Here is a 53,607-nt window from a genome sequence, read left to right on the forward strand (position 1 = left end):
TGGGCAATGGCGATGTTGGAGGCCATGGCGCTGGCGAGGGCAAGCGCGAGCGCTGCGGAAAAAGCGTTGGTTTTCATGGGCCAGGTTTCGCGCAAGCCGATGCCGCTGACAAGCACGGCCTTGCCCGCGAAGATGAAAACTGCGCCTTCCCCAAGCCGGCCCTTTGCGCTAAGCGCGCAGCCGCGGGCGGTTAGCTCAGTTGGTAGAGCATCTCGTTTACACCGAGAGGGTCGGGGGTTCGAGCCCCTCACCGCCCACCAGACGCGCGGTGCGAGCCGGGCGCATGCCGTTTCGGCGCGTTTCCTGTGCAGCCGGCGAGCGGCGACCCCTTACCTTTTCGCGGCTCCTTCGGCCCGCCAGGCCGCTGCCTTGGCGCGCAGGTATTGGCGCAGGCCGGCCAGTTCCTCCTCGCCGAATTCATGGAACCGCGGCATTCCGTTCGGAACCAGCACGCCATCGCGCACGACGCTGGCAAAGGCCGCGGCGTCCAGCGGCAGGCCGGAATTGCGCAGATCGGGCGCATGACCGGACGCGATCGCGTCGACCCCGTGGCAGACGGCGCAGTGGAGGGCGTAAGTGAGGTAACCCTTGTCCTCCAGAGCCTTGTTCGCCGCGTAATCCGGGTCTGCCATAGGGGTCAGGGGTTCGCTTGCGCTGACAGGCAGTGTCGCCTTGCCGCCGATTGCGAAGGTCAGGACCCGCCGCGCCTGGCTGCGATAGTCGATCGACACCGGGAGCAAAGCGCCGAAAGCCGCGCCGCTGGTGCCCATGCCGGTGAGCACGGTCACATACTGCCTGCCACCCGCCGAATAGCTGATCGGCGGCGCGGTCACGGGCGCCTGCGCGGCAAAGCTCCAGACCTTCTTGCCGGTGTCGGCGGCGTAGGCATCGAAGGTGCCGTCGATCCGCCCCTGGAACACCAGGCTGCCCGCTGTCGTCAAAACGCCGCCGTTCCAGATGCCCGGCGTCGGCACGCTCCACACCTTCTTCTGGGCAACCGGGTCCCAGGCGATCAGCGAACTCGTGCCGTTCGGCGGGCCGGCGTCCTTCACCACGAAGTCCGGATTGGCCCCGCCGTCGACCGCCGCGCCCGGCCGGCGCTTCCAGTTGGCGCGCTCGATGCCGACATCGTTGTAGCTCGTCGCCATCTCGATGGCCGGAATGTAGACGAGGCGCGTCTTCGGGTTGAACGCCATCGGCAGCCAGGTGTGCGCGCCGACCGGACCGGGCCACATCGTGAAGGTCTTGCCGTCGTTATAGCGTGCGTCCGGATTTTCGACCGGCCGACCTGTCTCGAGATCGATCCTCGATGCCCAGCTGACCTTCACGAAGGGTTCGGCGCTGATCAGCTTTCCGGTGACCCGGTCGATCACGTAGAAGAAGCCGTTCTTCGGTGCGGTCATCAGCACCTGCCGCTTCTTGCCGCCGATCTCGATGTCGGCGAGCTGGATGTCCATCGAAGCGTTGTAGTCCCAGCTTTCGCCGGGATTGGTCTGGTAGTGCCACTTGTAGGTGCCGGTGTCCGCATCGAGGGCAACGATTGACGAAAGAAAGAGATTGTCGCCCTGGCCCTGGCTGCGGATCTTGTGGTTCCACGGCGCACCGTTGCCCACGCCCAATATGATGGAATTGGTCGACCGGTCGTAAGTCATGGCGTTCCAGACGGTGCCGCCGCCGCCGTATTTCCACCATTCCCCGGCCCAGGTCTTTGCCGCCATCGCCATGGCCTCGTTCTCGAAGCCATCGGCGGGGTTGCCGGGGACGGTGTAGAATTTCCAGAGTTCCTTGCCGGTCTGGGCGTCGAGCGTCGTGACGGAGCCGCGGATATCGTCGACGTCGCCGCCGCCGAAGCCGATGATGACCTTTCCATCGAAATAGCGCGGAGGTCCGGAGATGAACGAGGCGTCGTCCTTGGGCAGGGTCTGCGCCGTCCAGGCGACGGTGCCGTCCCTCGCATCGAGCGCGATCATCCGCCCGTCGTGGGTCGGGACGAAAATCCTGTCTTCGCCATAGGCTATGCCGCGCATGCCCCAGCCTTGGCGCAGCTTGTCGCCTGCCGCTTCCGGCACCTCGGGATCGTATTCCCAGAGGAGCTTGCCCGTCGGCGCGTCGATCGCGCGCACGATCGAATAGCCGGTGACGACGTAAAGAACGCCGTCGACCGCAAGCGGCGCGGACACGCTGTTGCCGAGCGGCAGGTCCATCGACCAAGCGAGGCCCATCTGGTCGATGTTGTCGGCGGTGATTTCGGCCAGCGGGCTGTAATGCGTTTCGTCGCTGTCGCCGCCAAAGCCGGGCCAGTCGCCCGGCGCAGCGGCACTCGCCACCTCCGCTTCACCCGTTTCGTTCGTGCAGGCGGCGATGCCGAGACCCGCGGCGAGCGCGAGGGCGGCGAGGGCCGGTGCGATCCGGTTGGGTCTGGCGATGACTTGGGTGACCTTCACGAAGCTCTCTCTACCTGTCCTGTCGGCCCGCGACCGGGCATTTGTGCAGGCTGGCGATTATGCGCCTAGGCCCGGTGGGGACAGGTCGCACGATCGGGAGCAGCCAGACACTCTGACAAGGAAGAGGCTATCGGGAGTGGAGGATCGCCGCGCCCCTCGTGCTGACGCCGCGCAGGACCGTCGGTCAGCGGACTAGCGTGCGGACCGAGCCGATGCCGGCGAACGTGCCCTCCGCCACCTGGCCGGAGGCGATCTCGTGCACTCCGGTGATGGCGCCTGTCGAAATCAGTAGACCCGCTGGGGTCTCGATCCCGCGCGAGCGCAAGTTGGCGAGGAGGAAGCGCACCGCACCGAGCGGCCCATCCAGCATGGTCGCGGTCGTGGCCCGGCCGACCTCGCTACCGTCGATCGTCAGCGCCACCTCGACATCGTTCAGGCTTGCCCAGAGGTCGCGCGGGACAGAAGCGCCCAGCACCAGCCCGCCATTGTTGCCGCGATCGGAAACCGTGACGCAGGGCCCGTCCGCGTTGATGCCGGGATAGGGCGAGGAGGCGATCTCGATCCCGAGGACAATGTCGTCGATGATCGCCAGCGTCGCCTCGTCATCCTCCGGCGCTGCCGCGACCGCATCTGCGGACAAGCGCACGACGAACTCGGCCTCGGCCGCGGCGAATCCGCCGGGGCAGATCGGCATCGCGACCGGGACGCCGCCAGCCTCGACGGTGCGGACAGTGCCCTCCAAGACCGGCCCGGCCAGCCGGTCTGAGCCCAGTATCGCGGTGTGAGGCGGGTTGATCCGGCCGACTTTCCAGCCGACGACGGGACTGCCGGCAATTTCGAGCCCGCAATCCTGGATGAGGTAGGCCGCGTCGAGATCCTGGGGCCGTTCCCCCGGATATTCGGCCACGATCGTTCCGGCCAGGCGCGCGTCCCGGAACGCCGTTGCGATCTGCATGGCAGCAGCCCTGTCCATCAATCCCCACCCTAGCCCGATTAGTCTTTGGAAACCGGTGTCATAAATGGTATTGCGTGAAAGGCAAGGTGGATTTTGCATGGCAAGAAGCGTTGCCACGGCTGCATTATGCGGTAGGACGGGGATCGAGCGGGGCTACCGGATATCATGGCGAATTTATTGAAGAGCGACAGTCAGCCGACGATCAACGACGTCGCGCGGCTGTCGGGCGTGTCGAAGAAGACGGTCAGCCGGATCATCAACCGATCTCCGCTTGTGAAGAAGGACACGCGGGAAAAGGTCGAAAAGGTCATCGCCGAACTCGGCTACGTTCCCAATCCCCAGGCGCGCGCGCTTGCCTTGCGTCGCAATTTCCTCATCGGCCTGCTGCACGACAACCCGAACGCGCAGATGGTGCTCAATTTCCAGCAGGGCGTGCTCGAGGTGCTGAAGGACACGGAGTTCGCCCTCGTCGTCCGCCCGGTCGACAGAAAGTCGCCGCGCCTCCTGGCCGACGTACGCCATTTTCTCGAACAGCAGCGACCGTTCGGCATGCTCATCCTGCCGCCTCTGTCGGAAAACGACGCGCTGGCCGAGCTGTGCGTCGAACTGGGCTGCGAATATGTGCGGATGGGATCGGCCGACCTCGACGACGCGGCACACCTGGTCGAATCGAACGACCGCCAGGCCGTGGGCGAGGCGGTCGACCTGCTCGTTGCCGAAGGTCACCGCGACATCGGCTTCATCGCGGGCCCCGACGGCTTCCGCTCCGCCTTCGAGAGGCGCGAAGGGTTTTGCGAGGCGATGGCGCGGCATGGCCTCGAAATCGGGGAGGACCGGATGGAGGAGGGGATGTACACCTTCGAATCCGGCCTTGCCGCGGGCGGCAACCTGCTCGACCGCCAGCCGCGGCCGACAGCGATCTTCGCCAGCAACGACGAAATGGCCGCCGGTGCGCTTCACGCCGCGCGCCGCCGCGATCTCGTCGTGCCCGACGACCTTTCGATCATCGGGTTCGACGATACCGCCATCGCCGCGCATATCTGGCCGCCGATGACCACCGTGCGCTGGCCGATCAACGCGATGGCGCGCGCCGCCGCGACCAAGCTGGTCGAACCGGACAAGGCGAGCGAGGTGAACTGGAAATTCCTGTCGGAGATCGTTCCCCGCTCCTCGGTCGCGCCGCCGCGCCGCTGACGCGCCGGCACGCAGGCCGAAACGGGGGTTGAAACGCGCGGGCGTCTTGGCCTATGAGCGACTTTGACACCGGTTACCAAAACTGGCCATCGACAGGATCGGGAGAGCTTCCGCCATGTTCAGCAAGACATTCCACGCCACGCATCCCGACATGATGGACAGCGTCACCAACGACGCGTTGCGCGACCGCTACCTGGTTTCGGGCATGTTCGTGGAGGGCGAGGTCAACCTCAACTATTCGCACAACGAACGCTTCGTGATCGGCGGCGCGGTTCCCGGCGCTGCCGGCATCCGTCTTCCGGAGCAGAGCGAACCGGCCAGCGCCAAGGGGCATCCCTTCCTCGAACGGCGCGAGATGGCTGCCGTGAACATCGGCAGCGAAGGCGCGATCGTCGTCGACGGCGAACGTTTCGCGATGAAGAACAAGGAATGCCTCTACATCCCGATGGGATCGCGCGAGGTGACCTTCGAAGGGCAGGGCGCCCGGTTCTATCTCGCCTCGCTGCCCGCTCACAAGGTCTGCCCGATCCGCCACGTCACGCTCGACCAGGCCAATCCGCTCGAGCGCGGCGATCTCGCCAATTCCAATCACCGCACGATCTACCAGCTGGTCATCCCCGGCGTGTGCGAAAGCGCGCAACTGCTGCTGGGCCTGACCGTGCTGGAGGAAGGCAGCGTCTGGAACACGATGCCGCCGCATCTTCACGACCGGCGCAGCGAGATCTACCTCTACTTCGATCTTCCCGAAGCGCAGGACCGGGTCATGCACTACATGGGCGAGCCCGACGGCATGCGGCACCTCGTCGTCGCCAACGAAGAGGCGGTGATCAGCCCGCCCTGGTCGATCCACATGGGATCGGGAACCAAGAAGTATGCGTTCATCTGGGCGATGGGCGGGGAAAACCTCGACTATACCGACATGAACGTTCTCGACATCTGCCAGCTGAAGTAAGCGCCATGGCCATATCCTTCGATCTTTCGGGCAAGGTGGCCTTGGTCACCGGCGCCAACACCGGGATCGGGCAGGCGATCGCCGTGGCCCTGGCCGAAGCCGGAGCGGACGTCGCCCTTGCGGGTCGTTCGCGGCCAGGCGAGACCCTGGCCGCCATCGCCGCGACGGGTCGGCGGGGCATCGATATCCCGGTCGACCTTTCCTCGATCGCGCCGGTCGCGCGCGTCGTCGACGAATGCGTCGACGCGCTGGGAGGGGTCGATATCCTCGTCAACAATGCCGGGATCATCCGCCGCGCCGACCTTGCCGACTTCAGCGAGGAAGACTGGGACGCGGTGATCGACACCAACCTGAAGGCGCTTTTCTTCCTCAGCCAGGCGGCGTCTCGCTCCATGGTCGCCAAAGGGGCGGGCAAGATCATCAACATCGCCTCGCTGCTCAGCTTTCAGGGCGGCATCCGCGTGCCGAGCTACGCCGCGGCGAAATCGGGCGTGGCCGGGGTGACGAAGGCGATGGCCAACGAGCTGGCGGCCAGCGGCGTGCAGGTCAACGCGATCGCGCCGGGCTATATCGCCACCAACAACACCGCCGCGCTGCAGGGCGACGAGATCCGCAACCGCCAGATCGTGGAGCGCATTCCCGCCGGACGCTGGGGTCGGCCGGAGGATATCGCCGGTGCAGCGGTCTTCCTCGCTTCGCCGGCATCCGATTACGTCACCGGACACGTCCTGGCCGTCGACGGTGGCTGGCTCGCCCGATGAGCGAGGAGCCCGGCCCGATCGTCTGCTTCGGCGAGGTTCTGCTCCGCCTTGCGGCGGCTCCGGGCGTGCCGCTTGCATCGGCCAATAGCCTCGATCTCGTGGTCGGCGGGGCGGAAGCGAACGTCGCTGCGGCACTGGCCGGGCTGGGTCTTCCCGCCCGGATCCTGACCTGCCTGCCCGATAATCCGCTGGGCCGCCGTGCGGTTTCGGCGATCCGCTCGACAGGCGTTGACACCCGGCATGCGGTGAGCGTGCCGGGCCGGATCGGTCTCTATTTCTACGAGCCGCCCGCCGGTCCCAATCCCGGCCGGGTCACCTACGACCGGGACGGCAGCGCCTTCGGGCTGGCATCGCCCGCCGTGCTGCCCATCGCCGATGCCCTGGCAGGCGCGCGACTGCTCCACATGTCGGGGATCACCCCGGCGCTGGGGCCGGGCGGCACGGCGCTGGCCCGCGCCGTGGTTGGTGCGGCGCGCGAAGCCGGAGTGCCGGTTTCGTTCGACGGCAACTACCGTGCGAACCTCTGGTCGGCGTGGGACAGCGATCCGCGTGCCATCCTCGCCGAGCTGGTGGGCGGGGCGCAGGTCATGTTCGGCAACCACCGCGACATCTCGCTCCTGCTGGGCCGAACCTTTTCCGGCGATGGTCCCGACCGGCGGCGCGAGGCGGCCGAAGCGGCCTTCGAGGCATTTCCAGACCTTTTGCTGATCGCGTCAACCGCGCGCCGGGTCGAATCGGGTGGCATCCATCACATCGCCGCCCGCGTCGACATGCGCGACGATCACTGGCAGACGGCGGAGGTCAAGGTCGAGAACATCGTCGACCGGATCGGCACCGGCGACGCCTTTGCCGCGGGCGTGCTCCATGCTTATCTGTCGGGAGAAGGCGTGCGCGAAGCGGCGCGCAGCGGACTCGCGCTGGCTGCGATGAAGCATGGCGTGGCCGGCGACCAGATCGTCGTCACGGCGGGCGAACTTGCCGCCTTCAATCACGACGCCGGCGACATCCGGCGCTAGACCGGGACCGTGAGGACGGCGCCGTCACGGCGCCGCCTCGCTTCCCTTCTCGCGCGATCAGTTGCCCTTCGCGCGCATCTGCCTGTCGCGCCGGCTGAGATCCTCCTGCACCGCAGCCTTCTGCCCGGGATAGGCGCCGCTGCGGGGGGTCATCGTGTCGAGGTTCCAATCCGCCGCGACGAAGGGACGCGCTGTCGGCTTGATATCGGGATAGCCGCCGACTTCGCGCTCGTCGTCGATCACCTCGCCGCGACCTTCCGCGATGAAGAACAGCACGCGCAGTTCCTCCGCGCCCCGGTCCCAGGGCCGCGCGCCGACGTCGCGCAGCAGCCTGGTTTCGACCTCGCCACTGGGCATGATGTCGTAACCGCTCACGCTGGCTGTCGGCTCGCGCTCCTCTATGATCCTGGCGCTCGTCTCGCCATAGCGGCCGAACATCGGCAGGTTGTTGCCATGCCGATCGACGGCGCGGTTGTCCCGGCCATAGAACCGCAAGTCGCCGACACCGCCGATCATCAGGAAGGCGAGGCCGGGATCGGTGCTGTTCCCGCCGCGCATCACGTTGCCGATGGCCGTCAGCATGCCGTCGACCGGGGCATGGCCGGTCCATTCGAGGTCCATGAGGTTGTAGTGCACCGCGCGGCGTTGCGGATCGTAGATCAGGTTGTTGATCATCAGCGCCTGCGCACCGCCTTTCAGCAGTGGCGAGCGTTCGACGTTGTGGGCCCAGACATTTCGGTCGAGGACGATGCCGGTCGCGTTGTCGTGAATCAGCGATCCCTTGGAATGTTCTCCCTTGGGGTGGCTGGCATCGGCGAGGCCCTCGGCGGCGAGGTTGAGGCGAAAGACGATGTCATGACTCGTTCCCTTGCGCCACTCCTCCACTGTCTTGCCGGTGAAACGCGGGCCGCTGGCCGACATGTTCTCGTCGATCGCCCACATGAAGGTGTTGTTCTCTATCACCACGTTGGAGGCTGCGACGGTGCTTAGCGCGTCGGCCTCCCAGCCGCTGCGCCTGGCTTGGCCGTCGACCCCGGTCAGGACGCGAAGGTGGCTGATCTTCACGTCGTGCGTGCGCACGTCGATCCCGCCGCGCAGGATGGTGATCCCGGGGCTGGGCGCGGTCTGCCCGGCGATGGTGACGTAGGGTTCGACGATGTCGAGCGAGGATCGCGCAAGGTCGATCGCGCCGCCGACCTCGAAGACGATGACGCGCTTGCCCTTCGTTCGCAGCGCTTCGGCAAGGCTGCCCGGTCCGTCCTTGGCGAGCGTGGTGACCTTCACGATCCGGCCGCCGCGACCACCCTCGGTCGGATCGGGGGGAGAGGCATGGGCCACCGTCCCGGCCAAGGGCGTGCAAAGCAGCGCCACGCCTGCGGCAAGCGATCGGAACGCGTTCACGGCAACATCCTCCATTCTTTGCTTTGCCCGTTCTTGACAGACCCACCGGCAGCGGGCAATAGAAAATGACACCGGTTACCAAAAACAAGGCCGGGCGGGAGAATTGCGCGGATGTCTGCATCGTTGCCAGACCAGGCCGGATCGCCAAGGCGCCTCGCGCTGCGATTTCGCCTGTCCGCTTCGCACGCTCGCCGTGGCCCGATGTTCGAACGGTGGGGCGGGATCTCTCCCTCTCCCGCCCATTTGCCGCGCAAAGGTTTCCCGTCCGTGATCGATCGCCGATCGGCCATGGCGGGCGGCCTGTCCCTATTCGCGGCAAGCACCGTTTCGGGTGCCCGGGGGCAGGCGTCCTCTCACGCGACACGAGAGGTTCTTCTGTCCCCGGGATCAACCGCTTCCGATCGTGGGCCGGATGCCGTCATCGATCTCTGGCCTGCGGGCGCGATCGCTGCGCCGGCCGAAACCTTGCGGGAATCACTGGTCGAGCGCTCCAATGATGCATCGATCCGTGACCGGGCGATCTCGGGGATCGTGCGGCCGCGCCTCGCCCTCTTTCGTCCCCGCGGTGCGAACACAGGTGCGGCGGTCGTGATCGCGCCGGGCGGCGGCTATCGCCATGTCGTGGTCGACCGCGAGGGGTTCGAGATGGCCTCCTGGCTTGCCGACCGGGGCATCGCGGCCTTTGTCCTGTTCTACCGGTTGCCCGGCGACGGGTGGGCCGATGGCGCCGACGTCGCGCTGGTCGATGCGCAACGGGCGATACGCTTCGTGAGGGAGCGCAACGCCGAGTTCGCGCTGGATCCGGACCGTGTCGCAATGATCGGGTTCTCCGCTGGCGGCCATTTATGCGCCGACCTTGCGGCCCGCTTTGCACAGCCGCTCTACGTCCCCGTCGATGCGGCGGACCAGCTGTCGGCCCGCCCGTTCTGCGCCGCTCCGATCTATCCGGTCGTGAAGATGTCCGGTCCCGATGCCCATGCCGGTTCGCGCCTGCGTCTGCTGGGTCCGGAACCGACCATCGAGGACGAGCGGCGACACGCGCCGCACCTTAACGTCACCGGCGACACGCCCCCGCACTTCATCGTCCATGCCGAGGACGACTCCGCCGTGCCGATCGGCAACGCCCTGTCGCTGAGAGCTGCGCTGGTGCAAGCGGGCGTGCCGGTCGACACGCATCTGTTCGCCAGTGGCGGTCACGGGTTCGGATTGGGCCGTGCCGCCGGCCTGCCAGTTGCGATCTGGCCCGAAATCTGGCTCGCTTGGGCCCGCGGCATCGGTCTCGCATGACACCTCGTCAGCCTGCCGCCGCCCCTGAAGGATTGTTCGAACGAGACGTGACCACGGCGATCCAGCCGCAGCGGGCGGAATGGCGCTTGGCGGCTGTCGTTCGGCGATGTCGGGAACACTCACGTGCGCCGACGCGCACCCGGCCGATTATCCGAGGGTGCGCGCGGTGGAGTTCATGGGCCGCTACCTGTCCGAACGCACCGGCGGCCGGCTGAACATCAAGGTCTTCTCGGGCGGACAGCTTGGCAGCGAAACCGATATGCTGGAAATCACCAGCTTCGGCGGGCTGGATCTCAACCGGATCTAATTCGCTCCGCTCAATTCGATCGAGCTGATGACCCTGCCGTTCTCGCTGCCCTTCGTGTTCCGATCGGTGGGGCACATGCGGAACGTGGTCGACAGCGACATCGGTGACGAGGTTCTGGCGTCGCTCGAACCGCACGGCTTGATCGGGCTTTACATCTACGATTCGGGCGCGCGCAGCTTCTACAACATCCGCGAGCCGATCCGGACACCGGCGGACATGAAGGGGCTGAAGCTTCGCGTGCCCGCATCGGACCTTGCCATCGCCATGGTCAATGCGCTGGGCGCCAACGCGGTGCCGATCCCCTTTGGCGAGATCTACCAGGCGCTGGCGCAAGGGGTCATCGACGGGGCGGAGAACAACTGGCCCACGTTCGTCGGCGAACGGCATTACGAGGTGGCGCGGTTCTTCAGCCTCTCGCGGCACCAGTTCACGCCCGAAGCCCTCGTCATGAGCCGAAACCGATGGGACCGGCTATCGCCCGCAGACCGCGCGCTGGTGCGCGAGGCGGCGAAGGCATCCGTCCCCTACATGCGCACGCTGTGGGATCGCCGCGTGGCGGAGGCGAAGGCCGTGATCGCCGCATCGGGCGTGGGGGTGAACGAAGTCGATCGCGACGCCTTCGCCGCCTTGATGACGCCGGTTCGGGACCAGTTCATCACCACGCCCAGCCAGAAATCGGTGGTGCGGCGGATCGCCGCCATCGGGGGAGAATAAGGTGGCATCTTCTCTTGTCGGATGTGCCGCGCAGGCATCGCCGAGCGACTGGTCAACGTGGCCGATGCCGCCGTGGGCCGTGTTCGCGGCGGGTTGGGCATCGTCAACGTCGGCGCGTCGATGATGTTCGGTGCCGTCTCGGGCTCCGCCATCGCCAGCGCTTCGGCGATCGGTTCGACGATGGTGCCGCTGATGACGGAGAAGGATTATCCGCCGGACTATTCGGTGAACGTCACTGTCACCGCGGCGATCGTCGGGCTGCTGATTCCGCCGTCGCACAACATGATCATCTATTCCGCGGCTTCGGGCATCGGCGTGTCGATAGGCGACCTGCTCCTGGCCGGGGTGTTTCCGGGCTTGCTTACCGGGTTTCTGCTGATGCTGGCGGCATGGCTGGTCGCCCGTTCGCGCAAGCTGCCGTTCGGCCATTTTCCGGGATGGCGGGCGCTGATCCGCGCGGCGGCCTATGCGATCCCCGGGCTGATGACCGCGATCATCATCATGGGCGGCATCCTCAGCGGCATGTTCACGCCCACCGAAAGCTCCGCCATCGCGGTCATCTATACGATCCTTGTCGGCGTGCTGGTCTATCGCAGCCTCGGCTGGTCCTCCTTCTGGGAAGCGGCGCGCAAGTCGGTGAGGACCGCGGCGCTCGTCCTGTTCATCATCGCCGCGGCGACCGCCTTCGGCTTCGCGCTGGCCATCCTCGAGGTGCCCGCCCAGCTCGGCGGGGCCATCGGGACGCTGACCGACAATCCGATCCTGACCTTGCTGGTGATCAACCTGATGCTTCTCGCGCTCGGCACGTTCATGGACATGGCGCCGCTGATCGTGATCACCACGCCGATCCTGCTCCCGGTCGCCATGGGCGTGGGCGTCGACCCGGTGCACTTCGGCATCATCATGATGCTGAACCTGGGCATCGGGCTGGTGACGCCGCCGGTGGGATCGGTGCTGTTCGTCGCTTCGGCTATGGGCCGCGTGCCTGTCGTCGAACTGGTGCGCACGATCTGGCCGTTCTACCTGACGCTCATCGCCGCGCTGGTCATTGTCACCTACTTGCCCGCGCGGTCGCTGTGGCTGCCCGGCGTGATGGGCGGCGGCTGATACGCGGCACGGCGAGGTCGGGGTGGCGACCGCCGCGCGCCGCGCCGACCGCACGTGTTATCGAAGGGGAGAGACCCTCAGTCGGCCCAGCCGTCCAGCACGATGGCCCGCATCGCGGCAAAGGGCATCGGTGGCTGCCACGTCATGCCGATATCGACCTTGCGCGCGCCCGGCCCGGTCGACCCGCTTTCCCAGAAACGCGAGGACTGTGGCGTGAAAATGTCGGTCTTGGCCCCGCTGCGCGCCGTGCCCGCCATGCTGGCCCAGTGGTCGGGGTGGATGTGTGCGTCCATCCAGCAATCGACGAAGATCGCCTGTCCGATGGCATCCGGATCGGCGTACCGACCGTCGGCGAAACGGGTGGTCGGATGCCAGGGTCGGGCCAGTGCGATGCTGGCATCGCGCACTCCGTCCTCGCGCGTCAGGCGCGAGCGGTGGACGAGGATGCCGACCGCCTGAGCGATCGGCGTGGAGGGCGCGAGGAGGAAGCTGTCGAAGCCGTCTGCCTCGGCTGCGACGCGTCGGCGGGTGCGGAGCTCGCTGTCCTCGATGAGAAGCTGGCCATCGCCGAAGACGAAATCGACGTTGCCCGCGATCAGGCTGTCGCGGACATAGGCGCGTCCGCCATGGGCGAACAGCGTGTCCTGGTAACCCAGCATCGCCACCCGGTCGAACCGCACCTTGTCGCTGGTGGTATCGAGAAGAACGGCCAGCGCCTGCGAATTGCCGATCTTGCGCGGATCGGCGGACGGCAGGGCATCGTTGGCGAGGTAGTCGAAATCGTTTTCGACGGCGAGATCCGAAACCGCAACATCCTTGCCGGTGATCGTCAGTGTCGCCGATCCCGCCGTGCCCCAGCGGTCCCGGTGCAAGGCGGCGGCATGTTCGGCGACAAGGTCGTGGTGCAACCGCGTGCGATCCTGCCCGGAGCCGGTGATGACGAGGTTGGACCGCTCGGCCACCACCCGCTCGTTGAAATCGCCTGGCCCAATGGCAATCCGCACCGGTCGATCGGCAGGCTCCGCACTCGCCGCCTGCAAGGCCGCGCCGAGCGTGGCGTGGCAGCGGGGGCGAGCGCCGCAGTCCTTGCTCACTTCCAGCGATAGCGCGCCGTCCCCTGCCGGAACGGTGGCGCAACCGCTGAGGGCGAGGGCGGAAGCGGCAAGCAGGCTGGAAAGCCGGAAGGTCATGGACGGTCCTTGTCGGGTGGCGGAGACAGGACGTCCCGCGTCAGGAAGGCATCGATCGCGTCGACGACTTGCGCCGCATAGGGATCGAACAGCCAGAACGTGTGCGGCAAACCGGGGAAGGCGACATGGCGCGCGGCAATCCCGTGCCCGGAAAGCGCCGCCATGACGGCATCGCGCCCGGCGGTGAAGCGGGGTTCTCCGCCGCTGATGACAAGGGTCGGCGGCGATTGCGCGCCGACGTGCCGGGCCGCGCTCGCCTCACGCCAGCGTTCCGGGATGGCTTCGTACGAGCCTCCGAGCCACTGCGCCGCGGCGGAACCGGCGCCGGCGGCATTTTCATAACGCAGCGCCAGCGGATCGGTGAAGTCGAGCACGCCATCGAGATCGATCAGCGCATTGACCCGCGGGGCAGGGGAGCTGCCGCCCGCAAAGCGGCGCGAGCCGCCTGTATAGGCGATCAGAGCGGCCATCTGCCCGCCCGAACTCTCGCCGCCGATGGCGATGCGCCGGGGATCGATGCCGAGCGTTTCCGCCTCGCCCCGCAGCCAAGCGATGGCATCGTTCACGTCGATCAGGCCGGCGGGATAAGCGGCTTCTGGCGACAGCCGGAATTCGGGAAGAGCGACGACATAGCCGCGCGCGGCCAGGCGGGCGGCGATGGTATAGAAATTGGACTTGTCGCCCGACATCCATCCGCCGCCGTGGACCAGCACGATCGCCTGTCCGTGCGCCTTGGCGGGAGCCGGCAGGAACAGGTCGGCATGAAGTTCGCGCGCGCCCACCTGCTTGTAGCGCCGGTCGAACAGGATACGTCCGCCGCCTTCGAGCGGAACAGAGGTCAGCGCCAGTTCGGGATGGGCCGGGCGGTTCGCTTCGTAGCGTTGGGATACGGTGTAGCCGTCGTCGATCACACGGCGCAGGTTAGATGGGGGCGAAGTGACGGTCGGTGCGATGGGCGCCACGGCTGGCGTCGTCGTGCATCCCGCCAGCGCCTGGAAGGAAAGGACGGCGGCAACCAGGGCTGCCGCCGTCCTTCCATTGCGTGGCTGAAGCAAGCCGGTCACTTTCGCGCCGGGCGTGCGGTCAGTACTGGAAGCGGGCGCCGATGAACCACTGCGCGCCCGTGTGGCTGTATTCGCGCGGCAGGAACTGGTCGCCATCGCCGGTGCCATAGATCAGTTCCTTCTCGTCGGTGATGTTGATCCCCTCGAGGCTGATCGTAAACTGCTCCGTCACGTTGTAATAGGCCGAGAAATCGACATGGGTCGGGCCGAACTTGCGCTCCTGCACGTGGCCGTTGCCGCCCGGCTGACTCAGCAGGTAATCGTCGCGCTTGTTGACCGAGAGGCGCACGCCGAAATCCTCGTGATCGTAATATAGCGTGGCGTTGTAGGAGTTGGGCGAAAGGCCCGTCGAATCCTGCGCCGAAACGTGGGTGTAGTTTGCAGCGATGCCGAAGTACTGCAGCATGCCGGGCAGGAAGGTGAAGGGCTGGTTGACCGTCACCTCGATACCCTTGACCGTGTTGCCTTCATCCGAATTGACCGGGATGTAGAAGGTGTACGGCACTTCCGCCGGATCGGCGTTGAAGGATTCGTCGTACTGCGGATCGGCATAGATCGCCGGCCAGAATACCGGATCGATCATCATCTCCACCACGTCGGTCTTGAGCGAGGTGACGATGTCCTTGTGGAAGAAGCCGACCGCAAACAGCCCACCGTTGGGCGTGTAGTATTCGAGCGACAGATCGATGTCGTTCGACTGGTAAGGCTTCAGGTTCGGGTTACCAAGGTTGCTGACCGTGCGGGTGGTGTAACCGAAGTTCGGTCCCGCGATGTTCAGCGAGCCGAGGCCCGGACGGGTCATCGAACGGGCATAGGCGAAACGCGCGATGAGGTCGGGCGTCACTTCGAGCGCCAAGTTCATCGACGGCAGGTAGTTGTCGTAGCTCTTCGTCTGCGTCACGTCGGTTCCGGCGATCTTCGCTTCGGACAGGACCTTGGTCTTGACCCAGCGCAGGCCGGCGTTGGTCCGCAGCAGCATCGACCCGATCGGGAATTCGGCGTTCATCTCGATATAGGCGGCCAGCGTCCGCTCGGTCACGTCCCAGCCCTTCGAGGCATCGATCGAATAGCTTTCCGGGAACAGGCCATCGGCCTGGAGAGCGTCGAAATCGACGACCGCGAACGGCTGAAGCGCGCCGCCGAGACCGCGACCGAAGCCCGAAACCGGGAAATCGGTGAGGTAGTCGGGCGGGGTGAAGTTCACGTTGGCGCCCGTGCCTTCCTCGTAGCGGACCGAACGATCGTTCCACGCCATGCCGGTCAGGATCGAGAACCCGTCGCCTTCGTAAGTCAGGTTGCCCTTGGCGGTGTAGTTTTCCTTGACCACGTTGTTGACGCGGTTGGCGCCGTTCAACTGGTCGACGAAGTTGTTCGGGTCGGTCGGATCCCAGCCGCCGTAGTCGACGGTCGCGACATTCGGATTGTCGCGGAAATCGTATGAGTAGAAGTGCGGTTGCGAACGCACGTAGAACCGCAACTCGGTCCGGTCCGCCTTGTCGCGGGCATAGCCGCCCATCGCGTCGAAAGTGACGTTGTCGCTCACATCGAACTTGCCGCTCAGCATGTACTGGTCGAACTTCGATTCCGAATACTGATAGCGGCTCTCGTACCACGAGGTGACGTCGTCGAAGCTGGCGGCAATCAGTTGGCGACCGTCGGGGCCGACGACGAATTCACGCGGCGTCTGGCCGGTAAAATTGCCGGGCGTGCCGTGGGTCAGGAGCCATTCCATCGAGTTGTACGAACGCCGGTCGTTCTCCAGCTCCGAATGCAGCCAGTCGAGCGAGATTTCGACCGCGTCGCTGGGCTTGAACTGGACCGATCCGGTCAGGCCCAGACGCTTCTGGTCGTTGCCGAAATAGTCGGCGCGCGGCAGGCGCGGTGCCCACAGGCAGTCGAGGGGATCGGCCGCGCCGCAGCTGCCGTCGACGGTGCCGATCACCGTGGGGTTCGTGTCGGCCCAGGAATCGCCGTTGGCGAAGGGCGAAGTGTAACGAACCGTGCCGAAGCCTTCCTGGCGCACGGTGCGTTCCGAATAGGCGGCGGAGAACAGCACGCCGATGGTGCCGTCGGCAAACTGGTCCGCGACCATGAAGGTCATGCGCGGGTCGACCTTGTGGCTGAGCGAGTTGTAGCCGGCCTGGGCCGAGGCAACGACGGTCAGGTCGTCGAAATCGAACGGGTGCGCAGTGTAGAGGTCGATCGTGCCGGCGATGCCGCCCTCCTCGATCGAGGCGCGCTGCGACTTCTGCACGTCGATCCGGTTGAACAGTTCGGACGCGAAGATGTGGAAGTCGAAGGAACGACCGGCGTTGATGGTGAAACCGCCCGAATCGAGGCCGTCGGAACTGGCCGGGACTTCCATGCCGTTCAGCGTCGTGCGGGTGAAATCGGGCGCGAAGCCGCGCAGCGTGATGTTGCGCCCCTCGCCGCCTTCGCGGGAAACCGCGACGCCCGGGATGCGCTGGATCGATTCCGCGATGTTGAGATCGGGCATCTTGGCGATGTCTTCGGCCACGATGCTTTCCACCACGTTGGCGGCGTTCTTCTTGATGTCCTGAGCCGCGACAAGCGACTGGCGGAAGCCGTTGACGACGATGACGTCCTCGTCATCGGTCGGCGCTGCCGGGACGACTGCATCCTGGGCGAGGGCGGGCGCAGCGTGGAGCCCGGCCAGGGAGACCGTGATGGCGCCCAGGCTGGTCGCGGCGAGCCGCATCGCACGAAGACAATTCCGCTCGGTCTGTAGAAGCATAAGATCCCCTCTCCTTCGCCGCCCCGCTCCGTTATTTCCGCCCAGCGTTGACACCGGTGTCTATGCGGTTTGGAGTCGACTTGTTCTAGCGTTCTGGAGCGGAAATAACGCACAATGTCACCGGTGTCAATTACGCCGGATGGGCCGCCGCGTTGTTTTTTGAACCCGCCTTTCCGGCGGCAAATGACGTCTCGGGGCTTTTGTGGCGCCCGGCGCACGAATGGTAGCAAGAGCACCGCAACCTCACCGGCCATCTGCTTGCGAGAATCGGCGCTCGCAACGATGATGGTCCCGCGCGTTTTGCGATTGACCTTGCCCCCTTTTGGCGGCAACTGACTGGCCATCAGGCCGCGCTGCTTGAAACAGGCCTGTATCGCGGGTGTAGCTCAATGGCAGAGCAGAAGCTTCCCAAGCTTACGACGAGGGTTCGATTCCCTTCACCCGCTCCACCTTTACAGTTGGTGACGCTTCCGGGGGGCTTCAGCCTCGATTGACGGCGGCGTTTCGCCGGTGGCCAGGGCCACGATCGAGGCGAGCTTTCCTCTGACTTCGACATCGACGCCGCGGCCGTGTTGGGCCGGGGTGAGGATGATGCGGTCGATCAGGGCGCGCAGGTGGCTGGTCGCTTCCTGCCTTGCCTGCGGATCGGCGAGGGCTTCGTTCAGTTTGGTGACCTGCTGGCGGTACTGGTCGGCGATGCCGGGGTGCAGGGCGACGACGGGCAGGGCCTCGATCTCGGCAAGCTGCGCGGCGGCGTGGTCGCGGTCGGCCCGAGCCTGTTGCAGGGCCTCTCGGATCTCGGGGAATTCATCGCCGCCTTGTGCGATTGCGGCGACCAGGCGGGCGACCTTGCGATCGGCGTCGGTCTTCTTCGTCTCCAGCCTCGTCGATTGGCGGCGGCTCTCGCCCGCGCGCTTGGCGAATTCTTTGTGATATTCCCGCACGTAAATCGAGACGAGCTCGGGATCGAGGAGACGGCTTTCCAGCCCCTCGAGCACGCGGCGTTCGTAGTTCTCGGTCGTGATCTGGCGCCGGTTGTCGCAGACCGCGCCTTCGCTGTTGCCGCCGCAGGCCCAGAGGTTCGCGGTCTTCACGTTCCAGCTGGCCCCGCAGCAGCCGCACTTGCCCAGGCCCGACAGGAAATGGCGCGGCCGGCGTTTGTGGACCGGGTTGGCGGTGCGGTTGCCATCCAGTTCGGCCTGGACACGGTGCCAGAGTTCGTCGTCGATGATGCGCAGGTGGGGCACGTCCTCCGTCACCCAGTCGCTGGCCGGGTTCGGACGGATCCGCGTCTTGCGCGTCACCGGGTCGATGACCTTCGACGTGCGGTTGTGCACCAGCTGGCCGACGTAAAGCCGGTTCGACAGCATGCCGTTGCCGCGCGAGCGATCGGGCCGGATGGTAGTAGCGCGCCAGCGGGTCCCGCGCGGGCCGGGCACCTCCTCCTTGTTCAGCTGCAGCGCGATGGCCCGGGGGCTGATGCCGGCAGCGTATTCGCGAAAGATGCGACGGAGGATATCGGCTTGATCTTCGTCTATCACGCGCAGGCCGCGCACCGGGCGGCCATTGGCGTCGATGCGGTTGGCGGTGCGATAGCCGTAGGCGAGACCGGCAGGCGAGCGGCCCTGCTTCACGGTGCCGGCCTGTCCGCGCTTGATATTGTGGCGCAGTTCGACCCGCATCTGTTCGTCGAGCAGGCCCTTGATTGCGCCCTTGAACCGGTCGATCTCGCCGTCGCCCAGCGTAAAGAGGCGAGCGCCGTGGTAGTTCAGCCGTTCGCGGATGGAATGCGCGTCGCCCTGGTGGCGAGCGATGCGGCTCGACGTGTCGACCAGCACCTGCTCGATGCCTCCCTCCTCGACCCGTGCGAGCAGCGCGGCGAGGCCGGGGCGCTGGCCTTCGCCCATACCCGCGCCGCCGCTAACCGCATAGTCGGTGAAGACGTCGAGCACGGTCCATCCTTCGCGCTGCGCGCGTTCGCGGCAGACGTCGACCTGCTGGTCGATCGAGCGGCTGTTCTGCAGCGCCGAGCTAAAGCGGGCGTAGATCAGGGTCCGCATGGGTTTCCCGATATCCGGCGCGGGAGCGCGCCGCGCTTATATCCCGCGCTGCCGCCGCGCGCGCAAGGGCCTGCACCAGCGCGACCAGGTCAGGGTCGGGCGTCGGAGCCGGGATGCGCGCGGGGGCGTTCATCTCACCATCCCCAGACACAGACAGCCATCGTCGAGAGGGCGATGGTGGCGCAGAGGGCGCCTTCGAGCAGCGCGGCGCGCTCGCGGCGGAGCGAGTCGCGCATCAGCGGTTCCTGCGCGCTTCGCGGGCGCGGTGTTCGAGTTCGGCGGTGGCCATGATGACGGGCTTCAGCTCGGCGGGCGCGGCGTCGTAATCGCGGCCAAAGCGGCCGTTGAGGCGGGGCAGCATGGCGCGGGGGACCAGCTTCCAGTTCGCCGGATCGGTGTTCGTCTTGTCGCCGTCGATCGACTTCAGGGCCATGCCTTCGGGCACGGGGCCGTTCGCCTGCTCCCAGAGGTGGCGGTGCTTCAGCACGTAGCGGCGGTCGAAGCCGGTGTGCGGGTTCGTTTCCGCCACGCTGATCTCGACATAGCCGTCTTTCGACACGCGTTCGTGGCCGAGGAAGCGGGTGTTGTGCGGCAGGTTGCCCTTGCGGAACCGGGTCGCCGCGCTGTTCGCGTTGAAGGGCATCGCCTTGCCCTTGTTCCAGCTTTCCTGGCCGGGTTCGAACCGGCCGGTGCGTCCGGTGCGCCAGCCCTTGCGCTTGCGCAGGGCGTGGAGGTTCGCGGCGGTGACATCCGGTCGACCGAACCGAGCCTCGAAGGCGCGATGGTAGTCCGTGATCGGCAAGAGGCGGTTCGCTTCCAGCCAGGCCATCTCCTCGGCGGAGTAGCGGATGGGGTGGCCCTTCACTGGCTATTGCCTTCGATGGCCGGCGTTTCGGTGCTGGCGGGCGGTCCACCCAGCATCGGCTGCAGGGCGGCCTTGAAGCGGTCGCCGTGGTCGGCCAGCACCTTCACCGCCTGCAGCTGCAGCTTCGCGTTCTCGATGATCTGGTCGGACACGGCGACGATGGCGTCGGCGCGCTCCGCCTCCTGCTCGATCTGCTCGGCGGTCAGGCTCTCTTCGCCCAGGCGTTCAAGCTGGGCGAAGAGGTGGTTGTTCAGATCGGAGAGCCGGTTCTTCATGCCGCCTCCTGCAGGGCCGGGGTGTCCTCGGCCCGCTTTTGCGGGGGGAGCGGGCCGAGGACGGGGGCGGCGACCTGGTTGTAGAGGGCGAGGATGCCGCGGGTGCGGTCCGTGTCCTCTGCGGTCGCCGTGTGCTTGATCAGGGCGGCGGTGGCCGCGCGCTGGAGTTCGCGGAGGGCGTGCTTCAGGAACAGCGCCGGGTCGGTGCCTTGCGGGGTGAGTTCCCGCCAAGTGGGTTGTGCGCTATCGCCTGCGGCTACTTGAGCGCGGGGGAGTTGGGCGCGGATGTCCTTGGGCAGATCGCCGCCGGCGCGGACGGTGATGACGGCCCAGAACAGCATCTTCTGCTCGGCCTGAGCCACGGTCATCCGGCAGCGTTCGGCGGCGCGACGCGCGTTGGAGCGGCGGCGGGCGAATTCCTCGGTGGCGAAGCGGGGGAGGTCATCCATCACAGGCGTCCCAGCAGGTGGGCGATGCCGCCCCACATGGTGGCGCTGATCAGTGCGGCGACGAGCCACCAGCCCCAGCGGATGCAGTCTGCACCGAGGGGGCGGTCGTAGCGGTTCGCCTCGATCTCGTGCTGGATGTATTCCGGCCAGGGGTGGCCGTTCGGGTCGGTGTGGAGCCGTTCGGGGCGGATCATCGGGCGATCTCCTCGATCACAAGGAACAGGAAGGGCAGGCAGCCGAAGACGGCGACGAGCAGCGGCGCGCCGATCAGGCACGTGCGCCAGTCCTGCGGGGTGAAATCGCGGACCAGCTCGGCCAGGTCAGCCGGCGGGCTGTCGCGATTGTCCCGGCGCTGAAGGAGGCGCGGCCTTCTTTTAGCGCTACCGCCTGCGGCTACTTGAGCGCGGGGGTTCACAGCGCGGCCGCCATCATGACGAGCGCCATGCAGGCGATGCCGAAGACGGTGGCGACGATCTCGCGCGAGTAGGTTTCGAAGAACGACATCAGGCGGCGCGCCTGCGCTTCGCGATGATGATCGCTTCGTCGCGGGTGGCGGCGACGTCGGCGCGCTCGACGGTCATCGTGCCGGTGGCGCGCTGCGAGCGGTCCCATTCGGGGCCGACGCGCTGGACCAGGAGGCGGCCGTCGCACTGGTGTTGGATGATGCGCAGTTCGCGGCCCTCCGGCCTCAGGAAGGCGGTCGAGCCCGGGAACGGGAATTCGGACTTGGATTCGAGCATGGTTTTCTCCCCTTTCGCTGGGGAGGACTTATACAGGTGGAAATATACTCCTAGTCAAGAGGAATTATTCACCCTTTGCCGGACAGATGGATTGGGCAGGATGGGTCTAGATAGGATTGGGGTGAATAAAGAAACTTTCGACTGGCGCGGCGCTGGTTGCAGCCACCTTGTCTTTGCGTAGTGGGCGGCATCGATGCACGCTGGCGCAGGGTCGAGGAGGGTAGATGGCCCGCAAAGGCTCCGAAAAAGGCAGGGAATACCCATGGCTGATGAAGTCGAAAGATTGAGCGAGATGTTGTCGCGCTTCACCGAAAAGGAGCGGGAAGAATTTTTTACGATGGGGGGAGCACCGAGTAGAGTTGAGGTAGCTTTTTTAAGCAGCTCAATTCTTGACAGTATCAGTGATATAATTTCCGCTATGAGTGCGGTAGATGGCATCAATAACGTTGCTCTTCAACGGCTCAAGGAATCGCTTTCCTCTTTAAAAGAGGCCCTCATTATGCAGCGTCTCATCATGTCAAAGGTAGATCCTATTTTTGCCAACAAGCTGAATGAAGCATTGCACAAGATTGGGTCTGAAGATGGCAACTAGCCCGGACGACATTTTCCTGCCGCTGAGGCAGGTGCAGCGGCGCCTCGATGAGGTGGAGAGCCACTTGAACAACGGTGATGGAGGTGGCACTTATGATGGCATGGAAGCGCGGGTAAATCGACTTGAGGAGCGCCTGGATAGGTTGATTGACCGGACAGGTTCGGTCGAAGTTAACTTGGCGACTATGTCAGAGCGTATCTCGCATCTACCAAGCAAAACCTACATCGACACGCGGCTTGCGGGGATGCTAGCCGCTATTGCGGCACTCATCGCCTTTGGCGACAAAATACAGTCGCTCCTTAGCTGACACTTGGCCGCACTCGGTCCCGTCGCCAACATGGACCTTACCCTTCGCCATTCTGATTGCTAACGAAAGAGAAGGTCCGTTGGAGGCATGATCTTGTGAATCCGCGCGACCTTGCGGCGCGGTAGCTGGAACACCGTCTGCGGGTTGAACTGCTCGAGCTCGACGTACTGGCTGGTCTGGCGCACCAGGCGCTTGACCAGCACCGAGACGACGTGCTCGGCCTCTCCGTTGTTCAGCTGCACGACGACGAAGTCGCCGGGCGCGGCGGGGCGATCGGGATCGACGATGCCGATTTCGCCCGCGTAGAAGCGCGGCTCCATGCTGCTGCCCTGGAAGTAGATCGCGTATGCTTGTCGTGCACCACGCAGCGAAGGCGGGCGTTCGATCATGCGGACGTGATAGTCCTCGTCGAACGATGACCGCTCGATGTGGATATCGTCGCCCAGTTCGAGATCGGCGCAGTCGCCGGTGCCGAGGAGCGGGATGCCGGGTTCGGCGCGGTCGGGGGTGCGGCGCAGGTCACGCGCATCCGCGCCGAGATCCTGAATGCCAACCTCGCTTTGAACCTGCTCTGACGTGCTGACGGTGCCCAGCAAGTAGTCGGTCGTGGTTTCCAGCACCTCGGCAATCCTGCGGATCCTGTCAGCGCCGGGCATCGTGCCCTTTCGCTCGATGTCCTTGATAATGCCGTGCTGCTTTCGGTCGCTGATTTCCATCGACAGCCACCACCGGCTTTTGCCGAGTGCGGCCAAGCGCTCGTCAATGCGAGCGAGCAAGATTTCGGACGAATTGGCCACGGTGGAATTATTCACCGGAGCATAAATTCCGCTAGAGGGAATAAATCCACTTGACGATGGGAGTATATTTCCACCTATAAGGCACGGTGAAATTACCGGAGCCGAGACCAGTGGACCTTGAAGCACGTCTTTTCTCAGCTGCTCGCGCTTGGTGCGATGCGCACCGGCCGCCAGCCCCGCTGAGCAGGCTTGGCAAGCGTGTTGCTGGCGCTGCGAACTACTTCGATCGGCTCCAGACCGCTGGCGCATCCACCACTACCGCGACGCTCGCGAAATTCGCGGATTTCTTCGCAGACGAGGCCAGCTGGCCGGATGGTGGGGTTCCAGCGGAGGCGCGGGTCGAGGTGGCGGCGTTTTGTCATGTCAACGGAGTCTCGGTCAGCTGGGACGTTCCGGCAAGGGGAACCGCACCAGACGCTTCCCCTTCGCCTACCGCTTCGCTGCTTGAGGCATCTCCTTCGCCTACCGCTCCGCTGCTTGAGGCGGGTCCCCGCACCGATATCGGAGAGGCGGCATGAACCGGCTGACGACGCGGCAGCTGCGGCTGAAGGATTCGACGCGCAAGGTTCAGGAGAGCCTTGGCGGCACGATCGAGGCCGGGAAGATCACCGGCAAGTCGAAGACGCAGCACGGCCGGTTTCAATCGCCGCACGATCCCGATTTCGCCAATATCTGCGACGTGCTGGAAATGGAGGCGGTTGCCCCGCGCGATGCGCAGTGGCCGCCGGTGACGCGGCTGCTGTGCCAGATGGCCGGCGGGGTGTTCCTGCCGTTGCCCGACACCGAAACCTGCGAGACGGGGCTCGCGCTCGAGCTGTGCACGCTGGCCAAGGAGTTTGGCGACCTGGCCGGGGCGGTGCACGACGGCATGGCTGACGGGACGTTCCAGCCCGACGAAGCCTATCGCGCCCTTCGCGAGGGGCAGGAGCTGCAGGCCAAGCTGGCCGCGTTCAACCGGATGCTGGAAGGCATGGTCGAGGCCGGCCATGGCCCGACGGTGCGGGGCATCCGCGAAGTCGGCACCGGGACGCACTGAGATGCGGGAGGGGGGAGCCGCGCAGTTCGTCATCCCGGCGCTGACGCAATATGAAGAGCCCGGAGACATGGCGAAGTGGCTGGCCACGGCCAAGCCGGGTGAGATCATCATGTATGCGACCGGACCGATGCTCGGGAATCATCCGGCCAAGCGGCTCGCACTGCGATGGCAGGAGCAGGGCAAGGCCGTGCTGTTTCAGCGGCGTTCGCAGCGCGTCCATTGCTTCGACTACTTCGCCAAGAAGTGTGGCGCAGCGAACGATGCCAGCGGCGGGGCACGTCAGGTCGCGGGCAGTCCGCCGCGCGACGATGCCTGGCGCGAGAGCCGGGACGGGCGGGTCTATGCCCTCCTGTTCCGCGACGTCGCCGCCGGGCGGTGCTGCCCCAGCAACGGCGAGATCGCCGAGCGGCTCGATCTGCACGACCGATATGCCGCCAAGGACGCGCTGACGCGGCTGAAGGCGATGGGGCTGATCCGGTTCGAACAGGCCGGGCGCACGCGGACCCGGATCGTGACGATCGTCGCGACGGGGCAGTCGAGTGCGGATGTGCAGGAGGTTCGGCATGGCTGAGCAGTACATGGCCGGGCTGGACGACATGCGGACCTGGGCCGACATGATCATGGAGCGGCGACCTGATTTCGTGATCGGCGACGATTACCTGCGGCGCTGGTGGGTCATCCCGCGCAATCCGTGGGCAACGTCTATCTTCACGAGATCCGCAAGAGTGACGACGACCGCGCGCTGCACGATCATCCGTGGGACAACGTGTCGTTCCTGCTCGCCGGTGGGTACATCGAGCACACACCCGAGGGCGCTTATCAGCGGCAGGTGGGCGATGTCGTCCAGCGGCGCGCCGAGGCGATGCACCGCCTCGAGGTCGCCGCGGGGCTGTCGGCGGTGTCGCTGTTCATCACCGGGCCGAAAGTGCGCGAGTGGGGCTTTGCCTGCGGGCAGGGCTGGGTGCGGTGGCAGGATTTCACCAATGCCGCCGACCCGTCGCAAATCGGGCGGGGGTGCGGCGAGTTCGACGATCCGACGCCGGCGAGCGAACAGCCGGTGCGGGCGATCGAGGCGGCATCGGACTTTGCGCCGGTTGCGGCGTTGCTGGCGCCGATCCAGCGCCGCTTTGCCGACCTGCTGCATGGTTATCCCGACAAGGTCGACTTGATCGAGGCGACCGAGATTTCGGCGCTGCGCCACCAGCTGGACGCCCGGATCGAGATGATGGCGCGGGGGCTGCACGTCGAAGAAATGGGAGAGGGCTGATGGGCGGTAGCCCGATCTCTCACTACCGCGGCGGCGTCACGGGCAGGAATTTCGGGTCGGCTTCCGGAAATTCATCGGCCATCTCGGCCAGCGTGAGCGGGACCCCGTCCAGGGAAGCCTTGTTCACAAGCCCGGGTGCCTCACCCCAGCCAAGGCCCGGATTGAACGCCCATGCGCGGCTGTTTGCCACGTCGACCGCGACGGCGCGGCATTCGACTTCGAAGAATTTCAGGTCGTTCATAGCCCGCGATTGTGCGCCCGTTGGCGGGGTGATGCAATGAGCGCTGGCTATCGCGTGATCTATGCCGATCCGCCGTGGGCATTCCGGACGCATTTGGGTGTCACCCGGACGCCGACGCAGAAGAATTTCAATGAGGCGGCGGACCATTATCCGACGATGACCATCGACGCGATGGCCGCGCTGCCGATTGCCGAGATGGCGGCGAAGGACGCGGTGCTGGCGATGTGGATCGTCGGCAGCCACTGCGACGTCGCGCTCGACCTGGCGCGGGCGTGGGGGTTTCCGACCTTTGTCACCGACCTGTTCTACTGGGCCAAGCAGAAGCTGATCGCGGCGGACCAGATCGACCTGTTCACCGGCGATATCGCCGAGCCGCCGATGTCGATGGGCTATTACAGCCGCAAGCAGGTGGAGCCGGTCTGGCTGTTCAAGCGCGGCAAGGGCGTGCCGGTGCTGGCGCATGACGTGCGGCAGCTGATCGTTGCGCCGCGATCGACGCACAGCCGCAAGCCGGTCGAGGCCTATCGCCGCATCGAGCGCCTGTTCGGCGACGTGCCGCGCGTCGAGCTGTTCGCCCGCAACACCCGGCCCGGGTGGGATGCCTGGGGCAACGAAGTCGGCAAGTTCGGAGAAGCGGCATGACCCGCCTGACGGCCGAGCAGCGCAAGGCGCTGCTGCTGTTCGAGCGCGCGGCGCTGGCGGCGCAACCATGCCCGACCAACGAGGACGTCGCCGAAGTGCTGGACTGTTCGCACACGAAGGCCGGCGTGGTGGTGGCGGACCTCGACGCTCTTGGCCTGATCCGGGTGACCCGCGAGGGGCGAACCCGGACCGTCGAGATCGTCGCAACGGGCCTGCGCACGGCGCCGACGCGGCGCTGGCAGTTCATCAACCGGACGACCTACGATCGGGCTGAACGCAATCCCGCGGCGATCCTGCAGTATCACACCGGCTGTGCGTGGTGCGGGTGCCGGGTCGACGTGTGCTCTTGCCGCGACGGCAAGGCGGCGCGCGGGGAGATGGCGGCGTGAGCCGGGTGGCGCGGACCTTCGGGCAGGAGCTGTTGCGGTTGTCGCAAGGGCATCCCGACGTGCTGCCCGCGCCGTCGCGTGATGCGCAGGCGGAGATCGGGCCGGTGGGCCTGAAGACGCGGGGCGCGGTCTATGCGCTGGCGCGCGACATCGCGGTGCATGCACAGATCGCGGCGGAGCTCGCTGTGGCGGGGCCGGGGTGCGACGTGGCGCGGGCGCGGGCGAAGCTCGACCAGATCCGGGCGATGCTGGGGCCAGGGCCGGAATCGGGGCGCGACTGATGGATCGCATCTTCTCTTCCGATCCGCTGAATGCGACGGCAGGACGGGTCACGGCCCGGGGCATGCACTGGGATCCCGCCCTTACACCTCCCCCCCAAGTGCGCCATCATGTCTCGCCCCCGGCTGTGATCCCACCTGAGCATTATCCGGGGGGAAAGGACTTCGAGGATCTGCGCGGGCGGCAGTTCGGGCGCTTCACGGTGATCGGCTTCCTCGGCAAGCGGAACCCGAAGGCGTCCGGCCTGTGGCTGGTTCGGTGTGCCTGTGGCGCGTTCGAAGAGCGCAAGACGAAGATCGTGCGCGCGGCGGCCGCCGACCAGATGTGCTGCAGCTGCAGCTATCTCGAGTACGTCAAGGCGACGGCGCGCGGACCGGTCAAGCGGGCGGGGAGTGCAGGATGAACCATCTGCCGCCCCTTGAGCGCGAGATGGCGCTGGCGTTTCAGGCTTTGCCGTTTGCCGCCATTGGCATGCTTGAGGCGCTTGGCGTGCCGTTGGCGACGATCGGGGAGTTGTGCGGCGCGGGGATGCTCGGCCGGGCGCGGGTGGAGATCACCGGCGACGGGCTGTGGCATCCCGACGAGGGCGGCGAGCCGCGGCTGTTGCTGGCGGTGCACGATGGCGCATGGCTGGTCGATATCGTCGCGCTGTCGAGCGCGGAGCCGGACAGTTGGGCGCTGCGCACCGGGCATGGCGCGATATTGGGCGCGCTGGCGCTCGACCGGGCGGTGGCTTGCGATGGCGCGGTGCGGCTGCACGGCAATCCGGTCGCCTGGATGGCGGCGGGGTGCGAGGGGATTTGCGTGCTCGACTGGGGCCGCGCGGCGCTGAACCGCCTGCGCGGCGCGGGCGCGGGCGTGACGCTGGTCTGCGACGACGCGATCGGCGCGGCGCGGCTGCGCCAGGCGCTGGCCGTGGGCGGGCTGCCGATGGTGGCCAGCGCGATGGATATGGATCGGGGGAGGGAAGCGGCGTGAGGTCTAGGCTGGCGACAGGTGGGGAGGTGACGTTGAAGATCCCGTCAAGCAGCGTCCTTTTCGGTCACACCGTCAATGCTTTCGATGTAGTAGCTTGCGACCTCGCCACCAGCGGTTCGTACGACGCCACTGACAAAGAAGAACATGTCGAACGGCCTTTCGCCATGGATGATCTCGTCCTTGACGCTGTCGTTGGCAAAAATGAGCCGCTTTGGTCGTTTGTCAAAGCGATCGATGTAGCCAAGATCCCCGGCGCGAGCATCGCGAAGTTGATAAAGCGCCAATGGTTCGGCCTTAAAGCGTTCGTCATCTCCAGGCATCGCGGCCATCAGGTGCGTGACGTTCCTGACGATGTCTCCGGCTTTCATGGAATCGATGTAAACATTGTTCTGCACGATCTGGTCGACATCACCATAAAGCTGGATGGGATTTCCATTGAGGGCGGGTTGTACAAAAGCCTTGGCTGCACGGAGCGAAGACTTATCCGCGCGGCGGATATCCGCATCCGACGCAGCATCGCGGCCGAAATTAGCGAGCGCATTCAGGAGCCCCGAGAAGTCGCCCGCGAAAGGAGCGATCGTGTCGAGGGTGAAAGCCACCAAGGCGCCACCGGTTGGATCGACGGCAGAGACGGCAGCCTTAGCCATGCCTTTGAGGATTGCAACGACGCTGCCTTCGCGAATGTGATCGACGACCAGAACTGCTCCAGTGTCGCCGTATCGCCGCCTGTATTCGTCGGAGAGGGCGCCCAGACTCGAGGTGAGCGCCGCCAATTCAAGAGGTTGTTCGGTGGAGTATTTGACCACCAGAACTACGTCATCATCTCTCATCTCTTCCCCCTGACAAAGGACAAGTCGCCGCATCTTTCGGCGAAGTCAATCTGATGACCAAGCGCAACATCCTGTCCGGTGCCGGGGCATCCCCCGCGCCCCCTGCTGGCGCGGCGAACGATGGTTCCGGGGCCGGAGCGTCGTCGGGGGCATCCCGTGGGGGTCAGGGGGAGCAAGCGGACGACGGCGGGCGGATTCGCGTCTGGCCCGACCCGGAGCGGGACCTGGCCTGCGGGCGGCTTGCGCTGACCGACCTGGGCAATGCCGAGCGGTGGCGCATCCGGTATGGCGCGGATTTCCGGTTCTGCCCCGAGCTGGGCTGGTTCGCGTGGGTCGGCACGCACTGGCGGCTGCTGTCCGAAGAAAAGGACAGTTTGCCGGCCGAGCTGATCCGGTCGATCATGCTGACGGTGCGGGCGATCCGCAACGAGGCGGCGCTGATCAAGGCGAGCGGCACGGGGCAAGGCGAGGACGGCCGGCCGTCGCGGGTCGAGAGTGCGTTGCCGCGCAGCTGGTTCGAGGCCGAGGGGCGGCGGGCGTGGTTCGAGGCGCTCGACACTATGGATTTCGTCGCCGCGGTATCGAACAGCAAGGTCACCTATCATTCCGACAAGATCGCGGCCTGGGCGAAGTCCAGCGAGGCCGGCGCGATGGTCGGCCGGGTGATCAAGTGGATCAAGGGTTTTCCCGACGTGGTGGTGAAGCCCGATGAGTTCGACGCGGACCGGCTTGCCATCAATGTCGCCAATGGCACGCTGCGCATCGTGCGCAACAGCGTGAAGCGATCGAGCGCCGAGGTCGAGGCGGGCAAGTCGGTGTGGAAGGTCGACGGGTGGAAAATCCGCAAGGACCCGCACCGGCGCGAAGACCTGATCACCAAGCTGGCGCCGGTGAAATTCGCGCCGGGGGCCAAGTGCCCGCACTACGACGCGTTCATCGCGCGGGTGCAGCCGAGCGCCGACATGCGCGATTTCATCCACCAGTGGGGCGGATTATCGCTGACCGGCGATATCGGTGAGCACAAGCTGGCGTTCTTCTATGGCGGGGGCCGCAACGGCAAGGGCACGTGGGTGGAGGCGATCGCGCACCTGGCGGGCGACTATGCCGGTTCGATCGGCGTCGAATCGCTGGCCGACAATGGCGGCAAGCGGCGCGGCGACCAGGCGACGCCCGACCTGGCGCGGCTGCCCGGCGTGCGGTTCCTGCGCGTGTCCGAACCAGAGCGCGGCATGAAGCTGAACGACGGGCTGATCAAGCAGCTGACCGGCGGCGATCCGGTCGACGCGCGGCACCTAAACAAGGGGTTCTTCACCTTCCTGCCCAGTTTCAAGCTGACCATTTCGGGGAACAACCGGCCTAACATCCGCGACCTGACGCATGGCATGTGGGCGCGCATGCAGCTGGTGCCGTGGAACGTGACGATCCCCGAGGACGAGATCGACCGGCGCTTGTCCGACCGGTTGAAAGAGGAGGCCAGCGGCATCCTCAACCGGTTGATCGAGGGATTGCTGGCGTGGCGCGAGAACGGGCTGATCGTGCCCGAAGAGGTCAAGGACGCGACCCGCGCCTATCGCGAGGACAGCGACCAGCTCGGCCGGTTCCTGTCGCAGTGCTGCGAGGTTGGCGACGATCCGCTGGCGGTGCGCGTGCCCGCGACCGAGCTGTGGCAGACGTTCGAGGCGTGGGTCGAAGCGACCGGCGCGGGCGAGTGGAAGCGCAGGGGCTTTGTCGGCGCGATGACCGACCGGGGCTTTGTCCAGAAGACGTCGAACGGGGTGTGGTGGCTGAAGGTGCGGCTGCGCGACGGGGTGACGGCCACGGAGATCAAGGAAGGGCGGTGGAGCGTGCCGGAAACCGCGCCGCCGCCCGTCAGCGGCGATAGGCCGCCGGATGCGGACGATGACGGGTTCGATCCGTTCGACGCCTGATGCGCCCTGCCGCGCCCGGATAGCGGCGCATGCCGGGGCCCCCGCGCCCCCGTGGCGAGGTGCGGGCGGAAGTTCCGGCGGAAGGCCGCGAAAATCCCGAATGGAAGTCATGAAATCCCGGTTTTCCGGGCACTTGGTGTGCAAATGGAGCCTTGGAAGGCAAATCGCGCATCTTCCTTCATGAGAGAGAGGGGCAATCGTATCGTGGCCAGTTATGTCGTTTTGCCTTCCATCCTTCCATTTCTCCCCCTCAAGAGTGTGAGAATAGAGGAATAATATAAAGGCTTCAGGGTTTTAGATCGGTTTTAGGCAATGGAAGCGTGACTTCCATTTGGGCGTGGAAGGATGAAACGATGGAAGTTCCGGGCGAAAATGGCGGTGTGGTGACCTGGCAGGATGCGGAGGACGCGATGCTGGCGGCGGTGGAGTACCTGGGCGCGATGCCCGACAAGGAGCGGGGCTGGCTGCGCGGTGGGCAGGGGTGGCCGGATATCGTGCGCGACGTGCGGGCGGGCGACTATGGCGACGGGCAGGGCCATGGCGGCGATGCCGCGCCCCGGCGGCAGCTGGGCCGCAAGGAGATGGCGGTGCTGGACCGGATGATGCTGGGCCCGCGGGCTGCCTGCCTGGCCGTGCCGGAGGAGCACCGGCGGCTTGTCGGGCGGGTGCTGATCGCCAAGCTCGACCCGCGCGGCGACGTGTTCCGCTGGGAGCGCATCTGGATGGCCGAAGGTGGCAAGCGGTGCGGGGTGACCAGCGACGCGCTGCGGATGCGGTATGAGCGGGCGATCGGGAAGGTGGCGGTGGCTATGGAGCGGGCGACGTCGGGCGCTCGCACGTAGAGTTGCGTGACTGCGCTCCACCATCTACTTCGCGCCAACTATTCAATCCGCGGCGTTCTAGGAGATCCGGTGCACGAACTTAGGTATAAGCCGACAGCATATCACCCAGCGAAAGAGCTGAGGTGCGAAATGAATATGGTGAGTCGCGTTAGCATCGAAGATGATGGCGAGTACTGCAGGGTGTTTTTCGTTGATGAGCGGGACGCGATGATCTTCAAGCTGGTCTTCTCTGAGAACACCATAAGCTAGTTTCCCCACTTTCGGCTCTGTAACCCGCAGAAGTCCTGCGGGGACGCTGTCAAGCCGTTTCCATTTCCCCAGTGAAATATAGGGTGTTCGTTTCCCCACCTTTTCGGGGGTATCAGGAGATACGCTGAGGCGGGCCTGCGTCGGCCTCGGGGTATCCTCTCCCAGACTTGGCGACTGCGACCGGCCAGTTTCCCCCCTTTGTGGCGGCCGGTCGCAGTCGCCATCCTTTCGGCAGGAGCGCGCACGTGGGTCGGCTCAAGGCCATGCCGTCGCGGCTTGGCAGGCCAGCGTCGCGGGTGCGGGCAAGGCCGAAGGTGGCCGAGGGCTTCTACCAGTCGGCCGAGTGGCTCGACTATCGGCGGCGGCATCGGGACTGGACGCGGGCGCAGCACGGCGGCGTGTGGTGCAAGGTGTGCGGCGCGGTGCAGCGGCTGATCCTGGACCACCGGGTCGAGCGGTCGGACGGCGGGGCGGACTTTCCGCCCTTCGAAGAGGCGGACTGGCTCTGCACGCCCTGCCACAACCGGAAGACGGCCGAGGCCAAGGCGCGGCGGGTGCGAGGCGAGGCAGGACGGGGGGTGGTCGAAAGTTCAGGGGGTTGACGGCACCTAGACCGCATCCCGTCTCATCTGGGGATTTTTTTCTTGGGCGATGGAATTTCGGACGGGCAGGTTGACCTGTTCGGCCTGCCAGTGTTGCCGGAGAAGGGGCGGGGGCGGCCGGCGCATGTCTGGACGCGGGAGAATTCCGACGTTGTGAACCTTTTGTTCGCCTGCGGTCGCAAGCCGATCGAGATCGCGCGGGTCCTGAAGGTCAGCAAGCCGACGTTCTACAAGCATTATTTTAACGAGATCGCGAACGCGGGCCACGCGCCGCTGATGCTCAAGGGTCGCCAGCTCGCCCGCCTGAACAAGGCGGCCGAGGAGGGCAACGTCGCCGCCGAAAAGGCGCTGGCCGCGATGGTGCATGCCGAGCAGCAGCGGGCGCTCAGCGAAAAGGTCCAGGAGCGCGGCAAAGTCGCGGCCCCGGCCCCGCGGCTCGGCAAGAAGGAACAGCAGAAGGAAGCGGCGGCCGGTGTGGCCGGGCGCTTCGGCACGCGGCAACCGCCGCCGGCGATGATCCAGTAGGACGCTGATGCCGAAGTGGACGACCGCCTGCCCTGACTGGGCGGAGCGTATCGTCGCGGGTGACAGCCTGGTGCCGGTGGCGCCGCTGTTCCCGGACAAGGCGGCGGACGCGCTGGGCGTGTTCAAGTCGTTGCAGGTCACCGACCTGCCGCAGAAGAAGGACGGAACTTACCCGACGCTGGGCGAGATCTGCGACGAGTTCGTGTTCGAATTCGTCGCCGCGATCTTCGGGGCGGAGGACCCGCTGAGCGGCGCGCGGCTGATCAACGAGTTCATGCTGTTGATCAGCAAGAAGAACGGCAAGTCGATGATCGCAGCGGGCATCATGCTCACCGCGCTGATCGTGAACTGGCGGCACCACCAGGAGCTGCTGATCCTGGCGCCGACGATCGAGATCGCAGGCAACAGTTTCGGCCCGGCATCCGGCATGGTGCGCGCGGATCCGGAATTGTCGGACCTGCTGCACGTGATCGAGCACCAGCGCACGATCCGGCACCGGGTGACGAAGGCGGAGCTGAAGATCGTCGCGGCGGACAGCGGCGTCGTCGGCGGCAAGAAGGCCGGGTTCGTTCTGGTCGAGGAATTGTGGCTGTTCGGCAAGAACCCGAAGGCCGAGGCGATGCTGCGCGAAGCGTCGGGCGGCCTCGCCACGCGGCAGGAGGGTTTCGTGATCTATATCACGACGCATTCCGACGAGCCGCCGGCCGGGGTGTTCAAGGCCAAGCTCGCCTATTTTCGCGACGTGCGGGACGGGGTGATCGAGGACCCGGCCAGCATGGGCGTGCTCTACGAGTGGCCCGAGGCGTTGCTCGAGGCCGAGGCGTACCTCGACCCGGCGATGTTCTACATCACCAACCCGTCGATCGGGCGGTCGGTGACGCAGGACTGGCTCGAGCGACAGCTGGCGATGGCGCAGACCGGCGAGGGCGAGAGCCTGCAGGTTTTCCTCGCCAAGCACCTGAACGTCGAGATCGGGCTGCGGCTCCGCCGGGATCGGTGGGCCGCGGCGGACTTCTGGCTTGAAGCCGCCGATCCTGACCTGACACTGGAATCGCTGCTCGACCGCTGCGAGGTGGTGGTGGCCGGTATCGACGGTGGCGGGCGCGACGACCTGTTCGGCGCGGCGGTCGCTGGGCGCGAGAAGGACACCGGCAGGTGGCTGACTTGGGCGCATGCCTGGGCGCTGGAAATCGCGCTGGAGCGGCGCAAGGACATCGCCCCGGCGTTGCGCGGCTTTGCGGCCGATGGCGATCTGACGATCGTCACGACCGGACAGGAGATCGTCGACCAGGTCGCCCGGCTGATGAAGCGGATCTTCGACGCGGGGCTGATGCCCGAGGTCGGCGCGGTGGGTGTCGACGCCTGGGGCATGGGCGCACTGGTCGATGCGCTCGTCGCATCGGGGTTCGAGACATACGACGAGGTTACCAAGCGGGGCGGTTCGATCACCCCGGTGCGGCAGGGCGTGGGCCTGACGGGCACGATCAAGACAGTCGAGTTCAAGCTGGGCGACGGCATGCTGCTGCATGACGGGTCGGCCCTGATGGCCTGGTGCGTATCGAACGCGCGGGCCGAGTTGAGAGGCAGCAACTTGTACATCAGCAAGCAACTGGCCGGCGCGGGGAAAATCGACCCGTTGATCGCCATGCTCAATGCCGTGCAGATGCTGGAGGCCGGGCCCGTCGCGGCCAACGACAACGTGCCGTCGATTTATGAGACGCGCGGGATGATCGTGATCTGATGGGCTGGCTCGACAGGCTTTTCGGCGCACCCGCGCCACAGCCGCCGCTGCCGGTCAAAGGGTCGGGAATCGCGCGGCTCGCGCAGAGTGGTGGCGAGGTGCAGGCCTACTCGACCATCAACTTGCGCGACGAACACCTGCCCGACTTCCTCCGGGGCGGCATGACGAGCAAGGCCGGGCGGACGGTGAGTGAATATTCCGCGATGCGAAACGCGACGTTCAACCGGGCGGTGAATGTCGTCGTCGGTACGATCGGCATGCTGCCGCTCAACCTGTTTCGCCGCGGTGCAGACGGGTTGCGCGAAAAGGCGACGGACCATCCGGTCCATCGCCTTTTGCGCGTTCAACCGAATCCGGCGCAGACGCCGTACCAGTTCAAGTCGTTCATGCAGGGGCGGGCCCTGCTGTACGGCAATGCCTTCGCCTACATCGTACCGGGGGTCCGCGGGCCGCAGGCCCTGTGGCCGCTGGATCCGCTGCGGGTGACGATCGAGCAGGCCGACGACTTCAGCTTGCAGTATCGGTACCGTCCGAAGACCGGGGGCGAGCGGATCTACAAGCCGTCCGAGATCTTCGACTTGCGGGGTCCATGGTCGGAAGACGGGCTGCGCGGGCACGGTCTCTTGCGGATGGCAGCGGAGGCCCTTGGGTTGGCCGAAATCACCGATGAGGCGGCCGCCCGGCTGCTGCGGAACGGAGCCTATGTCGGCGGCATCCTGGAGCACCCGAAACAGCTGTCGGAGGCCGCGATCGAGCGGCTGAAGCACCAGTTTCAGGATGGATATGCGGGCGTCGAGAATACCGGCCGCTGGATCGTCGCGGAAGAAGGTCTGACCGCGAAACCTCTGGGCGCGAGCGGGAGGGATGCGGAAGGTCTCGCGCAGCGCAAGCACCAGGCCGAGGAGGTGTCGCGGTTCACAGGCGTTCCGCGGCCCCTGCTGATGTTCGACGAGACGAGCTGGGGCACCGGCATCGAGCAGTTGGGTCTGTCGCTGATCACCTACTGCCTGATGCCTTGGTTCGTCGCGTGGGAGGAGGTCGTCGCGCGATCGCTCCTCAAGGAGAGCGAACGCGAGACCCTCTACGTCAAATTCAACGAGGGCGCGCTGCTGCGCGGATCGCTGAAGGACCAGGCGGAATTCCTGTCCAAGGCCATCGGCGGCCCCGGCCAGGGTGGCTGGATGGTGGCCGACGAGGCGCGCGAGCTGATGGACATGAACCCGATGGAGGGCGGGGTCGGCCAGCGTCCGGCCTGGAGCAACGAGGAAACGAAAGATGCGTCGTAACGGATTGCTGAAAGTTCGCGCGGCGCGGCCGCCCGAAATCGTCGAGCTTGGAGCCAGTTCAGATTGGAAGTTTGAGACTACCGCTCTCGCAGCAGACTTTGCGCGCTTTGAGATCCGGGCGCTGGCCTCGAGCACTCCGACGATCTCGATTTTCGACTACATCGGCGACGACGGTGATGGCGGCGGTGTCTCGGCCAAGCGGATCGGCGCTGCGCTGCGCCAGATCGGCGACAAGCCCATCATCGTCGAGATCAATTCCCCCGGGGGCAATTACTTCGAGGGCGTGGCGATTTACAACCTGCTGCGCCGCCATACTCAGCCTATCAGCGTGCAGGTCCTCGGCATCGCGGCCTCCGCAGCCTCGGTGATCGCCATGGCCGGTGACGAGATCGCCATAGCGCATAACGCCGAGATCATGATCCATGAGGCTCGCGGGCTGTTTTTCGGCACGAAGTCGGAAATGAAGGACGGCTTCGAAACGCTGGGCCGTATCGATGATGCGATGACCAGCACCTATGCGGCCCGTTCCGGCCGGGACAAGGCCGAGTTCGACGCCATGATCGCCGGCAAGGACGTGTTCTTCCGTGGGCAGGAAGCGATCGATGTCGGCCTTGCCGACACCCTGATGGAGCGTGAGGCGCAGATGCCGGTTTACGCTGCCGCAGATCAATTCCCGAATGACAAGGCATCACTCGACCGTTTTCTCGCGAAACAGGACATGCCGCGCGCTGCGCGCCGGGATCTGTATCGCGCGATTGGCACGCAAAACGCTGCCGACCTCGCCACGCCCAGCGCTGGCAACGAACCGCAGGCGGACTACTCCCGCCTGCTCGCTCCCCTGACCGTCAAACGATAAGGAATTGACGATGAAGATGATGACCAACCTGCGCGGTACCGCCGCGAAGGGCCGGGGCCTCGTTGCCGTGCGCGCCGAAGCCCAGCCCAAGAAGATCGCATCGATCGAAGACCTCGCGGTCGCCTTCGAAGCATTCAAAGACGTTCACACCCAGGAGCTCAACCAGATCAAGGCTGGCGCCGCCGATGTGGTAACGACCGACAAGCTGGAAAAAATCAACACTCACATCAGCGACATCGAGGCGGCGCTCGAAGGTGTCATGGCCAAGCAGGCCGCTGAAAAGCTCGGCGGCAAGGAAGCTCCGAAGGATCCGGAATACACCGCCGAGTTCAACGCGTACTTCCGCCGCGGACAGGCGACCGATCGTCTCGAGACGATCAAAGCTGCCGCGACCAAGACTGACGGCGAAGGCGGTTATCTGGCGCCGATCGAGTGGGACCGCACGGTCACTGGCCGGCTCAAGCAGGTCTCGGTCATCCGTCAGCACGCCTCTGTCGTTTCGATCAGCGGCGCGGGTTTCAGCAAGGTCTTCTCGGACCGCAACATCGGTTCGGGCTGGGTCGGTGAAACCGCCGCTCGTCCGGCGACCACCACCCCGGCGCTTGCCTCGCTGTCGTGGGCGGTCGGCGAGATCTACGCCAACCCCGCCGCTTCGCAGGGCCTGATCGACGATGCCGAATTCAACGTCGAACAGTGGCTGGCCGACGAGGTCGAGACCGAGTTCGCCAAGCAGGAAGGCATCGCGTTCCTGTCGGGCGACGGCACCAACAAGCCGCATGGCCTGCTGACCTATGTCACGGGCGCGGCCAATGCCGCTCGCCATCCCTGGGGCGCGATCGAGACGATCAACTCGGGCGATGCCGCGCTGCTTACCGGCGACGGCATCCTCTCGCTGATCTACGGTCTGCCCGAGGAATACGAGGCCAATGCCAAGCTGTTCATGAACCGCACCACTGCGGGCGCTGCGCGCAAGCTGAAGGATGGTCAGGACAACTATCTTTGGCAGCCTTCGTTCGAAGCCGGTCAGCCGGCGACGATCGCGGGGGTCCCGATCGTTCACCTGCCGGCCATGCCGACCGTTGCCGCCAACGCGATCGCAGCGCTCTACGGTGACATGGCGGAGACCTACCAGGTCGTTGATCGCATCGGCATCCGCGTGCTTCGCGACCCGTACACGAACAAGCCGTTCGTGCACTTCTACACGACCAAGCGGGTCGGTGGCGGGGTCAAGAACCCCGACGCGATGAAGGCGCTGAAGGTCGCCGCCTGATCTCAGCGACGAGGAAGCGGGCCGGGGTCAGACCCCGGCCCGTCTTTCGATGAGCGGCGTGCGCGCCTCTCTTCGAAGGACGGGGACATCGAAAGGAAAAAACCATGGTTGCCAAGAAGAAGAGCGTCGACACCAGCGACGTGAAGTTGAGCGACGTGCCGGGCGTGGCGGATACCGCAGGCCTGAAGGCCGACGACCTGACCCCCGCGACCGATGTTGCGGCGTCGGGCGCGATGATCGAACCCGAAATCGTCGAGCGCATCGAGACCAGCCATCCGGCGGTGGACAATGCGCCGCGCGCCCGGCAGCCCGCCGTGGCCAACCGGATCGATTTCAACGATCCCACCAAGTCCGAGGCCGAAGCGGTCGCGGACAACCTGGCCGCACAGAACGCCTGACACGACCAACCAGCGGTAGCAGCGATGATCTTCGAACTTCAGCACGTCCCGATGGCGGACGGCTATGGGGAAGCGTTGCTGCCGCTGGCGGAGTGCAAGGCGTGGCTGTCGATCGGCGAGGGCGAGACCGAGTTCGACGACCTTATCGCGGTGTTGCGCGATGCGGCGATCGAGTTCGTCGAGCGGTACTGCGAGGTGAAGCTGCTCGAGACGGCGGGGCAGGTCTGGACCGGGGAAGCGTTTCCCGGCGCTGGGGCTCGGCTTTCGCTGGGTCTGCGGCCGGTGGTGTCGATCGCGGGCGTGACCTGGCTGGATGGCAGCGGCGCGGAGGTGACCGGCACGATCGGCGATTTCCGTCTGCTGCCGGGCGGCGAGGTCGTCGCGGCGATCGGGGGCAGCTGGCCCTCGGATGTCGGCGGCGGGGTGAGCATCACGTTCACCGCGGGCTATGCCGAGGGTGAAGCGCCGAAGGCGCTGCTGACGGCGGCGAAGCGGTTCATGGCGTATCTCTACATGCACCGCGAGGCGGTGATCGTCGGCGCGGTGGCGAGCGAGGCGCCCCTGGGCGTCACGGCGCTGTGCGCGCCGTACCGGCGGGTGCGGATATGATCCGGGCCGGCGAGCTCAACCGGAAGATCAGGATCCAGCGTCCTGTCGCCGACGACTCCTTTGACGGCGCTGGTTCGTCGAATTGGGAGGATCTGACCGAAAACGAGGCGCCGCTGTTCGCGAGCGTGCAAGATTCGCTGCCGAGCCGGGGCGAGAAGCTGGCGGACGGGCTGAACATCGCGACCCGGCCGGCGCGGGTCCGGATCCGGTGGCGGACTGATGTCGCCGCGAACATGCGGGTGCTGATCGGGGAAACCGTCGACGGCGAATGGCAGACGTACCGGACCGCGCAGATCGTGACGCCGCCGGCCGAGCTCGGCTTCCGCAAGGGGCTGGAGTTCATGATCGAGGATTACAGCACGGCGGGGAACGGCTGATGCCGACGGTCAAGGGGCGGGCGGAAGTGCGCGCCTACATGGCCAGCATTCCCGAGGCGCTGGAGACGAAGATGCTTCGCGGTGCAGGCCGGGCGGCGGCGCGTGTCGTCGCCGACGAGGCGAAGGAACGGGTGATCTCGTCCGAGGTTCGCGCGGCGATCAAGGTTTCGACCAAGCAGGAGCAGGCCGGGCAGGTCATCGCAAGGGTGCAGGTGAAGGGTCGGGGCGCCTACCTCGCGCCCTGGCTGGAATACGGGACCAGTCCGCACCTCATCGCGCCAGGGGATTCCGGCTTGAGCGCGCGGGCGCTGAACAAGCGGGCGAAGAACAGCGGTGTGCTGCGGCAGGGTGTGCTGCGGCAGGAAGACAGCGGCCTCGTTCGTGTCGGCGGGTACGAATACCAGGTCGGGCCCCGGAGAGCGCGCACCGAGGACAATGTCCTGCGGATCAAGGACAAGTTCGTCGGCGGGGCGGTGCTGCACCCGGGCGCCCGGCCGCATCCGTTCCTGCGGGTGTCGCTGGACCTGAAGGCCGGCGAGGCGATCGCCGCGGCGCAGGGGTACATCAACGCCCGTATCGCCCGCGAGGGCCTGGGTGGCCCGGACGTGCCGGAGGGCGACGAATGAGCGGCACGAAGATCATCGGCGATCTGCTCATCGCGGATGCTGCGGTGCTGGAAAAGGTGCCGGCGGACCGGATCAAGGCCGGGCAGCTGCCCGACGCGATCGCGTTGCCCGCTCTGCTGGTCCGGAAGATCAGCGGCGTCGAGAGAGTGCATCTGCAGCGGGTCGGGTCGGTCCGGATGACGGAACGCGTCGAGGTCACCGTCCGCGCGGGAAGCTACCGCGAGCAGGAAACGATCATCAGGCTGGTGCGCAATGCCTGCGCCGGGGTGATCGGCACGAAGTCAGGGTTCGACGGCGTCTACGTCGAAAATGCCGGGACGGGCCCCGACCTGATCGGTCCCGGCAACACGTTCGAACAATCACAGGATTTCAAGGTCGGCTTCAACGAGCCGGTCTGAGTGCGAGGAGAATGACGATGGCAAAGACGATCAAGGCAGTTCCGGTCAAGGACTTCAGGGACGCGGGCACGAAGAAGCGCTTCTTCAAGGGCAAGGAGGCCGAATTCACCGAGGGTGAGCACGCCAACTTCCTCGCCGCCGGCCTGATCAAGACCTCGGCCTGACACAAGCTACCCGACCGCGCGGGTATTTCCGGCCGGGTGACCCGGCCCGCCACTGAGGAGAACTACGATGGGCGTTAATACTGCGGCGGGCTCCAAACTCGCCCTTTCGGCCGCCAACCCGGCCACCGAAGATGCGGCCGGTTATGCCGCGCTGACCTATACCGAGGTCGCTTACGTCAGCAACCTGGGCGACATCGGCTCTTCCTATGAGAAGGTCGAGTTTCAGCCGCTCGATGGCCCGAAGCTCAAGCTGAAGGGTCCGCGCGATGAGGGCTCGCTCAATCCGTCGATCGCGCTGGATGATGACGATGCCGGCCAGGCGCTGCTGCGCACCGCGTCGGAAGACGGCACGAATGCCTTCTACTCGTTCAAGATCACCCGCGCCGATGGCGCAGTCCGCTATTTCCAGGGCCCGGTTTTCGGCATGCCGGAGAGCATCGGCTCGGCCAGCGATGTCATCACGGCGTCGCCGACGATCGAGGCCTGCACCGAAGTCATCCGCGTCGCCGCCCCCTGACCCCTTTCCCGGCGGCCGCGCGCCGGTTCCCATGCACTGACCCTCTCCGACCATCGCGGTTGGCGGGGATGGGTCAGTGCACCTTACCGCGAAAGGCAAAACCATGTTCGACATCACGACGCAGTTTCCTGCGGACACCGCCGCGATTCACCTCAAGGGGCTGGACGGCGAGTATCTCTACGACAAGGACGGCAACCCCGTTCGCATCGTCGTCTACGGCCCCGGTTCCAAGCAGTTCTCGGTGATCGAGGAGCGGCAGACCAGTCGCGCGCTGAAGCGTATGCAGGAGAACGACGGCAAGCTCTCCCCGGCGCCTGCCGAACAGCGCGCCAAGGAAGCCGCCGAGGATCTGGCCGCGATCACCGTCTCGTTCGAGAATTTCGATTTTCCGCCCGCCAAGGGCATGCCCGATATCGAGAAGTTCGAGGCGTTCTACGCACACCCGAAATCGGTGCACTTCCGTGACCAGGTCACCAAGGCGGTGAAGACCGAGGGAAACTTCAAGGCCGCCTCCGCAAAGGACTGACGCTCTACGTGCGGCATCTGGGATGGCTCAACGCCGTCCCGAAGCCGCGCGAGGGCAGCAAGCGGTCCGAACACGACGGGCGGCGCAGGATCGAGCGGTTCAAGGACGACGGGATTGTCGCGGCGATGCCGCCCAACCCGGCGCCCCACGTCATCAAATGGCTGTTCGAGATCGGCCTGACCGAAGAGAACGGGATGGGCGAAAGCCCCCTGAGCTGGCGTGAAATCAACGAATGGCAGGCAGCGACGGGTGTGCCGCTGTCGGCCTTCGAAGCCACGCTGATCCGCGAACTTTCCGTCGCGTATCTCTCGCAGAAGCGAAAATCCGACAGCGAAAACAGCCCGCCGCCGTGGGCTGAGAAGATCGACCGATAAAGGACACGTGCACGTGGAAGGTATGCCTTCACTTGAGGTCGGCTTCGCGATCGACACCGGAGGTTCGTTCGAATCGCTGCAGCAGCTGCAGGCCGTTATGGACACCACCGAGGCGAAGGTGGTGGCGGAGGCGGCGAAGATCGAAAAAGCCACGTCCGGCATGGTCAATCTTTCCGGCAGCACGGCCGAGGTGAAGGCGTTCGGCAACGCCTACACGCGCGAGATGGAAAGCCTGTCGCGCAGCAACCGCATCGCGGAGAGCGCGGCCGAGCGCATGATCAAGCAGCTCGACTGGCAGGCCATGACATTCGGCAAGACCGCCCAGGAGATCCGCGAAATGCGGGTCGAGCAGCGGGCGCTGGCGGCGGAATCGCGGGGCCTGACCGACGTCGCGAACCGGTTGCGCGCGGCCAATGCCGAGATCCAGCGGCTTGAAGGCACCTCCAACACCATCAACACGACGTCCGGCAAGACGGCCTTCGGCCTGCGCAATCTGGGCTTCCAGGTGCAGGACCTTGGTGTTCAGTTCGCAATGGCAGCGCAGTCGGGCGATCCGCTTCGCGGCGTGATGATGGCGCTTGTCCAGCAGGGGCCGCAGATCAAGGACGCCATGGAGCAGGCCGAGCTCAGCGTCGGCGGACTGGTCCAGCGTCTCGGCGCTGGTGCCGCGCGTTTCGGTGTGTTTGCGGTCGGTGCTGCGGCCGGCGCTTACCAGATGAAGCAGTTCACAGACTCGCTCAACGACAGCGCCGGCACCGATGCCTTCATCCGCTCGCTTGGCCTGACGGCGGACGAGATCAAGGAGCTGGAGAATACAACGGTCACCTTTGGCGACGTCGCCCTGGGCACTTGGGATGTCGTTTCCGGAGGCATCTGGGATGTGATCGGGCCGGCTGTCACGGCCGCGCGTGGCTGGTTCGACGAGTGGTTCACCCACATGAACGCCGAGGGCGCCAAGCTGATCAACAATGTCGTCGGTTTCTTCGTCGGCGGGTTCAACGCGATCGGCGCGACCTGGTCGCGCCTGCCCGGCGCGATCGGCGACATCGCGACGAACGCGGCGAACGCGACCATCGCGGCCATCAACAAGATGGTGCAGATGGCGGTGAACGGCATCAACGCCCTGATCAACGCGGCGAACACGCTGCCCGGCGTCGACATCGCGACGTTGACCGCTCCGCAGATCGGGATGATCGAGAACACATTTGCCGGGGCGGGGAAGGGCGCTGCGGACGCCTTCACGACCGCGTTCGACGCAGCGCAGACGAACTATTGGGGCGCGTTCACCAGTGCGGTCGGCAATGCCGCGGAGAAGCGGTTTCAGGACCGGATGCGGGCGCAGGCGGGCGAGCTGATCGGGGACCGTCCGGATTCGCCGGGTAGCGCTGGACGCAAGTCCCGGGAAATCGACGAGCTCGCCAGGGCCTATGACCGCGCCCTGAAGGCGGCACAGGGCTTCAACGCCTCGCTCGAGAAGGAAATCGCGCAGTTCGGGAAGGCCGCGATCGAGATCAAGCGCATGGAAGCCGAAACCGCGGCGCTCGCCGCGGAAAAGGCGATCGTCGCCGGTCTGTCCAAGGAACAGGCCGGGGCGCTTCAGAAAGAGGCCGCCGCGATCCGGACGAACGTCACCGAGTGGGAAAGGCTGACCCGCGCGCAGGCAGAGGCCGACTGGCGCCAGAACGTCATCGTGCCGCTGGAACAGGAGCTGGCCCTACTGGGCAAGGTCGGTCCGGAACGCGAGCTGGCGGCGCTCGCCTTCGAAGAGCAGGCCATGAAGGCCCAGTGGGCCAAGGACGGCATCAGCGACGTGAACGCCGCCTGGAAGGAATATTACGCGATCCGGAAAGGCAACATCGACAAGGCGGAGGAGCTCCGGCGGACCGCCGAGGAAGCGGAGCTGCTCAACGACCAGCTGCGGGACATGATCGGGTTGCTCGGCAATCTCGGCAAGGTCGGCGATGCGATCGGCGGCCTGCTCGGCATATTCACCGGCAACACCTCTGCCGTGGGCGGCGTTCTCGGTCAGATCCTCAACATCAAGACGGGCGGTTTCTTTGATGAGGAGATCGACGGCAAGAAGACCGGGGACCGTATCGCGAACACGATCGGGACCGAATTGTCCCGCGTCTTCGGCAAAACGGGACCTTTCGCGCAGACGATGACCAATCTGCTGCAGGGCGCCGGCACCGGCATGCTGGCCGGCAGTCTGCTCGGCAAGCAGTCGACGACGCAGAAGCTCGGTTCCGCCCTTGGCGGCGCTTTGGGCCAGGTCGCCGGCGAAGCGCTGGGCAAGGCCATCGGGGGGCTTGCAGGCAAGCTGGGCGGTCCGCTCGGAGCCATCGCGGGCGGCATCCTCGGCTCGGCGCTGGGCGGGCTGCTGTCGCCCAACCGGTCGGCGGGCGCGAACCTGACGGGGGCGGGTGCCTTCACGGTCGGCGGCAAGGATTCGAAGAACTACGGCATTGCCAGCGATCTGGCCGGTTCGGTCATGGCCGGGCTGGGCGACATCGCCAAGGCTCTCGGCGGCACGTTCAGCGGCGGCTTCAACACCACCATCGGCGTTCGCGGCGATGAATTCCGCGTCAACACCAACGGCACCAGCCTCAAAAAGCAGAACGGCGCGATCGGGTTCGGCGAGGATTCCGCCGCAGCGATCGCCTTCGCCATCCAGGATGCGATCAAGGACGGGGCCCTGATGGGCCTTCGCGCCGGGACGCAGGCGCTGCTCCAGAAGGAGGGCGAGTTCGAGGCCCAGCTGCAGAAGGCGCTCGCGTTCGAGGGCGTGTTCCGAGAGCTGAAGGCGATGACCAGCCCCCTCGTCGTCGGGCTGGAGGACATTGCCGACCGCTTCGCCCAGCTGAAGGAAATCTTCACCGAGGCAGGGGCCAGCGCGGAGGAATTCGGCCAGCTGCAGGAGCTGATGACGCGGCAGCAGCAGGCGCTCATCGACCAGATCAGCGCGAACTACCGCTCCACGTTCTACACCGACGCGGAAAACCTGAAGTTCGCCAAACAGACGATCAAGGATGTCCTGACCCCGCTGGGCAAGGGTTCGGTCGATACCGTCGCCGAATACAAGAAGCTGGTCGAGGCCACCGACGCGCTGACGAATCCCGAACTTTACGGCGCGCTGATGGAGCTGGCCGACGAGTTCGGCGTGATCAAGGATGCCGCCGATGCCGCCGCGGCCAACAAGGAGGCGCTGAAGGCGCTGGCCGAGGCCCTGAAGGCGCAGCGTACGCAGCTGCAGGTCGACCTGCTCAACGCACAGGGCCGCGCGCTGGAGGCCACCGCCATGCAGCGCGCGGCCGAGCTGGCGGCGATGGATTCGTCGCTGCGGACGCTGCAGCAGCAGGTCTGGGCGCATCAGGACCTCGTCGAGGCGTGGGAGCGGCAGAGCGGCGAGCTCAACGCAACGATCAAGACGTTCGGCGACCTAGCGGCTACCCTGCGCGAATTCCGCGACGGGCTTTACCAGACCGACGACGCGACGAGCTCCTACACCCGCCGTCTGGCCGAGCTGCAGCGGGTCGGCGGGCTCGCCTCTCTGGGCGACAAGGACGCGTTGGGGCTGCTGCCCGGCGTCGGGCAGGATTTCCTCGAAGTCGCCAAGCGGCAGGCCAGCTCGCTGCAGGATTACCAGCGCGACGTGGCCCGCGTGGCGCGGTACGCCGACACCGCGATCGGCGCGGCCGACGGCATGGTCAGCGAGGCGCAGGCGCAGCTGGAGGCGCTGGAAGATCAGGTCAGCCAGTTCATCCAGCTCAACGAAACCGCACTGTCGATCGAGGATGCGCTGGAGCGGATGGTGATCGCGCAGACCGCGCCGGCGCAGACGAATGCCGACCTGGCGCCGCGCCTCGATCGCAACAACGAGCTGCTCGAGCGTCTGCACACCGCGATCGAGGCGGGTGCGCTGGCCAGCATCGACACCGCGACGCTCATCCGCCGGGTCAGCCGTAACGGCGTTGCGCTGGCGACGACCGCGTCATGAAGATCATCCTGCCGCTGGAGATCACCGGCGAGAACCTGATCGACACCAACGTCACCGAGACGCTGCCGGTGTGGGATGCGGCGACGGCCTATGTCGAGACGGACCAGGTCCGCGTGATCCAGTCGGACGGCACCGGCATCGCCTATGAAGCGCTGGCGGGCAACACCGGCAAGACCCCCGCCGACAATCCCGCCGAATGGCTGGAGCTGGGCCCGACGAACCTGTGGGCGATGTTCGACAAGAAAGTCGGCACGCGCACGGTGCAGGAAGGGTCGGTCGACGTCACCATCGACGTGACGGGGCGGGCGGACAGCCTGGCGCTGCTGAACCTGACCGGCACGGACGTCGACGTCGTCGTCACCGATGCGGATGGCAATCCGCTCTACGACGAGAACTATCCGCTGATCTCCGTCGACGGCATCGACAACTGGTACGACTATTTCTTCGCGGCGATCGAGATCAACGACAAGCTGGTCCTCACCGACCTGCCGAACAACTACAACACGACCGTCCGGATCACCGTCAACTATGCCGATGCCACGGCGGGCGTGGGCTGGTTCGCGATCGGGCGGCTTGTCGACCTGGGTGTGACCGAGCGCGGGATGGGCATCGGGATCACCGATTATAGCCTCAAGGAAGCGGACGACTTCGGCAACCTGTTCGTGGCTGAGCGGCCCTATTCCGGCACGGTTGGCGCTCGCGTCCTGATCGAAAAGCCGCGGGTCGATCCCGTCTACAAGACGCTGGCGGGCATCCGCGCCACGCCCGTCGTGTGGATCCCGGCCGAAACCTACACCAGTTCGACCGTCGTCGGCTTCTTCCGCGAGTTCAAGATCGCGATCGAGTACCCGACCTATTCCATCTGCAACATTGAGATCGAGGGGCTGACCTGATGGCCGCACCGGAAATTACGACCCCGCCCGATGCGCCGGTGCGGGGCGAAGCTGCTGTCGATTTCGCGTCGAAGGCCGACGCCTTCGTCGCCTGGCTGGTGCTGTTCGTGACGCAGCTGCGCGCGGCGATCGCCTACATCGCGCAGCTGATGGCGGGCGCGCTGAGCTCGACCAGCGCGACGTCAGTGGCGATCGGCACCGGGACGCTGGTGTTCGAGCTCGACACCGAGGCGTCGTTCGTGGCCGGGCAGTCGGTGATCATCTCGGCCGATGCCGACAATTACATGCTGGCGACGATCACCGACTACACGCACCCGGACCTGACGGTGGACGTGCTGTCGGTGACAGGGGCGGGCACCTTCGCGGATTGGGCGATCGGCCTGAACGTCTCGGCAGAAGACATCACGGCGGGCGGCATCGAGGCCGGCGCGCTGGCGATGCGCGACACGATCAACGGCGACGACTGGCTGGGGACCGAACTGTCGGTCGAGGATGGCGGCACGGGCGCGAGCAACGCCGACGATGCGAGGGCCAATCTGGAAGCGCTGGGCGCGGCCACGGCGGCGCAGGTGCGGGCGGGGACGGCCACCGACGTCGGCCTGACCCCGGCCAGTCTCTACGCCGCAGGCGACGAGGTGGCGGTGGCCTATGCCGCGTCGCTCGAGCTGGACTTCGCCACGGGCCGCAATTTCGTGATCGGCCCGCTGACCGCCGACATCATGCTCGAAAACCCGGTCAACGCGATCGACGGCATGTGGGGCGAGATCGCCCTGACGCAGGACGCCACCGGCGGCCGCGAGGCGACCTACGACACGAACTGGCGCTTCCCGGGCGGTGTGGCCGTTGGCGGGGTGCTGTCGACCGCGCCCAACGCCGAAGACATCCTCAGCTACCGGGTGCGCAACGGGCTGATCTACGGCACGATTCGCAAGGGCTTCGCGGTCTGATGTTCGCACCGCCCTTCTTCGGCGATCCGACGGACGAGGCGGCGGTGGACCTCGCCGTGTCCGTCTCGCCCGTCTCGCGCTCCACCGTGGGCAGCACGGCGAGCCTGACCAGCGAGGCGGTGACCGCCGCCCCCGTCGGCGGGACCGCGCCCTATTCCTACGCCTGGACGAAGCTGTCGGGCGGAACGGTGACGGCGAACAGCCCGGCGGCGGCGACGACGACGTTCACGGCGGCGGGGATGAGCATCGGGGAGAGCCGCACCGCCTACTTCCTGTGCACGGTGACCGACGCGGCGACGGACACGGTGACGACGGCGACGGTGACGGTGACGTTCCTGCGCGCCGCGGCGCTTTCGGTTTCGCTCGCCAACCGGTCCCGGAGCGGCACGGCCTCGACGCTCAGCACCACGTACCCGTCGAGGTCGGTGGACGTGGAGGGCGGCGTTCCCCCCTACAGCTATGCCTGGGCGAAAGTGTCGGGCGATGCGATCACGATCGCGGACGAGACGACCGAGACCCCGACCTTCACCGCAACCGGGCTGGCCTATGGCGAAAGCCGCGAGGCGACCTACGAGCTGACCGTCACCGATTCGGTCGGCACGGTCGGCAGCGATCAGGCCGACATCACGATCAGCCGCGACATTGCCACGACCTTCAGCCCTGCGCCGGGCAGCTATGGCGGGCAGAGCGTCACGCTGAGCGCGAGCAACCTGGTCCGGTGGGTCTATACCAAATCGGGCAGTTCGGGCGCGTCGGCCAGCCTCGCCTCCGGCTTTCAGGGCACCTCGATCACCTTCCGGCAGGACACGCCCGGCACAGCGACCTTCACCGTCACCGCGCGGAGCAGCGACAACACGACGGTGCTGGGCACCTGGACGATCACGGTGACCAAGTCATGATGCGGGTTCTGCACGCGGGCGGGCGGATCATCTACCGCCGCGTCGATGGCGTCCGGCGGCCCTTGCTGGTCCAGTCGGCGACGACCTTCGACAGCAGCACCGTCAAATTCGATAGCACCCTTTGGAAATGGGACATGAGCTGATGGCGCAGCAGACAATCAATCTGGGCGCAGGCCCGAACGACAACACCGGGGACGATCTGCGTGCGGGTGGTGAGAAGATCAACGCCAACTTCACGGAACTTTATGCCGAAGTCGCGACGATCCCCGATGCCTACACGGACGAGCAGGTGCGCGATGTTTTCGCCGCGATGGTGCAGGACAGTTCGACCATCGACTTCACCAATAACGACGGCGGCGATACGGCCAGCTTGGCGGTCATTTCGTCCGCGGTGAAGCCGACCGAAAGCATCGTCATCGCTTGTTCGGATGAAACCACGGCCCTGGCCGCCGGAACGGCGAAAGTCACGTTTCGGATGCCCTACGCCTTTACCCTGTCGGCGGTGCGGGCAAGCGTCACCACGGCCCCGACCGGTTCGGTTCTGACGGTGGACATCAACGAAGGCGGGGTGTCGATCCTGTCCACGAAGCTGACCATCGATGCGAGCGAAAAGACCAGCACGACGGCGGCAACGGCTGCGGTGATTTCGGATTCCTCGCTGGCCGATGATGCGGAGATGACAATCGACATTGATGGCGTTGGGTCCACCGTGGCTGGGGCTGGCCTGAAGGTCTATCTGATCGGCACCCGCACATGACGTCTCTGATTAACCCGTTTGTTTTCGGCGGCGGCGCAGAACCCGCGTTCTGGGTGCGGACCTATCGCACGCTGATGCCAGCGTCGGCAGGGACGGAAACGATCTCGGTTCCCGGCCTGACTTGGACGCCCAAGGCGATGCGGGTCATCCATAACGGCGCTGCCGCCGATGCTACGCCCGTTTCCGGCTCGTCGCAGGTTCGCGGCTCTATCGGATGCTACGATGGCACGAACCAGTGGCAGACGGCGTGGGCCAACAGGGATGGTTCATTGGAGCGATCGGCAGACACAGGGATAGTCTGCCGAGCCTTCGCTGCGGGCACGGATCGAACCGTGACTGCCACCGGGTTTGTAGCTGGAGGCGTGGGTCTAAGTCATTCTGGCAGTGCCTCCGCATCATTCATGACCTTCGAGTTTTTCGGCGGGACGGGACTGCAAGCTGCTGCGGGCACGAAAACGCTTTCCAATGCCTCGACCAGCACATTCAGCCCGGGTTTCCAGGCAAAGGCCATATTTCTCGCCTCACCTAATGATTCGACTTGGAATAGTGGCGATACTGTCGCCGCGCAGGTGCTTATCAGCATGGCGTCCTATGATGGCACGACGATCAGGCAAAACCGCTGCTATCATTCGCTTGGAGCAAGCAGGGACACACTCGGGCGGGCGCTTGAAGGGGAGTTCGCAACAGGCGGATCGTCCATTACTGCCGTCGGATCAACGACGTTCACGACGACTGAAACCACCAATGCCACAAATCAGACCGTCGGATGGCTTGCGCTCGGCGGCTCGATCACCGCGTGGGCGGGTATTGTGAATAGCCCATCGGGCACCGGTGACCGCGACATAACGGGCCCCAGCTTTACCCCTCAGTTTGCGGCTCTGGAAGTTTCCCGGCTTACAACCAATAGCGCCCAATCGGATGGCCAGGGGTTTGCATTCGGCCTTTCGTCCATCACCTCCACGGCTCAATACTGCAACCATTGGAGTTCGACGGACGTATTCGGTTCGGGCGGCACCACGACTGACATTGCCGAAGGCGATGATGTCGCAATCAACACTAGCGATCACCGCAGGCTCAACCCCATCGATGGGACGTTCGTCCAATGGAACGCGGACGGGATGCGGCTCAGCATGACGAACAACGTGACCGGCTTGAAGTGGCCGGTGCTATTCATGGGCTGATCGGCTTGGTCGCCACTACGACCATCTGATGACAGTGATAAGGATCTAGCCTTTCCATCATAGGCTGCATCGCCTTGGGGAAAGGATAATAACCGAAGGCGGTCATCTTCGCGTCAAGGCCGAGTATCCGAATGAAGTTCCGCAGCGCCTTGTAGCTGAACACGACAAGGTGCCGGTGGGCGGGCGTGTCGCCTTCCGCCAATTCTTCGAGATTGTGCAGATTGTAGGTCTGCGTGGCGTTCAGGGCGTTGCTGTCGGGGTGAGGGCCGCTCGAAGGCATCTTGCCCGCCAGAATGTTGAAGGCGGTGAAATAGGTGGCAATATTGGGGGTGAGCAGGACCAGCCTGCCGCCCGGTTTCAGGACGCGCTTGCATTCGGACAGCCAAGAGCATGGCATCAACAGATGCTCAAGGACCGATAGGCCATAAACACAGTCGAAGGTTTCATCATCAAAAGGCAGGCGGCGATTCAGGTCGCCCTGAATGACATTAAGACCCTTACTCCGGGCTTCGGCGGCTAATCCCGGCTCCCACTCAACTCCGAAATACTCGTCTTTTGTGATGGGCTTGTGTTGCTGAAGATAGCCGAATTGCTCGCCTCGCGCCGCGCCGCAGTCGAGGATTTTGCTGCCCGGCCTGTGCGCCTCCGCGATCTCTCTTCGCGCAAGACCGTAAGCCCGCTGCATAGTGTTGGAATAGAGGTTGGTCAGGTATCGCTTGATCATGCCGCCTTGTCTGCGCGGGTTTCGTAAAGATCAAGTGAAACCGCGAACCTAAGGCCCTGCCCAGCCACCCGCTTTGTCAGGCGTCAGTTTGTCATTGTAACCAGAACGCGAGTGTCAGGATGCGAGGGTGACACAGCCACTTCCTGGAAGTGCCTCTTCGCAGCCTCAACAAGTCGCGAGACGTTGTAATTCTCGGGTGACCACTGCGCGATCTTGGGGAAGTAACCGGGATTTCCGGCGACCAGAGGATCATCGAGGCCGACAAATTCGATGGCAGCGGCCTTGTTGGCCAGCTTGGCGACGGTGGCGAGCACGCTATCCATCGACCGTCCTTCGCCAAGGCAAAGGTGATGGATTAGGCCGAGCATCAAAACGCCGTCGCACTGCAGGCGGTCAACGGGAGCGGTGAAGAACGTCTCGCCATGCTTGTCTGGCACGGCCTCCGTCAGCTCGCCAAAGGCGATACGCAGGGGGGTTATGTTGCAACCGGCCTCTCTCGAGTGGAGATAGAGCCGGTTGACTGATGCTTCGTCGATGTCGGTGGCGATGACCTTTGCGCCCATCTTCTCGGCAAGGCGGGAAAACCAGCCCGTGTTCGCGCCGATGTCGAGGACGGTCTGCGGGCGGTGGAGGTTGAGAAACGCGGCCACGCTTCGTTGCTTTGCCTGCCAGGTGTCGGGGGCGTCCAGATCGAAGTCCTCGCCCTTGGCTTCATAATAAGTCGAATAGGCCCCGGTTGCCGGCAGGCGAAGAGACTGCGCGAGATTGCGAAGCGCCCGGATTGCATCTGGCAGGGGGCGGAGAATTGCGGCTTGATAGCGGGTCAAATGATACGCCGCAGAAAGGGCCGCGCGGCCACGCAAAAGGTCCGAGGGCTTCGCGTCCCAACCCTGGTTGCAGGACTGATGCCTCAGCATCTGTCGGGCGCAGACAGGGCGACGGGTCGCGAAAGCGAAGAGGGGCATCAGAAAAAAGCGGAATAGCATGTCCCGAAGGATGGTTGTGCGAAGGTCGCGTTCCCAAGGTTTCTGCTTTTCCGCAAGCCATGCCTCGCTCGGGAGGTCGGCGGTATGGATCAACGACAGGAAGTCAATGAAGCGGGGTTCACTGCGCTCGAATAGCACGTTGCTCGGCAGCGCGTCCTTTAGGGTGAGGCCGAAGCGGTCCAGTTTCTCGAACAGGTCGAGGGTGAAGATTGCGGCATCGCGCAGCATCTCGGACGGCCATTCGTGCGGGAAGGTCGTTAGATAGGGCGTGTGCTCGAACAGATATTCGTCATCGGGGCGGCAAGTCGTGGGGACGAAACCCATGCCTTCGAGATCGTGCCGCGCGAACAGGTCGAACAGTTCAATTGCCTGCTCCCGGTACTCGGGGTGTACACTCCGCAGAACGGTATCGGGCGCGCGATATACGCGGCCCCGGTTGTCGTTTCCACGCAGGGCGGTGAGATCAGGCTTCGAAGTTAAGGCGTCCATCGCCCATCTCTTCGCGGCAGTACGGTAAATATCAAGTTAAACCGCATCCCAGTCGGCGCGGCCAATCAGAAGGAATTCACGATGAGCGACGATTCGGTCGCCCTCGTCGGCGCGGTGGCGCTGGCGGAGATCCGCGACGGCGTCAGCGCATGACGGGTGGCGTCGACGCGTGGTTGCAGGGCGTCGCAGCCTGGAGCGCCGTGGGCGCATCGAGCGGGGCGGGGTTCTTCTTCGCCAAGTGGCTCGTCGAATACGTCGGCGGCCGGATGGACCGGCGGGCCGAGGCGCTGGACGCCAGCACGCAGCGGCTGATCGAGGGGCTGGAGAAGCGGGTCTGCTCGCTGACCGAGCGGGTCGAGACGGTCGAGCGCGAGCTGGTCGACTGCAAGCACATGCACGCCTTGGCCGAGGCCGAGACGATGCGGCTGAAGGCCATCATCCAGGGCAGCGGCGAAGTGCGCGAACAGGCGGCGCGGATCATCGCCGCCGAGAAATACCGCGAGGGGCAGGAATGACGACGGTAAAGGAATTGCAGGCCGCGCTGGGCGTGAA

The 53,607-nt window shown here is 65.6% G+C and carries 62 protein-coding genes, 2 tRNA genes and 1 pseudogene (2 of these 65 running past the window's edge); 45 read left to right on the forward strand and 20 right to left on the reverse strand.

What is annotated here, in order from left to right; translation table 11 throughout:
* A protein-coding gene (locus tag J2X37_RS10470; RefSeq protein ID WP_310020868.1) for a peptidylprolyl isomerase crosses the window boundary here: on the reverse strand, positions 1–77 show its beginning. Its footprint begins 928 nt before the window's first position; 77 of the gene's 1,005 nt are visible here — the first part of the coding sequence; the start codon lies at positions 75–77; the stop codon falls past the left edge of the window.
* A gap of 107 nt (positions 78–184) precedes the next feature.
* Between J2X37_RS10470 and J2X37_RS10475 the strand changes: the two genes are divergently transcribed.
* Positions 185–260: transfer RNA gene (locus J2X37_RS10475), tRNA-Val, on the forward strand.
* A gap of 69 nt (positions 261–329) precedes the next feature.
* Here the strand turns inward: J2X37_RS10475 and J2X37_RS10480 are convergent.
* Together J2X37_RS10480 and J2X37_RS10485 are read right to left on the reverse strand one after the other, a co-directional pair.
* On the reverse strand, positions 330–2,444 hold the full coding sequence (locus tag J2X37_RS10480; RefSeq protein WP_310020871.1) for a PQQ-dependent dehydrogenase, methanol/ethanol family: 2,115 nt from the start codon (positions 2,442–2,444) through the stop codon (positions 330–332).
* A gap of 184 nt (positions 2,445–2,628) precedes the next feature.
* Positions 2,629–3,399 (reverse strand): fumarylacetoacetate hydrolase family protein, encoded by a 771-nt coding sequence (locus J2X37_RS10485; protein WP_310020875.1) that lies wholly within the window; start codon positions 3,397–3,399, stop codon positions 2,629–2,631.
* Between the two features lie 177 nt (positions 3,400–3,576).
* On the opposite strand from J2X37_RS10485, the gene J2X37_RS10490 reads away from it, so the two are divergent.
* From J2X37_RS10490 to J2X37_RS10505, 4 genes are all read left to right on the forward strand, one after another.
* Positions 3,577–4,593 (forward strand): LacI family DNA-binding transcriptional regulator, encoded by a 1,017-nt coding sequence (locus J2X37_RS10490; protein ID WP_404979617.1) that lies wholly within the window; start codon positions 3,577–3,579, stop codon positions 4,591–4,593.
* A gap of 115 nt (positions 4,594–4,708) precedes the next feature.
* Complete coding sequence (gene kduI / locus J2X37_RS10495; protein ID WP_310020883.1) at positions 4,709–5,545, forward strand: 5-dehydro-4-deoxy-D-glucuronate isomerase; 837 nt, start codon at positions 4,709–4,711, stop codon at positions 5,543–5,545.
* 5 nt (positions 5,546–5,550) lie between these two features.
* The gene (kduD, locus tag J2X37_RS10500; protein WP_310020886.1) at positions 5,551–6,306 is read left to right on the forward strand and encodes a 2-dehydro-3-deoxy-D-gluconate 5-dehydrogenase KduD; all 756 of its coding nucleotides are present in this window, start codon (positions 5,551–5,553) and stop codon (positions 6,304–6,306) included.
* Positions 6,303–7,322 carry a sugar kinase gene (locus J2X37_RS10505; protein ID WP_310020888.1) on the forward strand — a complete coding sequence of 340 codons (1,020 nt, stop codon included), beginning with the start codon at positions 6,303–6,305 and terminating at the stop codon, positions 7,320–7,322. The genes kduD and J2X37_RS10505 overlap by 4 nt, the downstream gene beginning before the upstream one ends.
* Before the next feature lie 57 nt (positions 7,323–7,379).
* Here the strand turns inward: J2X37_RS10505 and J2X37_RS10510 are convergent, their stop codons facing one another.
* A complete protein-coding gene (locus J2X37_RS10510) occupies positions 7,380–8,723 on the reverse strand; it encodes a pectate lyase (protein ID WP_404979616.1) in 1,344 nt (447 codons plus the stop codon).
* 531 nt (positions 8,724–9,254) lie between these two features.
* Here J2X37_RS10510 and J2X37_RS10515 point away from each other — a divergent pair.
* From J2X37_RS10515 to J2X37_RS10525, 3 genes and pseudogenes are all read left to right on the forward strand, one after another.
* Entirely contained in the window at positions 9,255–10,010 is a 756-nt protein-coding gene (locus J2X37_RS10515) for an alpha/beta hydrolase (RefSeq protein ID WP_310021105.1), read from the forward strand.
* A 106-nt stretch (positions 10,011–10,116) separates the two neighbouring features.
* A pseudogene (locus J2X37_RS10520) lies at positions 10,117–11,031 on the forward strand (TRAP transporter substrate-binding protein).
* 21 nt (positions 11,032–11,052) lie between these two features.
* Positions 11,053–12,138 carry a TRAP transporter large permease gene (locus J2X37_RS10525; protein ID WP_310020892.1) on the forward strand — a complete coding sequence of 362 codons (1,086 nt, stop codon included), beginning with the start codon at positions 11,053–11,055 and terminating at the stop codon, positions 12,136–12,138.
* Positions 12,139–12,215: 77 nt separating this feature from the next.
* Here J2X37_RS10525 and J2X37_RS10530 read toward each other — a convergent pair whose 3' ends face one another.
* From J2X37_RS10530 to J2X37_RS10540, 3 genes are all read right to left on the reverse strand, one after another.
* Positions 12,216–13,328, reverse strand: coding sequence for a pectinesterase family protein (locus J2X37_RS10530; protein ID WP_310020896.1), 1,113 nt, complete (start codon positions 13,326–13,328; stop codon positions 12,216–12,218).
* On the reverse strand, positions 13,325–14,290 hold the full coding sequence (locus J2X37_RS10535; protein WP_310020900.1) for an alpha/beta hydrolase: 966 nt from the start codon (positions 14,288–14,290) through the stop codon (positions 13,325–13,327). The genes J2X37_RS10530 and J2X37_RS10535 overlap by 4 nt, the downstream gene beginning before the upstream one ends.
* 121 nt (positions 14,291–14,411) lie before the next feature.
* Entirely contained in the window at positions 14,412–17,147 is a 2,736-nt protein-coding gene (locus J2X37_RS10540; RefSeq protein WP_310020903.1) for a TonB-dependent receptor, read from the reverse strand.
* A gap of 375 nt (positions 17,148–17,522) precedes the next feature.
* Here J2X37_RS10540 and J2X37_RS10545 point away from each other — a divergent pair.
* A tRNA-Gly gene (locus tag J2X37_RS10545) sits at positions 17,523–17,596 on the forward strand.
* 3 nt (positions 17,597–17,599) lie between these two features.
* Here J2X37_RS10545 and J2X37_RS10550 read toward each other — a convergent pair.
* The 7 genes from J2X37_RS10550 to J2X37_RS10580 form a co-directional block, all read right to left on the reverse strand.
* Complete coding sequence (locus J2X37_RS10550; protein WP_310020905.1) at positions 17,600–19,207, reverse strand: recombinase family protein; 1,608 nt, start codon at positions 19,205–19,207, stop codon at positions 17,600–17,602.
* A gap of 235 nt (positions 19,208–19,442) precedes the next feature.
* The gene (locus J2X37_RS10555) at positions 19,443–20,072 is read right to left on the reverse strand and encodes an HNH endonuclease signature motif containing protein (protein ID WP_310020909.1); all 630 of its coding nucleotides are present in this window, start codon (positions 20,070–20,072) and stop codon (positions 19,443–19,445) included.
* On the reverse strand, positions 20,069–20,347 hold the full coding sequence (locus J2X37_RS10560) for a hypothetical protein (RefSeq protein ID WP_310020912.1): 279 nt from the start codon (positions 20,345–20,347) through the stop codon (positions 20,069–20,071). The genes J2X37_RS10555 and J2X37_RS10560 overlap by 4 nt, the downstream gene beginning before the upstream one ends.
* Positions 20,344–20,796: a hypothetical protein gene (locus J2X37_RS10565; RefSeq protein WP_310020915.1), complete on the reverse strand. Its 453-nt coding sequence runs from the start codon at positions 20,794–20,796 to the stop codon at positions 20,344–20,346. Before J2X37_RS10565 ends, J2X37_RS10560 begins: the two co-directional genes overlap by 4 nt.
* Positions 20,796–20,990, reverse strand: coding sequence for a hypothetical protein (locus J2X37_RS10570; protein WP_310020917.1), 195 nt, complete (start codon positions 20,988–20,990; stop codon positions 20,796–20,798). The genes J2X37_RS10565 and J2X37_RS10570 overlap by 1 nt, the downstream gene beginning before the upstream one ends.
* Positions 20,987–21,211, reverse strand: coding sequence for a hypothetical protein (locus J2X37_RS10575; protein ID WP_310020920.1), 225 nt, complete (start codon positions 21,209–21,211; stop codon positions 20,987–20,989). The genes J2X37_RS10570 and J2X37_RS10575 overlap by 4 nt, the downstream gene beginning before the upstream one ends.
* Positions 21,212–21,299: 88 nt before the next feature.
* Positions 21,300–21,536, reverse strand: a complete 237-nt coding sequence (locus tag J2X37_RS10580; protein WP_310020923.1) for a hypothetical protein — start codon at positions 21,534–21,536, stop codon at positions 21,300–21,302.
* 262 nt (positions 21,537–21,798) lie between these two features.
* Between J2X37_RS10580 and J2X37_RS10585 the strand changes: the two genes are divergently transcribed.
* Positions 21,799–22,128, forward strand: a complete 330-nt coding sequence (locus J2X37_RS10585) for a hypothetical protein (RefSeq protein WP_310020926.1) — start codon at positions 21,799–21,801, stop codon at positions 22,126–22,128.
* On the forward strand, positions 22,106–22,435 hold the full coding sequence (locus tag J2X37_RS10590) for a hypothetical protein (RefSeq protein WP_310020929.1): 330 nt from the start codon (positions 22,106–22,108) through the stop codon (positions 22,433–22,435). Before J2X37_RS10585 ends, J2X37_RS10590 begins: the two co-directional genes overlap by 23 nt.
* A gap of 59 nt (positions 22,436–22,494) precedes the next feature.
* Here J2X37_RS10590 and J2X37_RS10595 read toward each other — a convergent pair whose 3' ends face one another.
* Positions 22,495–23,151 (reverse strand): S24 family peptidase, encoded by a 657-nt coding sequence (locus J2X37_RS10595; RefSeq protein WP_310020931.1) that lies wholly within the window; start codon positions 23,149–23,151, stop codon positions 22,495–22,497.
* A 215-nt stretch (positions 23,152–23,366) separates the two neighbouring features.
* Positions 23,367–23,594 (reverse strand): hypothetical protein, encoded by a 228-nt coding sequence (locus J2X37_RS10600; protein WP_310020934.1) that lies wholly within the window; start codon positions 23,592–23,594, stop codon positions 23,367–23,369.
* 152 nt (positions 23,595–23,746) lie between these two features.
* Between J2X37_RS10600 and J2X37_RS10605 the strand changes: the two genes are divergently transcribed.
* The 3 genes from J2X37_RS10605 (at position 23,747) to J2X37_RS10615 (ending at position 25,535) form a co-directional block, all read left to right on the forward strand.
* Positions 23,747–24,268, forward strand: a complete 522-nt coding sequence (locus J2X37_RS10605; protein WP_310020936.1) for a phage regulatory CII family protein — start codon at positions 23,747–23,749, stop codon at positions 24,266–24,268.
* 1 nt (position 24,269) lies between these two features.
* The gene (locus tag J2X37_RS10610) at positions 24,270–24,839 is read left to right on the forward strand and encodes a hypothetical protein (RefSeq protein WP_310020939.1); all 570 of its coding nucleotides are present in this window, start codon (positions 24,270–24,272) and stop codon (positions 24,837–24,839) included.
* 99 nt (positions 24,840–24,938) lie between these two features.
* Positions 24,939–25,535 (forward strand): hypothetical protein, encoded by a 597-nt coding sequence (locus J2X37_RS10615; RefSeq protein WP_310020942.1) that lies wholly within the window; start codon positions 24,939–24,941, stop codon positions 25,533–25,535.
* A 22-nt stretch (positions 25,536–25,557) separates the two neighbouring features.
* On the opposite strand, the gene J2X37_RS10620 is transcribed toward J2X37_RS10615, so the two are convergent.
* Complete coding sequence (locus J2X37_RS10620) at positions 25,558–25,776, reverse strand: hypothetical protein (RefSeq protein WP_310020945.1); 219 nt, start codon at positions 25,774–25,776, stop codon at positions 25,558–25,560.
* Between the two features lie 36 nt (positions 25,777–25,812).
* Between J2X37_RS10620 and J2X37_RS10625 the strand changes: the two genes are divergently transcribed.
* From J2X37_RS10625 to J2X37_RS10645, 5 genes are read left to right on the forward strand one after another with little or no spacing between them, the layout of a single operon-like run.
* The gene (locus J2X37_RS10625) at positions 25,813–26,418 is read left to right on the forward strand and encodes an MT-A70 family methyltransferase (RefSeq protein WP_310020948.1); all 606 of its coding nucleotides are present in this window, start codon (positions 25,813–25,815) and stop codon (positions 26,416–26,418) included.
* Entirely contained in the window at positions 26,415–26,807 is a 393-nt protein-coding gene (locus J2X37_RS10630) for a hypothetical protein (RefSeq protein ID WP_310020951.1), read from the forward strand. Before J2X37_RS10625 ends, J2X37_RS10630 begins: the two co-directional genes overlap by 4 nt.
* Positions 26,804–27,088, forward strand: a complete 285-nt coding sequence (locus J2X37_RS10635; RefSeq protein WP_310020954.1) for a hypothetical protein — start codon at positions 26,804–26,806, stop codon at positions 27,086–27,088. Before J2X37_RS10630 ends, J2X37_RS10635 begins: the two co-directional genes overlap by 4 nt.
* On the forward strand, positions 27,088–27,489 hold the full coding sequence (locus tag J2X37_RS10640) for a hypothetical protein (protein WP_310020957.1): 402 nt from the start codon (positions 27,088–27,090) through the stop codon (positions 27,487–27,489). Before J2X37_RS10635 ends, J2X37_RS10640 begins: the two co-directional genes overlap by 1 nt.
* The gene (locus J2X37_RS10645) at positions 27,486–28,064 is read left to right on the forward strand and encodes a hypothetical protein (RefSeq protein ID WP_310020959.1); all 579 of its coding nucleotides are present in this window, start codon (positions 27,486–27,488) and stop codon (positions 28,062–28,064) included. Before J2X37_RS10640 ends, J2X37_RS10645 begins: the two co-directional genes overlap by 4 nt.
* Before the next feature lie 44 nt (positions 28,065–28,108).
* Here J2X37_RS10645 and J2X37_RS10650 read toward each other — a convergent pair whose 3' ends face one another.
* A complete protein-coding gene (locus tag J2X37_RS10650; protein ID WP_310020962.1) occupies positions 28,109–28,894 on the reverse strand; it encodes a hypothetical protein in 786 nt (261 codons plus the stop codon).
* Positions 28,895–28,947: 53 nt separating this feature from the next.
* On the opposite strand from J2X37_RS10650, the gene J2X37_RS10655 reads away from it, so the two are divergent.
* From J2X37_RS10655 to J2X37_RS10770, 24 genes are all read left to right on the forward strand, one after another.
* The gene (locus tag J2X37_RS10655) at positions 28,948–30,822 is read left to right on the forward strand and encodes a phage/plasmid primase, P4 family (protein ID WP_310020965.1); all 1,875 of its coding nucleotides are present in this window, start codon (positions 28,948–28,950) and stop codon (positions 30,820–30,822) included.
* A gap of 353 nt (positions 30,823–31,175) precedes the next feature.
* Positions 31,176–31,664 (forward strand): hypothetical protein, encoded by a 489-nt coding sequence (locus J2X37_RS10660; RefSeq protein WP_310020968.1) that lies wholly within the window; start codon positions 31,176–31,178, stop codon positions 31,662–31,664.
* Between the two features lie 494 nt (positions 31,665–32,158).
* The gene (locus tag J2X37_RS10665; RefSeq protein ID WP_310020971.1) at positions 32,159–32,515 is read left to right on the forward strand and encodes an HNH endonuclease; all 357 of its coding nucleotides are present in this window, start codon (positions 32,159–32,161) and stop codon (positions 32,513–32,515) included.
* Between the two features lie 153 nt (positions 32,516–32,668).
* Positions 32,669–33,040, forward strand: coding sequence for a hypothetical protein (locus tag J2X37_RS10670; protein ID WP_310020974.1), 372 nt, complete (start codon positions 32,669–32,671; stop codon positions 33,038–33,040).
* Between the two features lie 7 nt (positions 33,041–33,047).
* On the forward strand, positions 33,048–34,781 hold the full coding sequence (locus J2X37_RS10675; protein ID WP_310020978.1) for a terminase TerL endonuclease subunit: 1,734 nt from the start codon (positions 33,048–33,050) through the stop codon (positions 34,779–34,781).
* On the forward strand, positions 34,781–36,067 hold the full coding sequence (locus J2X37_RS10680; protein WP_310020981.1) for a phage portal protein: 1,287 nt from the start codon (positions 34,781–34,783) through the stop codon (positions 36,065–36,067). Before J2X37_RS10675 ends, J2X37_RS10680 begins: the two co-directional genes overlap by 1 nt.
* Positions 36,057–36,923 carry a head maturation protease, ClpP-related gene (locus tag J2X37_RS10685; RefSeq protein WP_310020984.1) on the forward strand — a complete coding sequence of 289 codons (867 nt, stop codon included), beginning with the start codon at positions 36,057–36,059 and terminating at the stop codon, positions 36,921–36,923. Before J2X37_RS10680 ends, J2X37_RS10685 begins: the two co-directional genes overlap by 11 nt.
* Positions 36,924–36,933: 10 nt before the next feature.
* On the forward strand, positions 36,934–38,193 hold the full coding sequence (locus J2X37_RS10690; RefSeq protein ID WP_310020986.1) for a phage major capsid protein: 1,260 nt from the start codon (positions 36,934–36,936) through the stop codon (positions 38,191–38,193).
* 104 nt (positions 38,194–38,297) lie between these two features.
* A complete protein-coding gene (locus tag J2X37_RS10695) occupies positions 38,298–38,591 on the forward strand; it encodes a hypothetical protein (RefSeq protein ID WP_310020988.1) in 294 nt (97 codons plus the stop codon).
* A gap of 24 nt (positions 38,592–38,615) precedes the next feature.
* On the forward strand, positions 38,616–39,200 hold the full coding sequence (locus J2X37_RS10700; protein ID WP_310020991.1) for a hypothetical protein: 585 nt from the start codon (positions 38,616–38,618) through the stop codon (positions 39,198–39,200).
* A complete protein-coding gene (locus tag J2X37_RS10705; RefSeq protein ID WP_310017722.1) occupies positions 39,197–39,577 on the forward strand; it encodes a head-tail adaptor protein in 381 nt (126 codons plus the stop codon). The genes J2X37_RS10700 and J2X37_RS10705 overlap by 4 nt, the downstream gene beginning before the upstream one ends.
* The gene (locus J2X37_RS10710) at positions 39,577–40,203 is read left to right on the forward strand and encodes an HK97 gp10 family phage protein (protein WP_310020993.1); all 627 of its coding nucleotides are present in this window, start codon (positions 39,577–39,579) and stop codon (positions 40,201–40,203) included. The genes J2X37_RS10705 and J2X37_RS10710 overlap by 1 nt, the downstream gene beginning before the upstream one ends.
* Entirely contained in the window at positions 40,200–40,601 is a 402-nt protein-coding gene (locus J2X37_RS10715) for a hypothetical protein (RefSeq protein WP_310020995.1), read from the forward strand. The genes J2X37_RS10710 and J2X37_RS10715 overlap by 4 nt, the downstream gene beginning before the upstream one ends.
* A 17-nt stretch (positions 40,602–40,618) precedes the next feature.
* Positions 40,619–40,765, forward strand: coding sequence for a hypothetical protein (locus tag J2X37_RS10720; RefSeq protein ID WP_310020997.1), 147 nt, complete (start codon positions 40,619–40,621; stop codon positions 40,763–40,765).
* A gap of 67 nt (positions 40,766–40,832) precedes the next feature.
* Positions 40,833–41,282: a hypothetical protein gene (locus J2X37_RS10725; RefSeq protein ID WP_310020999.1), complete on the forward strand. Its 450-nt coding sequence runs from the start codon at positions 40,833–40,835 to the stop codon at positions 41,280–41,282.
* A 103-nt stretch (positions 41,283–41,385) separates the two neighbouring features.
* The gene (locus J2X37_RS10730; RefSeq protein ID WP_310021001.1) at positions 41,386–41,808 is read left to right on the forward strand and encodes a hypothetical protein; all 423 of its coding nucleotides are present in this window, start codon (positions 41,386–41,388) and stop codon (positions 41,806–41,808) included.
* An 8-nt stretch (positions 41,809–41,816) separates the two neighbouring features.
* A complete protein-coding gene (locus J2X37_RS10735; RefSeq protein ID WP_310021003.1) occupies positions 41,817–42,182 on the forward strand; it encodes a hypothetical protein in 366 nt (121 codons plus the stop codon).
* Positions 42,183–42,204: 22 nt separating this feature from the next.
* A complete protein-coding gene (locus J2X37_RS10740; RefSeq protein WP_310021006.1) occupies positions 42,205–46,179 on the forward strand; it encodes a hypothetical protein in 3,975 nt (1,324 codons plus the stop codon).
* Complete coding sequence (locus J2X37_RS10745) at positions 46,176–47,072, forward strand: hypothetical protein (protein ID WP_310021008.1); 897 nt, start codon at positions 46,176–46,178, stop codon at positions 47,070–47,072. The genes J2X37_RS10740 and J2X37_RS10745 overlap by 4 nt, the downstream gene beginning before the upstream one ends.
* Positions 47,072–48,019 (forward strand): hypothetical protein, encoded by a 948-nt coding sequence (locus J2X37_RS10750; protein WP_310021010.1) that lies wholly within the window; start codon positions 47,072–47,074, stop codon positions 48,017–48,019. Before J2X37_RS10745 ends, J2X37_RS10750 begins: the two co-directional genes overlap by 1 nt.
* Positions 48,019–48,918: a PKD domain-containing protein gene (locus tag J2X37_RS10755; RefSeq protein ID WP_310021012.1), complete on the forward strand. Its 900-nt coding sequence runs from the start codon at positions 48,019–48,021 to the stop codon at positions 48,916–48,918. The genes J2X37_RS10750 and J2X37_RS10755 overlap by 1 nt, the downstream gene beginning before the upstream one ends.
* Positions 48,915–49,061, forward strand: a complete 147-nt coding sequence (locus J2X37_RS10760; protein WP_310021014.1) for a hypothetical protein — start codon at positions 48,915–48,917, stop codon at positions 49,059–49,061. The genes J2X37_RS10755 and J2X37_RS10760 overlap by 4 nt, the downstream gene beginning before the upstream one ends.
* Complete coding sequence (locus J2X37_RS10765) at positions 49,061–49,675, forward strand: hypothetical protein (protein WP_310021016.1); 615 nt, start codon at positions 49,061–49,063, stop codon at positions 49,673–49,675. Before J2X37_RS10760 ends, J2X37_RS10765 begins: the two co-directional genes overlap by 1 nt.
* Positions 49,672–50,856 carry a hypothetical protein gene (locus J2X37_RS10770; RefSeq protein WP_310021018.1) on the forward strand — a complete coding sequence of 395 codons (1,185 nt, stop codon included), beginning with the start codon at positions 49,672–49,674 and terminating at the stop codon, positions 50,854–50,856. Before J2X37_RS10765 ends, J2X37_RS10770 begins: the two co-directional genes overlap by 4 nt.
* On the opposite strand, the gene J2X37_RS10775 is transcribed toward J2X37_RS10770, so the two are convergent.
* Both J2X37_RS10775 and J2X37_RS10780 read right to left on the reverse strand, forming a co-directional pair.
* Complete coding sequence (locus J2X37_RS10775) at positions 50,846–51,580, reverse strand: class I SAM-dependent methyltransferase (protein WP_310021019.1); 735 nt, start codon at positions 51,578–51,580, stop codon at positions 50,846–50,848. The genes J2X37_RS10770 and J2X37_RS10775 overlap by 11 nt on opposite strands.
* Before the next feature lie 83 nt (positions 51,581–51,663).
* On the reverse strand, positions 51,664–53,055 hold the full coding sequence (locus J2X37_RS10780) for a class I SAM-dependent methyltransferase (RefSeq protein ID WP_310021021.1): 1,392 nt from the start codon (positions 53,053–53,055) through the stop codon (positions 51,664–51,666).
* Between the two features lie 149 nt (positions 53,056–53,204).
* Between J2X37_RS10780 and J2X37_RS10785 the strand changes: the two genes are divergently transcribed.
* Complete coding sequence (locus tag J2X37_RS10785) at positions 53,205–53,570, forward strand: hypothetical protein (RefSeq protein WP_310021023.1); 366 nt, start codon at positions 53,205–53,207, stop codon at positions 53,568–53,570.
* On the forward strand, positions 53,567–53,607 hold the 5' portion of the coding sequence (locus tag J2X37_RS10790; protein ID WP_310021025.1) for an N-acetylmuramidase family protein. The gene runs 622 nt beyond the window's last position; only the first 41 of its 663 coding nucleotides appear in the window; its start codon is at positions 53,567–53,569; the stop codon falls past the right edge of the window. Before J2X37_RS10785 ends, J2X37_RS10790 begins: the two co-directional genes overlap by 4 nt.

Source organism: Croceicoccus sp. BE223, from assembly GCF_031457155.1.
Classification (GTDB): Bacteria; Pseudomonadota; Alphaproteobacteria; order Sphingomonadales; family Sphingomonadaceae; genus Croceicoccus.

What these genes read in the sequence shown, in the direction of transcription:
- J2X37_RS10715 (WP_310020995.1), top strand. Translation starts at nt 40,200, where the DNA reads ATGAGCGGCACGAAGATCATCGGCGATCTGCTCATCGCGGATGCTGCG.
- J2X37_RS10685 (WP_310020984.1), top strand. Translation starts at nt 36,057, where the DNA reads ATGCGTCGTAACGGATTGCTGAAAGTTCGCGCGGCGCGGCCGCCCGAA.
- J2X37_RS10725 (WP_310020999.1), top strand. Translation starts at nt 40,833, where the DNA reads ATGGGCGTTAATACTGCGGCGGGCTCCAAACTCGCCCTTTCGGCCGCC.
- J2X37_RS10650 (WP_310020962.1), bottom strand. Translation starts at nt 28,894, where the DNA reads ATGAGAGATGATGACGTAGTTCTGGTGGTCAAATACTCCACCGAACAA.
- J2X37_RS10530 (WP_310020896.1), bottom strand. Translation starts at nt 13,328, where the DNA reads ATGACCTTCCGGCTTTCCAGCCTGCTTGCCGCTTCCGCCCTCGCCCTC.
- J2X37_RS10765 (WP_310021016.1), top strand. Translation starts at nt 49,061, where the DNA reads ATGGCGCAGCAGACAATCAATCTGGGCGCAGGCCCGAACGACAACACC.
- J2X37_RS10700 (WP_310020991.1), top strand. Translation starts at nt 38,616, where the DNA reads ATGATCTTCGAACTTCAGCACGTCCCGATGGCGGACGGCTATGGGGAA.
- J2X37_RS10760 (WP_310021014.1), top strand. Translation starts at nt 48,915, where the DNA reads ATGATGCGGGTTCTGCACGCGGGCGGGCGGATCATCTACCGCCGCGTC.
- J2X37_RS10645 (WP_310020959.1), top strand. Translation starts at nt 27,486, where the DNA reads ATGAACCATCTGCCGCCCCTTGAGCGCGAGATGGCGCTGGCGTTTCAG.
- J2X37_RS10620 (WP_310020945.1), bottom strand. Translation starts at nt 25,776, where the DNA reads ATGAACGACCTGAAATTCTTCGAAGTCGAATGCCGCGCCGTCGCGGTC.
- J2X37_RS10680 (WP_310020981.1), top strand. Translation starts at nt 34,781, where the DNA reads ATGGGCTGGCTCGACAGGCTTTTCGGCGCACCCGCGCCACAGCCGCCG.
- J2X37_RS10770 (WP_310021018.1), top strand. Translation starts at nt 49,672, where the DNA reads ATGACGTCTCTGATTAACCCGTTTGTTTTCGGCGGCGGCGCAGAACCC.
- J2X37_RS10580 (WP_310020923.1), bottom strand. Translation starts at nt 21,536, where the DNA reads ATGCTCGAATCCAAGTCCGAATTCCCGTTCCCGGGCTCGACCGCCTTC.
- J2X37_RS10560 (WP_310020912.1), bottom strand. Translation starts at nt 20,347, where the DNA reads ATGAAGAACCGGCTCTCCGATCTGAACAACCACCTCTTCGCCCAGCTT.
- J2X37_RS10595 (WP_310020931.1), bottom strand. Translation starts at nt 23,151, where the DNA reads ATGGAAATCAGCGACCGAAAGCAGCACGGCATTATCAAGGACATCGAG.
- J2X37_RS10755 (WP_310021012.1), top strand. Translation starts at nt 48,019, where the DNA reads ATGTTCGCACCGCCCTTCTTCGGCGATCCGACGGACGAGGCGGCGGTG.
- J2X37_RS10660 (WP_310020968.1), top strand. Translation starts at nt 31,176, where the DNA reads ATGGAAGTTCCGGGCGAAAATGGCGGTGTGGTGACCTGGCAGGATGCG.
- J2X37_RS10550 (WP_310020905.1), bottom strand. Translation starts at nt 19,207, where the DNA reads ATGCGGACCCTGATCTACGCCCGCTTTAGCTCGGCGCTGCAGAACAGC.
- J2X37_RS10750 (WP_310021010.1), top strand. Translation starts at nt 47,072, where the DNA reads ATGGCCGCACCGGAAATTACGACCCCGCCCGATGCGCCGGTGCGGGGC.
- J2X37_RS10690 (WP_310020986.1), top strand. Translation starts at nt 36,934, where the DNA reads ATGAAGATGATGACCAACCTGCGCGGTACCGCCGCGAAGGGCCGGGGC.
- J2X37_RS10740 (WP_310021006.1), top strand. Translation starts at nt 42,205, where the DNA reads ATGCCTTCACTTGAGGTCGGCTTCGCGATCGACACCGGAGGTTCGTTC.
- J2X37_RS10505 (WP_310020888.1), top strand. Translation starts at nt 6,303, where the DNA reads ATGAGCGAGGAGCCCGGCCCGATCGTCTGCTTCGGCGAGGTTCTGCTC.
- J2X37_RS10565 (WP_310020915.1), bottom strand. Translation starts at nt 20,796, where the DNA reads ATGGATGACCTCCCCCGCTTCGCCACCGAGGAATTCGCCCGCCGCCGC.
- J2X37_RS10585 (WP_310020926.1), top strand. Translation starts at nt 21,799, where the DNA reads ATGGCTGATGAAGTCGAAAGATTGAGCGAGATGTTGTCGCGCTTCACC.
- J2X37_RS10710 (WP_310020993.1), top strand. Translation starts at nt 39,577, where the DNA reads ATGCCGACGGTCAAGGGGCGGGCGGAAGTGCGCGCCTACATGGCCAGC.
- J2X37_RS10525 (WP_310020892.1), top strand. Translation starts at nt 11,053, where the DNA reads ATGTGCCGCGCAGGCATCGCCGAGCGACTGGTCAACGTGGCCGATGCC.
- J2X37_RS10630 (WP_310020951.1), top strand. Translation starts at nt 26,415, where the DNA reads ATGACCCGCCTGACGGCCGAGCAGCGCAAGGCGCTGCTGCTGTTCGAG.
- J2X37_RS10675 (WP_310020978.1), top strand. Translation starts at nt 33,048, where the DNA reads ATGCCGAAGTGGACGACCGCCTGCCCTGACTGGGCGGAGCGTATCGTC.
- J2X37_RS10730 (WP_310021001.1), top strand. Translation starts at nt 41,386, where the DNA reads ATGTTCGACATCACGACGCAGTTTCCTGCGGACACCGCCGCGATTCAC.
- J2X37_RS10485 (WP_310020875.1), bottom strand. Translation starts at nt 3,399, where the DNA reads ATGCAGATCGCAACGGCGTTCCGGGACGCGCGCCTGGCCGGAACGATC.
- J2X37_RS10625 (WP_310020948.1), top strand. Translation starts at nt 25,813, where the DNA reads ATGAGCGCTGGCTATCGCGTGATCTATGCCGATCCGCCGTGGGCATTC.
- J2X37_RS10695 (WP_310020988.1), top strand. Translation starts at nt 38,298, where the DNA reads ATGGTTGCCAAGAAGAAGAGCGTCGACACCAGCGACGTGAAGTTGAGC.
- kduD (WP_310020886.1), top strand. Translation starts at nt 5,551, where the DNA reads ATGGCCATATCCTTCGATCTTTCGGGCAAGGTGGCCTTGGTCACCGGC.
- J2X37_RS10600 (WP_310020934.1), bottom strand. Translation starts at nt 23,594, where the DNA reads ATGACAAAACGCCGCCACCTCGACCCGCGCCTCCGCTGGAACCCCACC.
- J2X37_RS10705 (WP_310017722.1), top strand. Translation starts at nt 39,197, where the DNA reads ATGATCCGGGCCGGCGAGCTCAACCGGAAGATCAGGATCCAGCGTCCT.
- J2X37_RS10570 (WP_310020917.1), bottom strand. Translation starts at nt 20,990, where the DNA reads ATGATCCGCCCCGAACGGCTCCACACCGACCCGAACGGCCACCCCTGG.
- J2X37_RS10610 (WP_310020939.1), top strand. Translation starts at nt 24,270, where the DNA reads ATGCGGGAGGGGGGAGCCGCGCAGTTCGTCATCCCGGCGCTGACGCAA.
- J2X37_RS10640 (WP_310020957.1), top strand. Translation starts at nt 27,088, where the DNA reads ATGGATCGCATCTTCTCTTCCGATCCGCTGAATGCGACGGCAGGACGG.
- J2X37_RS10655 (WP_310020965.1), top strand. Translation starts at nt 28,948, where the DNA reads ATGACCAAGCGCAACATCCTGTCCGGTGCCGGGGCATCCCCCGCGCCC.
- J2X37_RS10780 (WP_310021021.1), bottom strand. Translation starts at nt 53,055, where the DNA reads ATGGACGCCTTAACTTCGAAGCCTGATCTCACCGCCCTGCGTGGAAAC.
- J2X37_RS10745 (WP_310021008.1), top strand. Translation starts at nt 46,176, where the DNA reads ATGAAGATCATCCTGCCGCTGGAGATCACCGGCGAGAACCTGATCGAC.
- J2X37_RS10540 (WP_310020903.1), bottom strand. Translation starts at nt 17,147, where the DNA reads ATGCTTCTACAGACCGAGCGGAATTGTCTTCGTGCGATGCGGCTCGCC.
- J2X37_RS10720 (WP_310020997.1), top strand. Translation starts at nt 40,619, where the DNA reads ATGGCAAAGACGATCAAGGCAGTTCCGGTCAAGGACTTCAGGGACGCG.
- J2X37_RS10785 (WP_310021023.1), top strand. Translation starts at nt 53,205, where the DNA reads ATGACGGGTGGCGTCGACGCGTGGTTGCAGGGCGTCGCAGCCTGGAGC.
- J2X37_RS10775 (WP_310021019.1), bottom strand. Translation starts at nt 51,580, where the DNA reads ATGATCAAGCGATACCTGACCAACCTCTATTCCAACACTATGCAGCGG.
- kduI (WP_310020883.1), top strand. Translation starts at nt 4,709, where the DNA reads ATGTTCAGCAAGACATTCCACGCCACGCATCCCGACATGATGGACAGC.
- J2X37_RS10605 (WP_310020936.1), top strand. Translation starts at nt 23,747, where the DNA reads ATGAACCGGCTGACGACGCGGCAGCTGCGGCTGAAGGATTCGACGCGC.